The sequence below is a fragment of the Alcanivorax sp. UBA3183 genome, from assembly GCF_002364155.1.
GTDB lineage: Bacteria > Pseudomonadota > Gammaproteobacteria > Pseudomonadales > Alcanivoracaceae > Alcanivorax > Alcanivorax jadensis.
Map to the genome: position 1 here is coordinate 1 of NZ_DEXN01000014.1, position 41,683 is coordinate 41,683.

A 41,683-nucleotide genomic window follows, 5' to 3' on the forward strand; every position below is an offset into this window, starting at 1 on the left:
GCCGCTCCTACGGGGGATTCTTACAGCGGCTGGATACGATCCATCAGCTTGCCGCTTTCCGCCAGCTCCAAAAATTCGTCCCCCAGCCGCTGACTCTCCCCCACCGCCTTACGCCAGTAGGCCTCGCGGCCGGCATCGTCGCCCAGGTAATGCTTGAAGTCGGTCCGGTCGGGCAGTTTGCCGTGAGGCAGACTGGCCAGGTATTCCCGCGATGGAGACACCAGCAGCAAACGACGCAGACGCTTGGGGTCGCCGTTGCGCCAGCGCAGGGGCTTGTCGAACCAGCCGGGGATCACCCGGTCGGTGAAGTGCGGATAGAGCACAATGCCCGCACTCTGATAAGGCAGGTCCAGGTGGTAATCGAGCATGCCACCATCCCGGTAAACCCCATCCGGCGCCCCGGGCAACTCGCTGACCCCATCCAGCACCATGGGGATGGCCGCACTGGCCAGCAGGGCCGCGCGCAGGTTCTCTGCCCGCATGGAAATATGATGGGTGGTGAAATCATTGAGCGGCCCCACCGGCAAGGGGCTGCCGTCCGGATACACCAGGCCACGCTCCATGAACAGGCCAGTGGCCTGGCGGCTGAAGAAGTTGGTGCCGATCAGTCCGGCCAGTCCCAGGCCAAGACCCAGACCGCCGTTGCGAGCCATCAGCCCACGGCTGCGAATCACCACGATCACCAGCCGGTAGTCCTGGTTATGCAGGATGTGCTGGTCGCGATCTTGCAGCAGCTCGGAGAGCATCGCCGCACAGCGACGACTCACTTCCCGGGAGGTAATGCCCTTGGGAAATCGCTGGCTGGTGTAGAGCTCCGCCAACCGCTCCAGCCCTAGGGCCGGATCCTGACCCATGGCGATAGCAGCAAAACGCCAGCTACCGATGGAGGCGCCGATCAGGGTACGACGTCGAGGCGCCCGGGGTAGAAAGTCACCGAACACCGCCCGGTCCAACCCGTTGATACCCAAAGCCTTGGGACCACCGGCAGCACCGGGAACAATGTCCACATCCTCGGCGCGTAACCCGTACTCGCGCAAATGGGCAATGGCATCAGTGCCTGCACGCACCGTTAGCGCGGAGGCTCTGCTGTGAATGGCGACCACCTGCTCTCTCCGAAACCGACTCAGGAAAGTTATGCATGCTACCCGCTATTGCCAGATTTCCGAAGTTGCATTCTGCTGTAGATTCAAGGGGCCACAAACCAGACGGGTTGGTGCAGTTCGCTTGAGCTCAGTGCACCCTACGCAACATCGATGCTTGTGCCGCATCCATTCTCACGATCACTCAGTGCCGGCCAGAAACTCGCCCAGCGCCCGGGTGAATGCCAACGGCTGGCTCATCAGCGGCACGTGGCCGGAGCGCGGTAGCACCACATGACGGGCACCCATCAGTTTGGCAAAGGCGGCCTGCCCTTCAGCGGGATAGAGGGGTGAACGGGCACCGGTAATCACCGTGGCCGGTACCGGAAAATCTGCGGCGGAAGGCCGGTAATCATGACTACCGGACAAATACGCCTGCAGGTAGGCGCGGATATCCGCCAGCTCCGCCACCGGCAGCAGGCGAGCCCACAGCCCGGACCAGCGGGAGGTAGCCCGAAAGGCGGAATGCAGCTCCGGGCGACCGGCTACCTGGGCGAGAATATGGGTCAGCTGGCGCAGTACAGCCTCGCGCATTCCGGCGGCCAGGTTGGCGATTCGCCCGTGATCCGGAGCCGCGTCCAGCAATACCAGCAACTCCCGCAATTGCGAAAAGAAGTGTTCCTGACGGTCACCGAACAGGCCATGTGCCCAGTCAGGCTGGTTGGCAATGCAGGGGGTCTGATCAATATGAAGATAACGGCCCACCGGAGAAAAATCCCCATGGGCATGCCAGTGCAGGCTGGTGGTAGCACCGAGGGAATAGCCCACCAGATGAAAATCCTGCAGGCCAAAGTGGCTCACCAGGTCTTCCATGTCCTGCATGTGGTTATGAAACACATCGGCCTGGTTGAAACGGGCAGCAGCAGAATTCCCCGCCCCACGCAGATCCGGCATATAAAACTGATAACAACGCAGGTATGGCAGCACAAAAGGCAGCCAGTCGCGCCCCTGCATGCCCAGCCCGTGCAACATCAGCACCGGCTGGCCACGCCCCAGAATTCTCACATGCAGTGACTGGCCGTCCCTGGCAGGAAATAACGGCATTCCGATCCCCCGTTCTTCCGTGTTGTTATTCGCCGTACAGACACAGGTAGGCGGTATCCACTGCCACCTTTACCTGAAAACGGCTATCTGCCACCACTTCAAAGGTGTCACCGGCAGCAAATGTCTGCCAGTCGGCAGCGCCGGGCAGCTTCACGGTCAGTGCGCCGCTCACCACCGTCATGGTCTCGTGTTCGCTGGTACCGAACTCATAATCCCCGGGCGCCATCACACCCACCGTGGCGGGCTTGGTTTCGGCTTGAAAGGCAATGGATGCCACCTTGGCATCGAAGTATTCGTTGACCTTGAACATGCAAGGGCCTCCGCTGAGTCAATGGAGGCGCGAGTATGCCAAAAGCGTCGACACCTTGCCGCTTATTTCCAATCCGTGGCAATCGGGGTGCCCTGACGCACGGCATTGGTAGCGGGTGTTTTGGCGGCAATCTCCAGCAGTCGCTGGCGCTGCTCATCGGTCAATTCACCACTGCAGGCCAGGGTGCGATCGATATATTCCTTGCCCGCAACATCCCGATAAACGTTTAAACCCACCTGCAGGTCGGTGAGCGGTATTCTCTCGATTGTGGCCGTGACAGCCTGATGCTAACCGGGTGACGCTGCTGGGCGGCGAGCCCCTGACCTGGATCCATCAGTACGACTGAAAAAATGCGGATTGGGCTGTAGGAGCTATGCTTGCATGGCAAACCGGCCAACAGTTCGCCATGCAAGCATAGCTCCTACAAAACAAGGGGAGCTGCTCAGGATCCTTCAACCTGCTGGCAGAATATTTCTACGACTTCACTACCAAGTACCAGCCGCTCAGTTGAACGGCTGGCAGTACAGGGCAATCTGGTCATCGTCGCTGTCGAAACGACGGTAGGCAATGATGGCATCGTAGCTGCGGCCACTGCTGACGCTACAGCTTACCTGATCGATCTCCAGACCCTGGGTTTCGTTATTGACCGTCACCTCGAGGGTGCCACTGGCATTGACCGACACATAGTTGCTGCCTTCGGCATACTCCAGACCGGATACCAGCGACTGGCCGGCGGGGCCCGGTGTCGCAACGCTGAGTTCATCGCCGGATAGGCGCGACAGGGTATTGATGAAGCGCACCCGGATCTGGCCGCTGGTCACGGTCATTTGCTGATGTCGGTAGGTGCGAAGCTGACGGTTGTCCAGGGTAGTGTCGCCCATTAACACCACGGTATAGCGATCACCCGCGGTGAGGGTGCGATTCAACGGGCCGTTCACCAGGGTACTGCCGGAACTGCTGCCACGCACATCGAAAGACAGAGACTCGCTGTCGTCGTCCAGCTCGATGGATTCGGCGCTGACATTGCCAGTAATGGTGTAGCCCACATCGTTCTGCAACGGACTGTTCTGGTTGTCCACGAACAGGTCCACGGTGACATCGTCTTCGCTGCCACCACCCACCTGGGTCAACTGGTTATGGAAATAGATTCTGGCGTTGTCAGAAAACAGACTGTTGTCGTCGTCCTCATCGCAGCCGAAGGTAGACAGGCCTGCCACGGACGCGGCCAATACCAGACGCAGGAAAATCATGATGCCTCACTCCCGGATGGTTCCTCGCTGCTGCCCTGCTGCTCGAGCAGGGCGGCGGGGCTTTCACCCTCATTGAATTCGCGTATGAAAATGCCCCAGAAGGCCACAAACAGTGCGGCCAGCAGAGGCCCCAGCGCGAAGCCGGTGATGCCGAACATGGCCAGACCACCCAGGGTGGAAAACAGCACCACATAGTCCGGCAACTTGGTGTCTCGTCCAACCAGGATCGGACGCAGGATATTGTCCACCAGCCCGATGACAAAAACACCAAACAACACCAGGATGGTAGCGTTCAATACATCACCAACCGCATAGAGGTAGAGTGAAACCGGCAGCCAGATCAGGCCCGCCCCCACTGCGGGAATCAATGACAACACCGCCATCACCACCCCCCACAACAAGGCACCGGGTATGCCCAGCCACCAGAATATCAGGCCACCCAGGGCCCCCTGGGTGGCCGCTACCAGCAGGTTGCCCTTGATGGTGGCACGGGTCACTTCGGCAAACTTGGCGAACAACAGTTTCTCGCGCTCGTCGCCCAGCGGCAGGGCCCGAATCAGCATGTTGACCATGGCATCACCATCACGAATCAGGAAGAACGCCAGATACAGCATCAAGCCCAGGTTGAGGAAAAACTGGAAGGTATTCTGGCCCACCGCCAAGGCACGCTTGGCGAGGAACTGGCCGGCACCGGTGAAGGCTTCCACGGTCTGCGACTTGATCCGCTCCAGGTCGATATCAAAACGTTCCGCCAGGGACTGCAACCAGGGAAATGCCTGCTTGATGCGGTCCACATAGTCGGCCAGGTTGAGCTCGCCGCTCTGCACCTTCTGGAACAGGGACACCCCTTCGGTGACGAAGGAGGAGGCCACCACCAGTACCGGGATCACCACCAGCACCACACACAAAATCAGGGTGCACAGGGACACCAGATTACGACGATGGGGCCACTTGCCGAGCAGGCGTTTCTGGAACGGATAGAAAATCACACCAATGGCGCAGGCCCAGAAAATGGGGGCGAAGAAGGGTTTCAGCAACAACGCAAACGCCACGCTGACCGCCACCAGCGTAAACAGAAACGTGCCCCGCTCCAGCTTTACCGATATATCCGTATCCTGCATCGCCATCCATTTCCTTTCTGCAAATTCACTAGCTGGATCAGCTGGCAGCCATCAACACGCCACCGCCCAGGTAACTCATATAGGCCACAAAAACCACCAGCAGACCGATACCATTGCCGCGGGTAATCTGCCCCTTGCGACCCCACAGACCAAAACCCATCACAAACAGGGCCAGGGTCAGCACCATCATCAGGCTCCAGTCACGCTGCAACACCACCGTCTCTACACTCATGGGCTGGATGGCACCGGCGATGCCGACGACCGCCAGGGTATTGAACAGGTTCGAGCCTAGCACGTTCCCAAAGGCAATATCGTGCTCGCCCTTGCGCACTGCGGCGATGCTGGATGCCAGCTCTGGCAGGGAGGTACCGATCGCCACAATGGTCAAACCGATGACCAGGTCACTGACCCCCAGGGACTGGGCAATATCCACTGCCCCCCACACCAGCAGCCGGGAACTGGCCACCAGCAGGGCCAGGCCCACCACCAACCAGAACAGGGCGGTTTTCAATGGCAGGGGATGCTCGGCCAGATCGGTTTCCACTTCCCCCGCCAGTACATCGCCCTTGCCGCTCATGGCAGCATAAATAGACCAGCCCATCAGCAGCCCCAGCACGGCAAGCAACACCCAGGCATCCACCCGGGAAATGCTGCCATCCAGCAACTGATAACCCGCCAGCAGCGTGACCAGCGTCAGCACTGGCAGCTCTTTTTTGAGAACCGCGGAATTCAGCGCGATGGGGCTCATGACGGCGACCACCCCGAGAATCAGCGCAATGTTGGAAATATTGGAGCCATAGGCATTACCCAGTGCCAGGGAGGGATTGCCATCCAGCGCGGCCATGGCAGACACCACCATCTCTGGTGCCGAGGTGCCGAAGCCGACGATCAGCATGCCGATCAGCAACGGCGGCATACCCGCATGGGCCGCCGTACCGGCCGCCCCTTCCACAAATTTGTCAGCACTCCATACCAGCACAATCAGGCCAGCGATCACGGCGGCAATAGCCAGCAACATGGGGACTCCTTGGGATAATGGATCGTGTCAGGCGGGCATTGTGGCAGAGAGCAGGAAGGCTGGCACCTGTCATTGAACTGCTTGCTTCTAGCTCCTAGCTGCCAGGCGCGAAATTGCACGGCGCACCCGTAAAGGATGCGCGCCGCGCATTAACGCCAGAGCCGGTCTCTTCTAGCTCGTAGCTCGTAGCTAACCATGCTCCTCCCGCCCCGGCTTGATGCCATAGGCCAGGGTATATAGCACCGGCACTACAATCAGGGTCAAAATCGTGGCGAAGCCCAGGCCGAACATGATCACCACCGCCATGGATTCGAAGAAGGCATCGAACAACAGCGGGATCATGCCGAGGATGGTGGTCACCGCCGCCATGCACACTGGCCGCACCCGGGAAATGGAAGCGATCATCACCGCCTCGAAGGGCTCCAGGGTTTCCATTTCCAGCTTGATCTGCTCCACCAGCACGATGCCATTCTTCACCAGCATGCCGGACAGGCTGAGAAAGCCCAGTAACGCCATGAAGCCGAAGGGCGCATTCAGCAGCAGCAGACCCAGAGTCACGCCGATGATGGCCAGCGGTACGGTGGCCCAAATCACAAGCGGCTGTCGCAGGGAGTCGAACAGCAGCATGGTGATGATGAACATGAACAGATAACCCATGGGCAGGCTGCCGAATACCGCCGTCTGGGCATCTTTCGATGCTTTGTATTCTCCACCCCATTCCAGTGAGTAACCAGGCGGCAATTCCAGCGCGGCAATGGCCGGGCGAATCCGGCGCAGCACCTGATCGGCGGTTTCATCGCCGAGCACATCCGGTTCCGCCTGCACCGTCAGGGTGCGCTTGCGATCACGACGCAGGATCAGCGCATTCTCCCACTCGGTGCTGAAATCGGACACCACCTGGGTAATTGGAATGTAGGTGGCGTACACCGGCGACCACACCTGCACATCGTTAAGGTTGTCGGCGCTGAGTCGTTCTTTCTCCGGCGGGCGGGCGATAATGGGCAGCAACTGACTGCCGTCACGATAGAGACCCACATTGCGGCCACTGAAGTTCAGCGCCAGGGTATTGTCCAGATCTTCCCGACTGATCCCGGCACGGCGCGCCTGGGCTTCCTGGAACTGGGGCCGAATCACTTTTTCCTGTTGGCGCCAGTCATGGCGAATGCTTTCCAGGCCACCATCTTCACGCATGATCGCCTGGGCCTTCAGGCCCAGCTCGCGCAAGGTCTGCGGGTCCGGGCCGCTGAAACGGGCCTCGATGGACGCCGGCGGGCTGGGGCCGATCATCAGCCGTTTCACCTTGGCAAAGGCCTGCAGGTGCTCTTCGCCAATCAGTTGGCGGGTGGCAGACAGGGCCGCATCGATCTGCTCCCGCTCGCTCACCTGAACAATCAGCTGGGCATAGCTGGGGTAACTCTTTTCCGGGTTGTAGGGCAGCATGAAGCGCTCGGCGCCACGACCGATGGTGCTGGTCACCCCGGTGACCTCGTCCATTTCCAGCAGCGACGCCTCAAGGCGCTCCACCGCTTCGCGGGTGGCACGGATGTCACTGCCCTGGGGCAGCCAGTAATCCACCAGAAACATGGGTGTATTGGAGGGCGGGAAGAAGGCCTGTTTAACCGCCCCGAAGCCTACTACCGCCACTACCAGCAGAATGCCCATGCCGGACAGGGTCAACACGCGATGATGAATGGCCCGGTCCAGCAGGCGCCGATAGATCACGAACAGTTTGCCCTTGTAGGGATCTTCGCCCTCCCCGCCAGCGCCGCCCACATCCTTGTCGGAGAAAAACAGGTCCGCAAAGAAAGGCACCAGGGTCACCGCGGTGATCCAGCTGAGCAGCAATGAAATCAGCAGCACCCAGAACAGGGTATTGGTGTATTCCCCGGTGGCATCCTCAGACAGGCCGATGGGCGCGAACGCCATGATGGCGATCACCGTGGCCCCGAGCAGCGGCCAGATGGTCTGGCGGACAATATCCACCGCCGCCTCCAGCTTCGACATACCGCGCTTCATGCCCACCAGGATGCCCTCGGTGACCACGATGGCGTTATCCACCAGCATCCCCAGAGCGATAATCAGTGCCCCCAGGGAAATCCGCTGCAGATCAATGGCCAGCACTTTCATGACGATAAAGGTGCCAAGGATGGTCAGCAGCAGCACGCCCCCCATCAGCAGACCGGAACGCACCCCCATGAACACCAGCAACACGGCGATGACGATGGCAATGGCCTCGCCCAGATTGAGCAGGAAGGCACCCACCGAGCTATCCACTTCCTGGGGCTGGTTGTACACCGTGGCCAGTTCCATGCCCGCCGGCCGCTGGTATTCCAGTTCAGCCAGGCGCTGCTCTACCCGCGCGCCTACCTCCACCACATTGACTCCCTTTGAAAAGGAAATCCCCAGGGTCAGAGCCGCGTCACCGTTGAACCGATAAAGGTGATCCGGCACTTCCGCATAGCCCCGTTCAATGGTGGCAACATCACGCAGGTAGACCAGTTCATCGGCGCCCGGGTCGGAAATCAGCAGATCACCCATGTCCTGCACAGTGGGGAATTCACCGGTAGGATAGATGCGGATGTACTCGTCCCCCACCCTGACTTTGCCCGCGGGGCTGACCGTATTCTGGGTCTGCAGCAGGGAAAAGATCCGTTCCGGGCTGATTCCCAGAGAGGCCAGCCGGGTGCGGGAAAGTTCCACCAGCACCTGCTCCTGGCGCTGGCCACCCACCACCACCTTGCCCACGCCTTTCACCAGCACCAGCTCCCGGGTCAGGTAGTCGGCGTAATCCTGCATTTCCTGGTAGCGATAACCGTCTCCGGTGATCGCCATCAAAATCCCGTACACATCACCGAAGTCATCCAGCACCTGAATGGTGCCGACTCCCGGAGGCAGCTCCGGCTGCAGGTCAGTGAGCTTGTGTCTCAGCTCGTCCCAGATCTGCTTGAGCTGGCTGGCCCGATAGGTGGGTTTCATCTCCACCTGCACCTGGGACAAGCCATTGCTGGAAATGGAGGTGACGTAATCCACGTAGGGCAAGTTCTGGATTGCCATTTCCACCGGCAAGGTGACTTCTTCTTCCACCTGACGAGGCGACGCGCCCGGGTAACTGGTAATCACCATGGCAGTCTTGATGGTGAACTCCGGGTCTTCCAGCTGGCCGAGGCGGGAAAAGCTGACGATCCCGCCCACCAGCAGAATCAGGGTGAACAGCCAGCTCACCACCCGGTGGCGAATGCTGTATGCGGCGATATTCATTACAGCCCCCGCTCTTTCACCAGCTCACGTACCGTCTGCCCCTCTTCCAGATGATGGACGCCGGCACTCACCACCCGGTCTCCGCTGCTCAGACCGTCGAGAATTTCCACGCCTTCACCGACCACTTCGCCCAGGGTTACCGGCACCGCCGACACCGTGCCGATATCGTCCTGCGGCTGATAACGCCAGACAAAGGCACCCTCCTTGCCATCCTGTTTGAACACGGCTTCCACCGGCACCTGCAGGCGGTCGGCGGCGGCCTTGCGAATCTGGCTAAGATCAATGGCCACGTCCACGCTCATGCCCGGCAGCACCACCTGCCCTTCCGGGTTGGCCATGGTCAGGGTGATGTTGTAGGTCTGGGTGCGCGCATCGGCGCTGGCTTCGTGTTCCTTATAGCTGGCCTTGAAGGTGCGGTCCGGCGCCCCCTCAAAACGCACCGTAGGTTCATAGTCTTCCCCCCCCTTGCGCAGGTTGGTAAAGAAGCGTTCGGAGACGGCAAACTCGATATCGATGTTGTCGTCTCCCTGCAGATAGAGGATTGGCTCCTTGGCCTGCACAAACTGGTAATTTTCCACTTCGGTGCGCGCCACAGTACCCGCATAGGGCGCCTTCAGCCTGGTGTATTCCACATTGTCGCGGGCCATGCTCAGAGCGGCCCGGGCCTGACGACGTTTGGCCTGCAACTCGTCAAACTGGGCTTCGGAAATCACCCCGCGCTCGCGCAGGCTGATAGCCCGCTGATACTGACTTTCGGCAAGATCGTACTGGGCCTGACGGTCGGCCAGCTGGTTATTGAAATCCGCCGGATCCAGGGCCGCCAGCAGCTGCCCTTTTTTCACCTGTTCACCGGCACGCACCGGCAACTTGACCAGCTGCCCGGATACCCGGAACGCCAGCTGCGATCCTTCCGTGGCGACCACCCGCCCCGGGTAATGGCGCAGTTGCCCGGCACTGTCACCGTTCACCGTGTACAGCTTCACCGGCTGCGGTAAAGGCGCCTCCGCCGGCGGTTCATCCCCACATCCCGCCATCACCAGAGACAGGCCAACCAGTGCCCAGAAACGTCCCATGCGTGCTCTCCCAGCATTACGGTACTTGTCAGTACCAATTATCACATATCTGACTACGGTGTCGTGAAACCTATTCAAAACCCTACTGGATTCTGACCTGAAATGACTGTGGTGTCTTTGTATAGGGAAACGGCTTCCGAATAATGGGACTTTAACCCTGAATCCCTGACCGCCAACGCCGACTGCGTAGGGTGCCACTGAGCCTAAGGCGAACTGCACCGACCCGGCGCTTGATGGTGCAGTTCGCCTTAGGCTCAGTGCACCCTACGTCTCGCAAAGCCGCGGGGATTTACCGTAAAAAAAGGGCCGACAGATGTCGGCCCGAGGGGGGATCAAGGTGCACGGCGGGTGGGTCCACCCGACCTGCCGCGCGATGACGGTGAGCGCGTCACGGGGTTGCTCTTTACGATGCCTGCGGCCTGATCAGGCCTTGAGCCAGGCGTCCAGCTCGTCGGCGCCGCCAATGCGTTCGCCTTCGATATACACCTGCGGCGTGGTGCCGGCACCGGTTACCGCTGCCAGGGAGCTGTAGCTCAGGCCCCGGCTGCCCAGTTCGATTTCTTCAAAGGCGTAGCCGTTTTCTGCCAGAGCCTTCTTTGCGCGGCTGCAGTGTGGACAGCCCGGCTTGGTGAAAACGGTGACCCGCTTGGGAAGGGCCGCTTCACCATTGATGTAGTTGAGCATGGTGTCGGCATCGGAGACTTCGAACGGGTCGCCGGGCTTCTCCGGCTCAATGAACATACGGTCGATCACCCCGTCTTTCACCAGCATGGAATAGCGCCAGCTGCGCGGCCCAAAACCGAGATCCTGCTTGTCCACCAGCATGCCCATCTTGTCGGTGAACTCGCCGTTACCATCCGGAATAAAACGGATGTTGCCGGCAGACTGGTCACCGGCCCAGGCGTTCATCACAAAGCCGTCGTTCACGGACAGGCAAACAATGTCGTCCACACCATTGGCTTTCAGTACCGGCGCCAGCTCGTTGTAGCGCGGCAGGTGTGTGGAGGAGCAAGTCGGAGTGAACGCGCCCGGCAGGGCGAATACCACCACGGTTTTTCCCTTGAACAGGTCATCGGTGGTCACATCCCGCCACTCATTACCTTCACGGGTACGGAAGGTGACTTGGGGGACGGGCTGCCCTTCACGGTTGTCCAACATATTGGCTCTCCTTAAACATGGATAAGAGGGTGACTCGATGAGTCATACCCATATGATAGCCATCCACTTACCCATCTTTAAAACGTATTAACTCTATCTCAATGATTGCTATTGGCTATCAATCAAGATGAGCGGAAAGCATCCAGGCCGCTTTTTCGTGAATCTCGATCCGGTCGCTGGCTACTGTGGAGGAGCCTTCATCCTCATGCTCGCCGGCAAGCTTCAGCACCCGGTTGGCCTGTTCAGCTACGGTGCGATGATCCTCGGTAAGTTCACGGATCATGTCACTGGCAGACGGATCGCCCACCGCATCCTTCACCGTGGACAACTTGGCAAACTCCGCATAGCTACCCGGCGCCTTCCAGCCCAGCGCACGAATACGTTCGGCAATGGTGTCCACCGCCAGGGCCAGCTCGGTGTACTGTTGCTCGAACAGCAGATGCAGGCTGTGGAACATGGGACCGGTCACGTTCCAGTGGTACTTGTGGGTTTTCAGGTAAAGGGTGTAGCTCTCGGCCAGCAACTTGCTTAACTGCTCGGCAACCTGCTTGTTGTGTTCAATCATTGCGTGGCTCCTTGCTGTGCAAATGTGACGCGGGATTTTCCGCTCTGCTTTACAGACATGGCCTTGAGAACAGGAACTTCAACCCTGTTTCGCCATGGATCAGGATTACCGTAACGCCGCACCCGCGCTATCAACAGAAAATTGCTTTCATTACATCGATAGAAAACACTGATGTGCACATCTGTCCGAATTGGCGCTTTACAGGCGCCTTTGGCGCTCGGCATGATGCAGTCTCCTCCAGCCGCAAGAAGACCTCGTCAATGACCGCAACCCCGCAACCGGAAACGGATTACTCTATTCTGGAAGAATGGTTGAACGGCTTGACGCACGGCATCGGCGCCGCCCTGAGTGTCGCCGGCACGGTGATACTGATTGTTGCCGCCAGCCTGCAGGGCGACCCCTGGAAAGTGGTCAGTTTCAGTATTTTCGGTGCCAGCCTGATTCTGCTCTACAGCGCCAGCGCCCTGTACCACAGCCTGCGTAACCCGCAATGGCGGGCGGTGTTCAAGATGCTCGATCACTGCGCCATCTATGGGTTGATCGCCGGCACCTACACGCCCTTCCTGCTGGTGAATCTGCGCGGCCAGACCGGCTGGATCCTGTTTGCGGTGATCTGGACACTGGCGCTGATCGGCATCGGTCTGAAGGCCATGTACGGGCACCGTTTCAAGCTGATGCGGGTGGGCATTTACCTGGCCATGGGCTGGTTGATCCTGTTCGCCTCCGGGGAACTGACCACTAAGTTGAACGAGGTGGGCTTCTGGCTGATCCTGGCCGGCGGTATCACCTACACCGCCGGGGTGATTTTCTACCTGGCCGACCGCTTTATTCCCTTCAACCACGCTATCTGGCACCTGTTCGTGATGGGTGGCAGCATCTGTCATTTCTTCGCCGTCTATTACGGTGTGCTGCCGGTCTAGCCTCCGCAGCCGGGAATTCTGCACAGCAAACAGGTCAAGGCGCGCGGGTTGCGTTGGAGCTTTGCTTGCAAGGCGAAGCGGGGGGGCGTCCATGATTTCGCTTTGCAAGCAAAGCTCCAACGGATAATCAAACGACGAGGTACTGGTTACGCGTCAGCCTATTGCATGCCCCAACCATTCATTATATATTTTATTTAAATATATTTTATGGAAGTATCATGCAAACTCTGGATATGGATGCCCTGCGCGATAACGCCACCGAAGCCAGCCAGCTGCTCAAGGCGCTGTCGCACCCGGACCGGCTACTGCTGCTCTGCCAGCTTACCGAGGGCGAGCGCAGCGTCAGCGAGCTGGAAGAGTTGGTTGGCGTTTACCAACCCTCCCTGTCCCAGCAGCTGGGCGTCCTGCGCCGGGAGGGGTTGGTGGCCAGTCGCCGGGACGGCAAACAGATGCACTATTCCATTGCTGACCCCAAGGCCCTGGCCGTGCTGGAAACTCTGTACACCCTTTTTTGTGGAGAGCCCCAATGACTATCGACTGGAATGCCTTTACCCCCTGGTCGGCCCTGGCCGGCGGCGCCCTGATCGGGCTGGCCGCCGCCCTCTTTATTCACGCCAACGGCCGCATTGCCGGCATCAGCGGCATCGTCGGCGGGCTGCTGCGTCCCGCCCCCGGTGACCGCGCCTGGCGACTGGCCTTTGTACTGGGCATGGTTGCCGCCCCGTTATTGTGGAGCCTGGCGGCCACCCTGCCCCCGCTGATCATCGCCGCCGACTGGCCGCTGCTGATTGTCGCCGGGCTGATTGTCGGCATCAGCACCCGCTACGGCGCCGGCTGCACCAGCGGGCATGGGGTCTGCGGAATATCACGGCTGTCTCCACGCTCACTGGCTGCCACCCTGGCCTTCATGGGCAGCGGCTTTGTCACCGTGTTTGTGGTTCGCCATTTGCTGGGAGGTGCGGTATGAAGCGGTCGCAACTGAGCGCCTTTGTCGTCGGCCTGATTTTCGGCGCCGGGTTATTGTTGGCCGGCATGGCCAACCCGGCCAAGGTACTGGCCTTTCTCGATCTGGCCGGCCCCTGGGACCCGTCCCTGGCGCTGGTGATGGTAGGTGCTATCGCCGTAGCGTCGGTGGGCTTTGCCCTCACCCGGGGTCGCAGTCTGGCCTGGAGTGGTGACCCCATCCAGATTCCCGGCAATCGCAAACTGGACCGGCGGCTGGTCCTCGGTTCTTTGGGTTTCGGGGTTGGCTGGGGACTGGCGGGCTTCTGTCCTGGACCGGCGCTGGTCGCACTGGGCACCGGCAGCCTCAAGGCAGTGATATTCGTCGCCGCCATGATGGCGGGGATGGCGGCCTTTGAATGGCTGGAAAGGCGCAAGGGCTAAGGCTACGTAGGAGCGGCTCTCTCTGTGCCCTACGAGTATGAGCCGCGAAATTGCCTACGATGCCGTACTTGGTACGGTTCGCGGCTCGAGCGCCGCTCCTACAAACACCGCTTCCTACAACAGCTTTTCAATATCCTTGCGGATCGCTTCCGGCTTGTCGGTGGGCGCGTAGCGCTTGATGACCTTGCCATCGCGGTTGATCAGGAACTTGGTGAAGTTCCACTTGATCGCCTTGCTGCCCAGCACACCGGTGGCTTCGTTTTTCAGGTAGGCGTACAGCGGATGGGTGTTGTCACCGTTCACGTCGACCTTGTCGAACATGGTGAAACTGACGCCGTAGTTCTTCTCGCAGAAGGCACCGATCTCGTCTGCGGCACCGGGCTCCTGCTTGCCGAACTGGTTACAGGGAAAACCGAGAATCTCCAGGCCCTTTTCCTGCAGGTCGTCATAAAGCGCTTCCAGGCCCTTGTACTGAGGCGTGAAACCGCACTTGCTGGCAGTGTTAACAACCAGCAGTACCTTACCTTTGAAGTCGGCCAGCGCCTTATCTTCACCACTCAGGGTAGTGGCGGTGTAATCGTAAATCCCCATTGTGTCTCCCATAACAAAGCGAACGCCCAGCGGCGCGATGTCGTAACCTTAGCGCAGGCATCGATGCCCGGCGACCTATTCCCGGTATAACGCCTCGACCATGGCGTCAGCCACAGCCTGGCTCGATTGCGGGTTCTGCCCGGTGATCAGTCGTCCGTCCGCCACCGCATGGCTGACAAACTTGTCCGCCAGGTCCAGTTTTGCACCCAGCTCTTCCAACCGCGTAGCGAGCAGGAACGGCATCACTTCATCCAGCCCCACTTCCTGCTCCTCCTCATTGGTAAAGCAGGTCAGGGTCTGGTTCTGCACCAAAGGGGTGCCATCTTCATTGCGTAGCCCCACCAGCGCTGCCGGACCATGGCAGACTGCGCCAAGCAAGCCCCCCTGAGCCCAGGTGCGCTCCATCACCGCCGCCACCAGCGGATGATCGGGCATGTCGAACATGGCCCCGTGACCGCCGGGCACAAAGACGCCGGCAAAGCCGTCTTCCCAGATGTCTTCCAGGGGCCGGGTATCCTGCAGGGCAGAAATGGCCTCGGACCACTGCGCCTTCTGCTCATCATCCGGCACGGAATTAGGGTCCACCGGGATCTTGCCACCTCTGGGGCTGGCCACGACCACCGGGATATTTTTCTCCCGGAACAGTAACCAGGGTAACGCGAATTCTTCCAGCCACAGGCCAGTCTGTTGACCCTGGCCCATTTGCGCTGCGCTGGTCACCAGCATCAGCAGGGGTTTATCCAGATTCATTACGCCTCCCGTTCGTGTTCAACTGCGTTGCTGTTCTGTTCATCTCAGCACGGCCCGTGGCAACATGCTGTGATTGATTCTTCTCACGTTGGGTGCGACGGCGTTTTTCATCAAGCCCGCAGGCGGATTTTTTTGTATGGATTGGCACCAGTTACTCAATAAGGCCCGATTGGGCGGACGCAGCGCCAAGGATGAAAGCGGCCGCACCGCCTTCCTGCGCGACCACGACAAGATCATCTTCTCTGGCGCCTTCCGGCGTCTGGCACGCAAAACCCAGGTACACCCGCTGGCCACCAACGACCATGTCCACAACAGGCTTACTCACTCTCTGGAAGTGTCCTGCGTGGGCCGCACCCTGGGCATCCGTGTGGGCGAACGGCTGCAACAAAGGAAGCTGCTGCCGGACACGGTCAGCGCCACCGACTTTGGCGACATCGTTCAATCCGCCTGCCTGGCCCACGATATTGGCAACCCGCCGTTCGGGCACACCGGTGAGCGCGCCATCCGCGCCTGGTTTCAGGAACGGGGCCAACGCTTCCTCGCCATGCTGGCGCCGGAGCAACAAAGCGATCTGACCTTTTTTGAAGGCAATGCCCAGGGCTTTCGCATCATCACCAAGAGTGAATATCACCAGTACGACGGCGGTATGCGCCTGACCTATGCCACCCTGGCCACCTTTCTCAAGTACCCCTGGCTGTCCGTCGATGCCACCGACAGCAACGGAGCCAGCAGCAAGCCCGGTAAGTACAGCGCCTTTGTGTCGGAGGCCGATGCCTTTCGGGAAGTGGCCGTTGCCACCGGCTTGCGGGAAATTTCCTCTGGCCGCTTCTGCCGTCACCCGCTGGCCTATTTGATGGAGGCCGCCGACGACTTCTGCTACGCCATTATCGATCTGGAAGATGGCCTGGAAATGGACCTGCTGCACTGGGACGAAGTCTATGCCCTGCTGCAACCGGCTTTGCCGGATACCCCCGAGGTGCGAGACCTGATCCATTCCGACCTGCGCGACGGCCGCAAGGCCGCCTTGTTACGGGGCAAGATCATCGAGCGATTTATCGAAGCCGGCGTGGAAGCCTTTGTCGCCAATCACGACAACCTGCTGGGCGGCAGCATGGAAGGCGACCTGATCAGCCATTGCGAACCGGCGGTGCGCGATGTGGTGGAAAACGCCAAGCAACTGGCACGCTCGAAAGTGTTCGAGCATCCACGAAAAATCGAATTGGAAATCGGCGCCTTCGAAGTGATGGGCGCGCTACTGGACGGCCTGATTGAAGCGGCGGTATCCCATGCCTGTGATAGCGCCCGGAACTATCGCCATGAACGGATCATCGACCTGATCGGCCGACACAGTTTTCCTGAGAATCTGGCGACACTGCCGGAACAGGAAAGGATTTATCAGTGCATCATGCGGGCACTGGATTTTCTGGCCGGCATGACAGACAACTATGCCACGTACTTGGCAAAGCAGTTTTCCGGGATGGCGGAGACGCGTTACTAGGAAGGAATAAATAATCGAGCAGACTATCAAAGTCCGCTCGATTATATTTCATAGCTATATTACTGGGTTGAGCTCTGACGAATACCTATCAATGTGCCACTTTCGAAGTAATCACCCTGGCAAATGGATCCATTACAAGTAGCAGAGCCGGTAGCATCATTTTCTTCTACCTCAGTGTCTAAAGCGTAAATAACCCCAGCGCCTTCGGCCACAATAAACTCTACCATAACATCGCCACCCAAGTCGTCGGAAAGGGCAACCCTATTTCCATCCTGGCTCCAGTAAAACTGGTCACTATCTGGCGAGTTATCCTCGTCGAAACGGATCGAACCATCGTCCCATAGATCAACTTTCAATTCACTTTCAAATTCAAAATCAACTGTTTGATTAGTGTCATCGTTGAAGACTAGGGAAAACTTTTCTGAATAGGTCTCGATGTTCCAAGCCCCAGAACTTTCCGGAGTATTATTAGGATCATCATCAAACCTCTGCAATTGTATTGCCGATCTCTGTACGGCATAGCCGGAACCTGCCACATCTACAGAACTTGCTTTACTCAACTCATTTTCCAGCTCTGCAATTCGTTCATTGCTTTCTTCTATCGCAGCCACCAGTGCACCAAAGTTGGCATTAACTTCTTCCGCAACTGCATTTTCACCTTGCGTAAAAGTATTTGGCACGGATACTTCCGCCACAGCCACGGAACTTGCCATTGCAGCAGCCACAGCACTCATCATAAATTTTTTCATTGTGTCGTTCCTTCTTCCGTAATTAGTTGGCGAACCGGCTTATTGCCAGTTCGCTTCGTTCCATTTGGTTTCACCCCATACTGCCTCGACAGTCGTACCGGTACAGGCACTAACAGTGGTACTGGGTACACAAGGGTCAGTGGGATCTGGATCAGCTACGTTGTCACCAAAGCCGTCACCATCGGCATCTTCACTTTCGGTAAAATCATCAGGGAAGGCATCTGAATTATCGCCGACCCCGTCGCCGTCAGAGTCGGCGCTTTCATCGGGGTTCTCCGGGAAGGGATCAGTATTATCCCCCACACCATCACCATCCGTATCTGCCGTTTCTCCTGAGTCGTTCGGGAAAGCATCAGTGTTATCGCCGACACCATCGCCATCGGAGTCCACGGTCTCGGTCTCGTCTTCCGGGAAGGCATCCGCATTATCACCCACGCCATCGCCATCAGAATCAGCGTTTTCTTCCGGATCGTTCGGGAACACATCAGCGTTATCACCGACACCATCGCCATCGGAGTCCACGGTCTCGGTCTCGTCTTCCGGGAAGGCATCCGCATTATCACCCACGCCATCACCGTCAGTATCAGCGGTTTCTTCCGGATCATTCGGGAACACATCAGCGTTATCGCCGACACCATCGCCATCGGAGTCAGCGGTCTCGGTCTCGTCTTCCGGGAAGGCATCCGCATTGTCGCCCACCCCATCGCCGTCAGAATCAGCGGTTTCTTCAGGATCATCAGGGAAGGCATCATCACCATCGACAACGCCGTCGTCATCACGATCAGGGTTGCCAGGTGCAGAATCGTCGGCGTTCAGGACACCATCACCATCGATGTCAGGATCAGTACTATCCGGGTCACCATCGCCATCAAGGTCACTCTCGACCTTCGCTGGGGCGGGATCGGCAGGGGCAGCTGAGGCTGTGCTGGTATCCACTTCAGCCTGCCCCGTATCCGCCGTTTCACCGGCCACGACCGTGTTTGTCTGACCAACCGTGACGCCATCTGTGCCGGGAATAACCAGCATTGACGGGTCCTGAGTGACTTCTGTCGCCAAGTTAGGGATGTCACTGAATGCATTCAGGGCCTGATCACCTGACTGGCCGTCAATCGTCCCATCAGAGAAATCCTGCAACAGCGCAGAAAACATGCTGTCAGCAGACTCTTCACTGGCGGCATTTTCCTCTTTCGCTTTCCTGGCGAGTTCTGCAGCCAATGCAGATACAGCCTCTACAGCCGTACGCAGCTGAACGACTTTTGCCTGGTCATCGTCGGAGGAGGTGATCAGAGGGGGGCTGGAAAACAGATCAACATCATCACCCAGCAGGTCAAACCCTAAAGAGCTCTTGACCTTTTTCTGAGCGACATCCAGAGCCTGAAACCACTCATCCTGGGAAACATTACCGTCATCGTTACCGGCAAAGCCTCCGTCTGGGCTGTCTGCATTTTTCAGAGCCAACTGTAAAGCCAGCGTACTGAGGGGTGTAGGGTAATTAGAGGCACCGTCTGCAATACCTTCCGCAGTAGATACAGACAGTAATCGGCTAATCACCGGCGCCTGGCCTGTGGTCAGATCAATGGTGTCAGCATCTGCGACAACTTCAACGATCACGGTGCCTGTAGTGCCATCGGGCACCGAAACCCCTAAGAACGCGGCGCTACCATTGGTATCGCCTCTATCCAGCAGTTCGCCAAGACCATCAGGCTGATTCGGATCAGCGGCATACAGCGAGACCGCCGCGTTGGCCAATGGGCCTTTCACTGCAGAGCCCTTAAGAGCCGTGCCTGATGACCCACCGTCATTGCTTGAGGAGCCTCCCCCGCCACTACTGCCTCCGCCGCCACAACCGGCGATCAATAGCGCAGCAACGAGGGGGGTGAGGGCAAAAATTCCCTTCATATATGTCCCTTCCCTGAGTTGGTTTTGATATTCCAAGGTGCGAAGCTAGCAAAATGCGATATTTGTCTCAATTTTTTTGTGGCAGGAAACACAATTCATTTAGCATCGCTACAAAAAGCCTACTGAGGCATAAGCTTAATGCTCGCCATCTGACTGCAATTTACTGAACTCCGACAGCTTCATTTACTAATATCCCCCATATGGGGGATGCGCGCCTCTCTGCGCCTGCTCAATACTTGTAGCTAACGACTTCGCGCGGGTGATGGTCAGGGGACGCCCCGCACGACACCAAAAAGCATCCATCCAACGGGGAAGTTGATGGCTAACACGTTTACGCCTGCTGTTTCAGGGGAACGCCCCCTTTATGCTTGCAAAAAATTCCTGCTATCACTGATCGGAGCCGGCCTGCTGAGCGCCTGCGCCACCGGGCCCAAGCAATATGCGGTGACGCCGCTGGACCCAGCCAAGCAGGAATACGTAGCTAGCCAGCCTGCAGCCCTGCAGCCCGCCTGGCGCAAGCTGTTCCAGGAAGGGCGCCGCAATGAAGTGCTGAATCTGATGGAAATCGGTGCCACCGCGTTCAAGACCGGGGATCTGGATACCGCCCGACGCACCCTGGATGAGGCCATCGCCAATATCGAAAGCGTCTATGCAGACAACGATGCCGCGCGAAAGGCACGCAGCCTCTGGTACGAAGAAGGGGAAAAGGAATTCAAGGGCGAGCCCTATGAGCGCTCCATGGTCTATTACTATCGCGGACTGATTTACCTGATTGATGGCGATTACGGTAATGCCCGCGCCACCTTTCTCAATGGCCTGCTGCAGGATGCTTTTGCCGAAGAAGAGCAGCACACCACCGACTTTGCCTCACTGGTCTATCTGGCCGGCTGGGCGGCGCGACTGGATGGCAACGAGCGTCTCGCCGGCGAGCATTTCGAGGAATACCGTCAGTTCCGCCCCGACGGCCCGGTCCCCGATGACAGCGACAACACCCTGATCGTGGCCGAAACCGGCACCTCACCACGCAAACTGGCCGACGGCGTCGGTCACTATGAGCTGGTCTACCGTCGCGGCAAGGGCTTTACCGAGAACCGCGCAAAGATTGCCGGTGATGGCCTCAATCAGACCCTCTACCCGGCGGAAGATGTGTTTTTCCAGGCTTCCACCCGGGGCGGCCGGGCGGTGGATCGCATCATCGAAGGCAAGGTGCAGTTCAAGCAGACCACCGGCAACGTGGGCGACGCCATGACCAGCCTCAGCGACAACAGCCTGATCACCGGCATCGCCGCCGGTGCCGGTGGCGGCCTTGCCGCCGGCTTCAACACCATTACCGCCATTGGTGTCGCCGCCCAGGGCATGTCTGCTCGAGCCAAGACACGGGCTGACACTCGCTACTGGAGCAGCCTGCCCGACACCCTGCACCTGGGCAGCGCCCGGCTTTCCCCGGACACCCAGAACGCCAGTGTCACCTTCACCAACAAGGCCGGCATCACCCAGCCGCCGGGTAGTAAACCTGCCCGCATTTTCTTCGACAAGAATGGCAACGGCGTCATTTTCGCCAGTGCCCGCTAACTCACGTTAAGGAGAACACCATGCACGCGAAATTCGCCCTTGTCGCCGGTCTGCTGGCCGGCTCCTTGCTGGTCGGCTGCCAGAGCAGCAGCAAGCTTGAATTGGAACAGCGCACAGCACCCACTACCTACAATAGCGTCACCTTTACCGATTACGATCTGAACCGTAATTTCAGCGGCGGCATTCCCGGTCCTGACAAGGTCTTCCGTATTACTACCGACAAGCATGGCATTCGCCGCACCCCGGCCAATACCTCCGAAGTCTTCGTCGTACTGCGCAATCACACCGACCACAACAGCATCCTCGAAGCACGCACCCAGTTCTTCGATCAATCCGAAATTCCTACCGATGTAGCTCCCCGCTGGCAACGAGTGGTGGTTCCCGCCAACTCCACCAGTGTCTATCTGGAAAAATCCACCACCACCGCGCAACTGAAATACCGGGTGGAAGTGAGGCAGGCAAAATGAAAACGTCGACCCTTCTCGTACTCCCCGTTACCTGGCTTCTCAGCAGCCAGGCTGTTTCTCAACAGGACCATCCTGCTACCGAAATGATGGCACCGGCCCAGGTTCCCATGAGCGAGGAAGCCTACGCGGAAAGCCTGCGTGATCAATCTCAGCGCCCGCCCGAGCAGGACATCATCAGCCGTTTTCGTCAGGCCTTTCCCGACCAGGGAAAACCACGTATTGCGGTGTTCTGGAATCGTGAATTCCCCAACCGCGTCAGCGACTGGTACAGCCATTATCGCGGCAGCCTGAATGCCAAGGGCGAGCTAAGCGTGACCGGCAAGGATGCCCGTGAAGAAAAAGGCCGCGCCACCCTGACCATGGAACAGGAACGCCGCGGCGGGCTACCTGCCAGCGATCGCAACGCCGTCGCTCTGGGTTTGCAGAGCGGACTCATCAGCGCCTTCAAGCAAGGCGGCGCCACCGTCATTGATCAAGCCATGGCCCAACGCATTACCGATAACGCCCTGGAAGACGGCACCTTCGAACGCGCCTCACCGGATCAGTTACGCCTGCAGATGCGCGCCCTGTCCCAGCAAGCAGACTACGTACTGGAACTGGTAGTCGGCAGCGAATTTGATCGCGATGGCCTGTACCAGGTGCGCGTGCTGTCCGTGAAAGATGCCAGCTTGCTCGCGGTTTTCAACACCGATGGCAAACCGCCGGGCAGTGAAGACCAGCATACCTGGGTGGTGGCTGACAGCGGCTTCGAAAAGCGCGATCGCCCGCAGCCCATGAGCGCCACCGGCAAGGAAATTGCTCTGCATACCATGGCCCAGATGAGCCAGTAAGCACCGTATCTATCCACGAATTCCATGAGGGGAACACCATGAAAGCTTTCAAATCCATCGCCATCCTCGGTGCCGCTGTGCTGGTCAGCGCCTGTGCGCCGTCCCGGGTCGATAACGCCGCCGGACAACCCACCGTCTACCAGGACGTGGGCAGCGCCGGACGCGTTCAAGGGGTTGGCATCGAATCCCAGGACGTGGTCGCCATGACCGACAAGATGATGCGCAGCCTGCTGTCCAATCCAATGGTCTCCAACCGCGCCACCCCACCCCGGGTACTGATCGATATGGAGGGCTTCAAGAACGAAAGCACCTCGGTGATCAATCTCAACATGCTGGCCAAGCGCCTGCAGATCGAGCTGACTCGCGCCGCCAATGGCCGCATGGTGTTTGTGAACCGTCAGAACCTGGCTGCCATCCAGAAAGAGCGCGAAATCAAACGCGAAGGGCTGGTGGACGGCGGCACCATCCGCAAGACCCAGGCTACTGCCGGTGTCGACTATCAGATGTTCGCCACCATCACCTCCCAGGATGCCATCGATCGTCAGAGCCAGATGCGCCAGCGCTACCACTACATTTCTTTCGAAATGGTAGACATGGAGCTGGGCACCTTGGTGTGGGGCGACGGCTTTGAAATGAGCAAGGCCACCCAAGACAACATTCTTTACCGCTAACCCTTTTACTGTCCGCGGGCGCCACGGGAACGACCGCCCGCAGGGACAGGTATTATCAGGAGACACCATAATGGAACGTATTTTTACCTGCATCCGCTTGGGGGCGGTCGTGCTGGGTTCTGCACTACTCGCCGCCTGCGCCTCCAGTTATCAACAAGGTGGCACAAGCAGCCCCGCCGTGACCACCGTCAACGGCCCGGTTACATCGTCAACCGGTTCCGAGGCCTATCAAAAGCAGGTCTTTCAGGCCCGTGACAACAAAACCGCCGCCTGCCTGCAGACCGAAGTGTCATCTGGCAAGCTGATGTACCACTCCCTGGTGGTCCCTTCGGGAAGCTTTCAGGTCCAGGCCGAACACACTGTCGGTGCCTGGCGCTGTATTGATTATGGCAAAGGCGGTCAGCAGGTTTGGGCTACTCTCGACCCGAACTCGACGGGAGCCCAGGGCGTATCGACAAGCGATGAACCTCTCGGTGATGGTCTGCTCGGGATCCGAATCCACCAGACTGAAGACAAGCACTTTCTGAAAGTGGAAAGCCTGGTACCGTTGAGCGCAGCGGAAGAGAGCGGCCTGCTACAGAGCGGCGATTTAATCGTTGCCATCGGCGATGGCAAGAACGGAGAGATGACTCCCACTGCCGGCCAGACTCTGCACCAGTTGGTTGCGCAAATGCGTGGAGAGCCAGGCACCTTCGCACGACTAAGCATCATGTCTCCGGGCACTGCCGGCACCCGTGACGTAGTCTTGGAGCGCCGCGAGCAAACCAGCGAACAGCTGGCCGCCATCCAGCAACAGAAAATCGATGGCCTGGCGCTCAAGAACAACAGCGGCCAATTCCTCTCGCCATACACCAGCGACGGCGTCACCGCCGAATGGGTCAACAAGACCATCAACGTCTCCATGGGCAAGGCCACCGGCTCCGCAGTCGGTGGCGTTGCTGGCGCCTACGCGGCCAACAAGGTACTGGAAAATGTGCCCTTCGGCGGCATGTTGGGCGGATTCCTGGGCTCCAAGGCTGGCAAGGCCGTGGGCGGCAACACCGCCCTGGAAGCGTCCGGCGGCTGGGACTTCATCCGCAGCAGCTCAGACATTTCCTTCAACTCCATGAGTGACATGGCGCAATGGCTGGCCACCACCCACAGCACCAAGAGCAACTTTGTGGACGTAATCAAGGCCGCCGACAAGATCTATCCGGGCCTGCAAACCGCCGTGGCCAACTCGGCGCGCTGATTCAGGAACCCACTATGTCAATTCGATCCGTTTACCCTCTCACCCTGGTCATGACCAGCATCCTCCTGGTTAGCGGCTGCATGTCCTATCGTTATGTGCCGACAGAGGGAGAAGTGCTTCCCGAGACAGGCAGCGTCTCATTGCCCGTTGCTTTTCAAGCGGCCCCTGCAACAGTGACCAGCAAAACTCAAATGGTCAAAAGCCCGGAATGGACAAAAATAACCTCTGCTATCGAAAACTCCATGGAGTCGCAGATACAAGGGCTATCCGTTGACGCATCACCCAGTCAGTCTGCCAACTTGGCTGTCAGCATGGAAAACTCCACGATCAAAATGAACTGGGGCCATTTCCTCATGTATATCGGTTCCCTGTTCACTCTGCCCAGCAGCTCCGATATAGAGTTTGATAGCGAACTCTCAGTGGCAACCGGAGGCGAAACCCTTTTCACCTCCCAGGCCAATGGCAAGATTCGAAGCTATATATCGGTTTATTCTCCCTCTGCGCTTTTCGTTGGAAAAAAAGACCCGGCCATCGCCTCCGAGGACCTGTCCAACGATATGATGCGTCGCCACCTGCAAGCGCTGGAGAAATGGGTTACTGCTGAAAAGCATCAATACGATCAAGAGGTGGCCGGGAAAGACATCCTGGAACAGCGACAATGGCTGATCGACAATCCTCGCAGCCTGTTTGCCGGTGACATTCTCGGCAATCTGGCCAGCCACACTCCCCGTGGCAACGCGCTAGACTGGCATCGGGAAAACGTCGCGCTCTTTCCAGGCTACGCAGCAATGCTCCCAGAGGAAGACGCCCTGTGGTTTATCGGGCCTGAAGATCTGCGAGTCATTGACCTGGTAGATGCCATCAAAAAAGGGACCAGCCAGACAGTGCTAGCTGCCAGAACAGAGACACAAGGCCCCTACAAAAGCTTCGATGATGAAGAAACCCGACGCTTGCGCAGGATGGGCCTGTCCAGCGATCTGATTGCCTCCATGATTCGTAGCACCTCACGGACACCACCGCCCGCCATGGCCGCCACCAGAAAAAGCCAATCGGACAATGTCACTGCGGCTTTGCTGATACCGGATAACAGCGGTGAGTATATGAACCCGTGGACCAGTGACGGTGTTCTCGCGGAATGGGTCGACAAGGCCATCAACGCGAATATGGGTAGTGCGATCGGTTCCACCGTGGGCGCTTATGCGGGGCAGAAAGCACTGGAAAATGTGCCTTTCATTGGCGGCATCCTCGGCTCAAAACTCGGTAAGGAAGTGGGGCGAACTACCGCCATCAACAGCTCCGGGGGCATGGATTACATCCGCACCACTTCAGACCTCTCATTCCGCAACCTGGATGACATGGCTCGTTATTTAAAAACACACTACGCCAATGAAAGCACTTACCAGGATGCTATCAAGGCAGCCGATGCCATCTATCCAGGGCTAATGAAATCGCTGGCTTCTGCACAATAACTCTCTTCGTTCGCTCTCCTTCGGATCAGGCTCACCCTGAGTCGAAAGAGAGCGAACCATTCCCAACACCGTAATCATTCCACGGTGTCTTGGCCTACCTAACCTTTTCCCCAAAATTTGATACAGTTCTCATAGAGGGAACAGGGGAATTCACATGGATGCCGAACGAAAACAATGGGATGCCCTGATAGGACGCATCTACGAAACAGCTCTCTCGCCGGGTGACTGGGGCGAGCTGCTGGAGCCCATGATCGACTGGTGCCAGCAGGAGAACCAGGACCTGGAATCCATGGAATCGCTACTGCAGCACCTGGATCGTGCCGTGCGCAGCAGCAACCACATGCATTCCCAGGAAGACCAGAACCATCTCCTCAACGACATGACCAACCGTCTACCCTGGCCCATGCTGATGCTGGATGACCAGCTACATGTGGTAAAACACAATTCGGCAGCAGATCGCATCATGGCCTCGGGCCCGCTACGCATGGCCGATGGCGGCGCGCTGATGCTCAGCGACCCCACTCTCAAACAGCAACTGCAACAGGTTGTTCGCCTACAACGGGGCCGCGACAGCCAGCTGCTGCACTCGGAACAGGAAAAACTGGTGCTGCTGTGCATGCCGGTATTCCGCTCGGATGCACCCGATGACGTGTCGCGAATTACTACCGTGGTCTGGGTTTTTGCCGACCGGAGCGTCGCTGCGCCATCAGTTCAGTCGCTGGCCAACCTGTTCGGCATCTCTCCCGCAGAAGCCCGCTTGCTACACCTGCTTTGCAAGGTGGGTAATCTTGGTCAGAGTGCCGAGTTGCTCTCAGTCAGCGTACACACTGCACGCACCCAGCTTAAATCGATCATGGGCAAGACCGGCATCAGTAGCCAAGTCGCCCTGGTCAGCCGGGCAATGAGCCATGCACTGCTTGCTACACCGTCCCTGCGCACCCATGACGGGCGCGAGGAGCGCTTCATGGTGCTGCCCGATAACAGGGTACTGAGCTGGTTCGAGTACGGCTGCCCGGAAGGCAAACCCCTGTTGGTAATGGAAAACCAGGCCGGAAATATGCCCTGCCACGAACCCCACCATGACTGGTATGTCTCCCAGGGATTACGGGTACTCGTGGTAGTGCGCCCCGGGTTCGGCATTTCCAGCCCCTGCCCGAACGGCAATTTCGTCGATTTCGCGGTAGACCTGCGCTATTTCTGCGAACGGCTGAACCTGCAAAGCCCCATTCTGGCCGGCTACTGTTTCGGCGGGCCCTACGCGCTGGCCGCTGCGGCCAGGTACCCGTCACTGTTCGAGCGGGTCGGAGTCATTGGCAGCATCGTGCCCTGGCAATACATGCAGGCCGGGCAACTGGACCCAATGCATAATCGTCTGCTGAAAATGGTCGACCGCGATCCACGGCTCTTCATCGCTCTGGGCAAACTGGCCCTGCGTGGCGTGAACCGCTCTCCGGAAAAATTCTTTTCCTTTTTCTCTCGGGTGCTGGATGACAAGGACGCCAGCCTGATCAACGACCCGGCCGTGCAGGCAATCACCCTGCCGCAATTACGGCAGCGCTGGTTTCAGGGCGCCAGAGTGATCATAGATGACTATCTCCGGGTGCTGCGGCCCTGGGGGTTCGAGCTGGCGGACATCGCGATTCCTACCCTGGTCTGGCACGGCGCCCTGGATCGCAGCGTGCAGCTGGAACCAGCCAGGCTGATGGCCCAGGCGATCCCCGGCGCCCGGTTTCATGTACTGAAAGACCAGGGTCGCTACCCGGTGATTGAATGCTGGCGAGAGTTTATTGAGGCACTGGCCGGTTCGGTACCACAAGCCATCACGCAACAGGCCTGAGGGCAGCCGATCCCAACACTGCCTTACTCAGCCACAAAGTTGGCCAGAATCTGCGGCCAGCGGGAATAGATAAAAAAATGCCCGCCGTCCGGCAGCAGCGTCAGCTCGCTGTTGGTCAACCAGCGGTCAAGCTGTATGGCCTGATCAGCAGGTACCTGCCCATCCTGTTCGCCATGCCAGAGATAAACCGGCAACGCCAGTGATGACGGTTCCGGTAACGGCGTTCGAGCCACCGCCTGCAAATCCTGAACGAACCCCATGGAGCCCTGTCGACACGACTCTCTCAGCGCCAGTAAATAACGCTCCTGGTGATCCGGTTCGGCGAGCAGTTTGCGATCCACCGACGAGCCCAAATGGCGGCGAGGGTTTTTCAGAATCGTGCGCGCCATATGGTCCAGCACGGTCTCCGCCAGCCCAGGCGCCTTGTCTGCAAGGGCAACCGCCAGACGCATCATGCCTTTCAACGGTTTACCCGCCTCCTTGCCCGGTGGCGCCAGGCTGGAAACCAGCCCCAGACGGCTGATTCGATCTCCTAACCGGGCTGCACAGTGCAGGGCCAGGAAGCCACCCAGCGAGTAACCAAGCAGATGGAATTGCGGTAGCTCCAGATGATCGGCCAGGCACCGCATGTCCTCGGCCAGGTCATCCACAGTCCGTTCGTCAAGTGCCTCCGAATCACCATAACCAGGGCGCTCTGGGATGATTAACCGGATGTGCATGTCCCGCAACACACTGTCGCCGCCAGGCACCTCAAGACGGGAACCGCGCACACTGTGACAGAACATCACTGCAACACCCTGCGGATCGCCGTACTCCGCAAAACACAGCCTCTGCCCGTGGGCGCCCTTGCAATAACGTAACCCCGTCGATTCGCCGATGTCATCAGCCACTTTCGCGGTGACAGATTCTCTACCCCGCAGAGGAGCCAGGCCAGATAGCACCAACGACACCAACTCTGCTTGCCGCGCCGTTTCTGTTTTCCGAAAAATGGATTTCAACTGGGTACGTACCGTCAGCTCCGAGACCTGACGGCGCTGGGCAATACTGCGCAGATCATAACCATGAATCAGATCACGAGTCAGCTCTGCCTCCGCAGCGGACAACCGATACAGGTCGGTCAGTGTTTGCTCGTCGATCAAGGACTGGAAGTCCGGATTGGATAAAAACAGAGTCACGGCGGGGGGATCATTGTCGTCTCTGTCTTTTACCAGATCCGCAGGGCATACCAGCAAAGAAACGGAGCGGGGATTCCCCGGTGACAGCATCAAGGCGTGGCTGCTGCCGTCCTCGAGAGATCGCTCTATATAATGATGGAGCAGTTTATGCTGCTCACGATTATTGATCTTGAAATGGCCATCATGGTTGGCCAGCATTTCATGCTCTGCCAGGGTTCGATCGGCCTGCTGGTTGAGCATGATGATGTTCAACTCATCATCGAGCAATGCCACTCCCATCGGCAGCATTTCCAGTGTCCGATCCAGCAAATTCTGTGATACCGCCTGAGACTCGAACCGGTCTGCCATGTCCAGCGCCTGGCTGATATGAGGCAGCAATTGATCCAGCAACTCTCGCCTGGCGGCCGGATTCCTGTAGATAGCATCGTCGTCAAAAGGGTTGGCTGTTTCCTGCAGTGCCGCCACCAACACCGGCCAACGATTTTTATCCTGAGCGGCCTGATACAACAGCAAGGCCAGATCCGATGTGGAAAACCCCGTCATTCCCCCTCCTCCTGTCGTCACCCCGACATTAAAATCAACTGCACCATGACAGAAGAGCAGGCGGAGTGTCACCAGTGAACCAAACCGATCCGGCGGCCGCAGCCGCATCGTCAATCAGCATAAAAAGGGGATCCCTACTGTCGTGACGACACTGTCAGTGTCAGCACCCTCCCCGTGAAGACGCAACGCTGGAGCCAACCTGCTCACGCAGCAATTGCTGAAAGTCCTCGAACTGATATGAGAAACGCCAGCTCTCCCTGTCCAGTTCATCCAGTCGATACCACCCTATCGCCCTCACTTCCAGGCGACCAGAAGCGGGCACATCCAGCTTTCCCGGAGAACACGACAGCTTGCAATCGTATAGATGGAAGCCATTTTTCATCACTTTGAGACGCCGGCCCACGGTCACATCCAGCCCGGTTTCCTCATGGGTTTCCCGATACGCCGTGCACTGTGCCAATTCATCCGCTTGCCGGGTGCCGCCGGGCACCCCCAGCTTGCCACCCCAGCGGTGGGTGATCAGCAGCACTTTGTCTTCGTTCAGAATCAGGCAGCCCGCATTGGCACTGCGATCGTCTTCCTGGCCAGACACCCTGGGGCAATCGGCAAGGAGAGCGCCCGGCAACAGCACGCAAAGCAGATAGAGCATTCGCTTCATGTTTTTCCCCATGGGCCAGTTATGGGACTCAATAGTTAACAGTGAAGAGTGAACAGCGGGCAACGCTTTCTACCCCCCCCCCAACGCAAGAGGCCGCGACCCATAATGTGGCGCGGCCTCAAAGGCTGGAGTAACCCATAAACTCAATCGCGAACTATTCACTGTTCATTGTTAACTGATAAGCGGCAACCGATGCTCCCGCGTCGCCGCAACCACCTCGTCCGGAATCAGAATTTCCGTCGCCAGAGGCAGATGGTCGGAGAGCAGGCAGTCTGCCAGCACACGGGTGTGACGACATTGCAGCGCCGGGGAAAGGAGGATGTGGTCGATATGTCGATCCGGGGCCCAGCTCGGATAGGTGTTGAGGCTGTCTGCCTCCACGGTCCGCAGCCCCAGGCTTGCCAGCGGCGAGGCTTCCAGGTGCTCCAGGCGGCAATTGAAGTCACCCATCACCACCACATACTTATAGTCTTCAAGCAGCCTGGCCAGGTAGGCAAGCTGGGTATTGCGTACCTTCTCCCCCAGGGCGAGGTGGGCCACCACGACCACCAGAGGCTGTATCGGGTGACCATACTTGATCAGAATGGCACCGCGACCGGGCAGCCCGGGTAGCCGGTGATCCTTGACCTCAAAGGGCTGGTGACGGCTGAGAAAGCCATTACTGAACTGGCCCAGGCGGCCAAGATTACGGTTGAGTTGTTGGTGCCAGAAGGAAAAGTCGCCCAACGATGCCAGGTGCATCAGCTGATTCATGTTGCGTGAGCGCAGGCTGCCACCATCCACCTCCTGCAGACCCACCACATCGAAGTGGCTGAGCACCTCGGCAATCTGTTCAATGGTTTCTACGCTACGCGGGTGCGCGACCAGATGCTTCCAGCTACCGGTGATGTAATCGCCAAACTTCTGGCTACCGATACCGGCCTGGATATTGAAGCTGAGCAGCTTGATGCTCGTGTCAGGAAGGAGGATTTCACGAGTTTGACGGGTGCGTCGCACCCCTTGCCGAGCGAAGGAAAAGCCCGCAGGGCGGGCTTTCCAGTCTCGATAGGCGGTTCGCGCACGATCCAGCAGCATAGGGGTCTACATCAACCGCCAGTCTTTTCCTTGTTGGCCAGATACTCGATGACCTCGAACAGCTCGTCGGGGGTCTTCAGGTTCTCGCGCAACACCAGGTACTTTCCGTTCACCACAAAGTTGGGCACGCCCGGAATCTTGTATTCCTTAGTCAGCGCCTCTGCCTGACGGACCTTCGTGGACACACCGAAGGAGCTGTACAGGCGGTTGAACTTGTCCGGCTCTACGCCGTATTTGCGGAAGAAGTTGGCCAGCGCCGGCTCATTGAACAGCGGCTCACGGTGCTTGTGAATAGCATCAAACAGGGGAGCATGGATTTCCTCTGTCAGCCCCAGGGTTTCTTCCACATAGTAGGCGCGGGCCAAGGGCTCGGCATTACGCAGAAACAGCACCGGCGTGCGTACGTAATCGATGAAGTCCGGCTTGGATTCCAGCCATGTATCTACCGCAGGCTCAAGAGAGTAACAATGGGGGCAGGCATAGGAGAAGAACTCCCGCACTTCCACCTTGCTGGGGTCACTCACATTGCCAGGCACATCAAGAATCTTGTAGTGGGTATCCACAGCAAAACGGGCATGTTCTTCGGCCGCAACCGCAGTGGTTGCCAGGCCCAGACTCATCAGCAAAGCCGTCACAAAGCGAAGCATTGGTTCCTCTCCTTATTGTTGGTCTCCGCACGGTAGGACCGTCGGAATCATTATTTTCTCCCGCGGCCAGGCAAAAAAACCGTCAGCGCAGGGAGGGGCCATTTATCTTTTCATGATAACAACGAAAAAGGCAGCCCGCAGGCTGCCTTTTCTACAAACCGTAACCAATCAGCTCTATTTGGACAAACCCGCAATATAGCTGGCTACCGCCTTGATCTGGGAGTCGCTCATCTTGGCAGCAACAGTCTGCATCATGCTGGCAGGATCATTGGTACGCTTGACCACGTTATCACCCAGGTCATTACGGCCAGCAGCACGGAAAGCCTTCAGCTGGTCTTCCACATACTGGGCGTTCTGGCCAGCCAGGTGCGGGTATTTGGCGCCATCGACACCCTGACCCGCGGGGCCGTGGCAACCGGAGCAGGACGGCAGGCCGTTGGCCATATCACCGCCGCGGTACAGCTTGGCGCCTTGCTCGACCCAGTCTGGGTCAGCTTGACCGGCCTCGGCTTCCTGGGAAGCGTAATAGGCGCCCAGATCTGCTATATCCTGCTCGCTCAGGTTAGCGACCTGACCAGCCATAATGGCATTTTCACGATCACCGGACTTGTAATCCTGAAGCTGCTTGACCAGGTAGGCTTCACCCTGACCCGCCAGCTTCGGATAGTTACCCGCAATCGGCTTGCTACCGCCGGGGCCGTGGCAAGCCGCACAGGTAGCGGCTTTTGCTTCACCGGCTTCAGCATCACCTGCAGCCAGAGTCGGGTTGGCTACTACGGCAGCCGCCATCAGCACGAACAGTTTGAAAAACTTCATGGCCTATCCTTTCGTACAGCGTCTTATTTGCTTTTGGACATGTACTCAATCAGAGCACGGTATTCGTCGTCGCTACAATCGTTGCACATGCCTTTAGGCGGCATGGCGTTGTACCCTTCCTTCACGTGCTTCACCAGGGTATCCATCCCTTTGCCCAACAGCGGCTTCCAGGCGGCTTCATCGTGAGCCTTGGGGGCACCGGCGGCGCCGGAAGTATGGCAGAAGGTGCAGCTACTATTATAGCGCTCTTCCACTGTGGCGGCGCTGGCCGCTCCTGCCATCATGATCAATGCAATACCTGCTACCAAACCCTTCATATCCTACCTCTGCTATGCTGGCGTCAACCGCTGGCGAAGTGTGGATTTGCCTTTCCCGCCAAACCCTTGTAGAACGTCGACCGCCCTGGCAACCGCCAGGAGGGTCAGGCGGACAGGATTATATACCAGTCTGGCACGCGCCGTCATATTCCATGTGAAGGGTAAGGTTATGCCACAACATCCAGCAGAGATCCTGCTCCATCAGGCCAGTTTCCTGCAAAGTGCCCAGCGCCTGGACCAGTGCCCGCCTGACGAGGGCCGGGAGGTGGCCTTTGCCGGCCGCTCCAACGCCGGCAAATCCAGCGCCATCAACCGCCTCACCGGCCAGAGATCCCTGGCGCGGACATCCAAAACCCCGGGGCGCACCCAGCTGATCAACTTCTTTTCCCTGGACGACGAGCGCCGGCTGGTGGACCTGCCCGGCTACGGCTATGCCAAAGTCGCCAAAAGCAAACGTAACGAATGGCAGGAGCACCTGGACCACTATCTGACCGAACGCCAAGTGCTGGTGGGGCTGGTATTGATGATGGACATCCGCCATCCGCTCAAGGATTTCGATCTGATGATGCTGGAATGGGCCGCCCAGGCGAACATGCCCATCCATATCCTGATGACCAAGGCCGACAAACTGAAGTTTGGCGCGGCCAAATCCACCCTGCTGAAGGTGCAAAGCCAGCTCAAGGGACACCCCGCACCCCTATCGCTGCAATTATTTTCCGCCACCAACGGTACCGGCTGCGATGACGCCTGGGAGAAACTGGGGGAATGGCTGGAGATAGCAGCACCTGATCGGAGCGAGTGACGAGTCGCGAGTTTCGAAACCTGCCTCTGTGGCAGCCGGCCTACTGACGCCCTGGGCCTCTGGAAAATGCCCAATGGCTTGCAGGCAAGCGGTGTTAACGAAGCATTGGGGATTCTGAAAGGTTTTCGCAACTCGGTACCCGTACCTCGCCACTTTCTTCCAGGCAAAAAAATCCCCGGCAGCAATTCTTGGGGGAAGGGAACGACTTGCTGCCGGGGAGGCTTGCCACCCCGGTCTCTTTGGGGGAAGAGGGCCGGGGTAAAACACGACGGACCGGTGAGGGTACTGGGGGATCGGGGGTTCCAGCCCGTCGCACTTATAGAGACTGCCGTTTTCTGGAAAAAGTTCCAGCCCTTCATCCCCTTTTTTTGCCCGACTGTCGATGTGCGTCACAAAACTGGCGCTAAAGGGCACTCCAGTCCCACCACGGTGCGCCACGAACACCCGGATGAACGCTGAAAAAATGTCCTATCTCACTGATCAAGAAGCAGTAATAACCACACGGGGAAATCTGGCACAACGATTGCTTGATACTGGATGAGAGCCAGCAAGCTGAGATAAAAACGCGAAGATTTTGCAGTTTGCTGAGGCCTGCCAGCACAAACGGCAGGCAAAAAAAATCCCTGGCAGCAATCTTGGGGGAAGGGAACGACTGTGCTGCCAGGGAGGCTTGCCGCCCCAATCTCTGGGGAGAGATTGGGGAGTCCAAAATGCTACGGATCAGCGAGGGTACTGGGGGATCGGGGGGTGCCAATCCGTAGCTATTGATTAGGACCGCCGCTTTTTTCGGAAAGTTCCAGGCGGTTTTATCTTTTACAGATTTTACGATCCACTCCAACAACTCCTCCGTAGGAGCGTCGCTGGCGGCGCGATTCGCCAACGTCAAAAGAAAAAGGCATCTACCACAGAGGGCACAGAGAAAATCAGTCTTTTCCTCGGTGAACTCTGTGCCCTCTGTGGTAAATCCGTGTTTTCAGATTTTGGGTTTATGCACTGCGTGCACCCTGCGTTCCGGTTCCGCGCCGCCAACGACGCTCCCACGGCATGCGCCTCGCAGCTAGAAGCTCCCTTACTGCTTCCACGGCTCCCCGCGCGTACCCTTCATCCGTTTCAGATCCCGGTGCATAGCCGCCTTGGCCAGCATGTGCGCAGACACCGGCGCGGTGATGAACAGGAACAGGGTGATCAGCACCTCATGGAGTTGCAGGCCGCGCTCCTGCCAGGAAAAAAACAGCAGTGACGCAATGATGGTGCCGCCCACTCCCAGGGTAGTGGCCTTGGTAGGACCGTGCAGGCGGGTGTAGAAATCCGGCAACCGCGCCAGACCGATGGACCCGATCAGCGCAAAAATGCCGCCCACCACCACAAAAATCGCCACCAGCCATTCAATCAAGACGTCCATAAAAGCTCCACTTGCCTGACACCAGGTGCCAGGCATTATTCAATGATGTCGCCGCGGGTAATGTACTTGGCCACCGCCACGGTGCTGACAAAGCCGATCAGGGCAATCAGCATGGCAGCCTCGAAATACAGCTTGCTGTCCACCTGGATGCCGTACACCACGATCAGGGCAATGCTGTTGATGTACATGGTATCCAGGGCCAGCACCCGGTCCGGCAGGGAGGGGCCGATCACCAGCCGATACAGGTTCAACACCCAGGCCACCGTCAGCAGGCCAAACGTCAACGAGATGGCACTTTCTAGCATTCGAAAATCTCCTTGATCGGCCCTTCGTAGCGCTGCTTGATTTCCGCCACCAGGGCCTGCGGATCTTCCACGTGCAGGGCATGCACCAGCAACCGGGTGCGGTCCTCGCTGACATCGGCGGACACTGTCCCCGGGGTCAGCGACACCGTACTGGTAAGCACGGTAATGGCAAAGCTGTCGCGCAGGTCCAGTGGCACCTCCACAAAACCGGGCTGCAGATCCTTCACCGGCCCCAACACCTTCAGGGCCACCGCCAGGTTGGCCAGCAAAATATCCTTGGCCACCCGCAGCACGAAACGCAGCAGGCCCATACGATCACGAACCAGCGGCACCTGTGGCCAGAAAGGCCGGGTCCCCAGCGGCAACACCACCGCCAGAATCAGCCCCAACAGGGCATGGCCCACACTGAAGCCATTGAGCAGCAGCCAGGTCAGCCACAGCACCAGTGTCAGACTGGGATAGGGAAGCAAGCGCTTCATGATGCACCTCCCAGTACTGCCCGGATATAAATCGTCTGGTCAGCCAATTGCTCGGCCACTCCACCGCATAACTGCAATAGCGGCTCCGCAGCTACGGTCAGCAGCGGGCTGGCCAGCAACAGGGCCAGCATGGGGATCACCCGACGGCGCCCCAGTTTCTTGCTGACCACGTCGCCGTGCACTCGCCAGAACAGGGTGGACCCAGCCCGGCTCAGGCCTACCAGGCCAGCCAGCCCCGCCAGCAGCAGCAATACCCAATACGGCGCGCTGGGCACCGCCTGCAACAAGGCCACCTTGCCGACAAAACCGGACAGCGGCGGCAGCCCCACCACCGCCACGGCAGCGGCAAAAAAGGCCGCGCCCAGCCAGTTGCCATGGGCCAGTGGCGGACCGGATTCCAGCCGGTCATCACTGTCACCCCGGGAGCGGCGCAGCAGATCACAGAGCAGGAACAGGGCCGCGCAGATCAGGGTGGAATGAATCAGGTAATAGAGCGCGGGGCCGACAACCTTCGGGTCCCCCAGACTCAGCGCCGCCACCAGGGTCCCCACCGACATGACTACCAGGTAGGCAACCAGCCCACCCAGCCGTTGCGCCGCCAGGGCACCGATAGCCGCCAGCGCCAGGGTGACCAGCGCCAGCCACCAGAGCAGGTCGGCCCCCAGCCCGGCCAGCGGCCCGTCACTGAAGGCCAGTGCCTGCATGCGCAGGATGGCGTAGATGCCCACCTTGGTCATGATGGCAAACAACGCCGCCACCGGCGCGGTGGCATTGGCATAGGCAGCCGGCAGCCAGAAATACAGCGGGAACAGTGCCGCCTTCAGCCCGAACACCACCCACAGCAACAACACCGCCACGGTCAGAAGGATCTGGTCACTACCCTCCAGCGCCTGGGCCTTGACCGCAAAGTCGGCCATGTTGAGAGTGCCGGTGGTACCGTAGATCAACCCCAGGGCAATCAGGAACAGGGCCGAACCCGCCAGGTTCAGCACCACATAATGCAGGCCCGCTTTCACCCGCTCCGGGCCACGGCCATGCAGTGCCAGCCCGTAGGAGGCGATCAGCAATACCTCGAAAAACACGAACAGGTTGAACAGGTCACCGGTGAGGAAAGCCCCGTTGATGCCCATCAACTGAAACTGAAACAGGGAATGGAAGTTGGGCCCGCGGCGATCATCACCGGCACAGCCATACAACAGCGCCGGCAACGCCAGCACGGCGGTCAGCAGCAACATCATGGCACTGAGCTGGTCCAGCACCAGCACGATGCCGAACGGCGCCTGCCAGTTACCCAGCTGGTACACCCCCACGTCACCCTGGGCCGCCTGCTGCCACAGCACCAGCGCCACCGGTATCAGCGCGACACAGGAGAGCAGACCGGTCACCCGCCGCAGCTGCTGCCGCTCGCGGACCTCCAGCAACAGCAGCAACCCGGCCAGTGCCGGAATCAGAATAGGCGCAATAATCCAGTGCGTCATGAACGTTGCTCCCCGTCCTGACCATCCACATGGTCACTGTGTTGCTCCCCCTGGCTGCGCAGGGCCAGCACCACCAGGAAGGCGGTCATGGCGAAACCGATCACGATGGCGGTGAGCACCAGCGCCTGGGTCAACGGGTCGGTGGGGTCGGCACTGGCGCCCACTACCGCCACCTGGTTGATCTTCAGGCCGCCCATGGAAAACAGGAACACATTCACGCCATAACCCAGCAGGGTCAGCCCCAGCACCACCGAAAAGGTGCGCGCACGCAGGCACAGGTATACGCCGGTGGCCACCAGCACGCCGATAATCAGCGCCACTAACAATTCCATCAGGTGGTCTCCTTCTTGTCATCCAGCATCGACAGCTTGCCCAGGTTGGCCAGTATCAGCAGGGTGGCGCCCACCACGGTGAGGAACACGCCGGTATCAAACAGCATGGCACTGGCCAGCTCAAAGTCGCCGATCAGTGGCAGGTGCACGTGGGTAAAGGTGCTGGTCAGGAAAGGCGCACCGAAGACCCAGCTGCCCACCCCGGTCAGTCCGGCCAGCAATACACCCAGGGCCACCAGAGGGTGGTAATCGCCGGGGATGCGTTTGTGCACCCAGGTAACCCCGGACGCCACGTACTGCAGCAGCAAGGCCACCGAGGTAATCAGCCCCGCCACAAAGCCGCCGCCGGGCAGGTTGTGGCCGCGCAGGAAAATATACACCGCGATCATCAGCGCCAGCGGCAACAGCGGCCGCGACAGGGTCACCAGCACCAGCGGGTGAGCGTCATGGGCCCAGGGTCGGCCGAAGGGATCGTACTTGGCCGACGCCAGTTTCAGATCACTGAGCAGGGCGTAGATGCCCAGAGCCGCAATACCCAGCACAGTAATCTCGCCAAAGGTATCAAAGCCGCGGAAATCCACCAGGATCACGTTCACCACATTGGTGCCGCCACCACCGGGCACACTGTTCTCCAGGAAGAATGGGCTGATGGTGGCGGTGTCGGTGGTCATCACCAGCAAGGCGACCACGGCCACGCCAGTGCCGATCAGCACCGCCAGCACCGCATCACGGCTCACCCGCAGGGGGTTGGAATCGGCCTGGGCCCGCGCCGGCAAAAAGTACATGGCCAGCATCAACAACAACACGCTGACCACTTCAACAGAAAGCTGGGTCAGGGCCAGATCCGGCGCTGAAAAGCGCACGAAGATCAGCGACACAATCAGCCCCACCACGCTCAGGCAGATAATCGCCATCATCCGCTGGCGATGCAGCACCGTGGTCAGCAAGGCCGCAGCAATCAGCATCAAGGCACAGAGCACCGACACCCCGTCCACCGGCAGCATGGCGCGCTCGCCGGTGAAGCTGGTCAGGTTGGGCAACTGCCATACCAGCACCGCCGCCACCAGCGCCAGCACCCAGGCCAGATACCCCTGCAGGGACCCGGTCTGCAATCGCCGGGTCACGCCAGCGGTCAGTCGCACCACGGCCTGAATACGGCCTTCGAACACCCGCTTGGCATCAATCTCCGGCAAGCGTGCATACCAGGTAAACAGTCGACGGCGGCAGGCATACACTGCGATACCCCCGACCAAGGCGATAACACTCATCAACAGCGGAATATTGAGCCCGTGCCACACCGCCAGGTGATACTCGGGCAGGGTACCGCCCAGGGTGGCAGTGGCCGCCACCGCCAGCAGTGCCGCCACGGTAATCGCCGGGAACACCCCTACCGCCACACACAGGGCCACCAGGATTTCCACCGGAATCTTCATGTAACGGGGCGGTTCCTGGGGCGGAAACTTGGGCAGATTCACCGGCTCGCCATTGAAGAACACATCGTGGATAAAGCGCGCCGAGTAGGCCACCGAGAACACCCCGCCCAGGGTGGCGCCCAGCGGCAACAACCAGCTCATGGCACCCAGCTGGTCGGACTGCAGGGTTTCAGTAAAGAACATTTCCTTGGACAGGAAACCGTTCAGCAACGGCACCCCGGCCATGGCCGCCGACGCCACCATGGCCAGCACCGCCGTGTAGGGCATGTACTTCCACAGCCCGTTGATACGGCGCATGTCGCGGGTGCCGGTCTGCTGATCGATGATCCCGGCAGCCATGAACAACCCCGCCTTGAAGGTGGCGTGGTTGATGATATGGAACACCCCGGCCACCGCCGCCAGCGGCGAATTGAGGCCGAATAGCAGGGTGATCAACCCCAGGTGGCTGATGGTGGAAAACGCCAGCAACCCTTTCAGATCGTGCTGGAAAAGGGCCCATACCGCGCCCCACAGCAGGGTGGCCATACCGGCGGTAGTGACCAGATAGAACCACAGGTCCGTCCCCGCCAGCACCGGGTAGAAACGCGCCAGCAGGAAGATGCCGGCCTTCACCATGGTAGCCGAATGCAGGTAGGCACTCACCGGCGTGGGCGCGGCCATGGCATGGGGCAACCAGAAGTGGAACGGGAACTGGGCACTCTTGGTGAACGCTCCCAGCAACACCAGGCAGAGAATCACCGGGTACAGGGCATGCTGCTGCACCAGGGCGCCGTTCTCCAGCACCGTGCTCAACGAGAAGCTGCCCACCACATGGCCGATCAGCAGCACCCCGGCCAGCAGCGCCAGGCCGCCCATGCCGGTGACCGTCAGCGCCATCCGGGCGCCCTTGCGCGCGGCACTGTCGTATTGCTTATAGCTGATCAGCAAAAACGAGCTAAGGCTGGTCAGCTCCCAGAAAAACACCAGAAACAGCAGGTTGTCGCTGGTCACCACCCCCAGCATGCTGAACATGAACAGCAGCAGCAGAGTGTAGAAGCGGCCGCCGTCATCCTTGGCCGGCAAGTAATAGTGGGCATACACCACCACCAGCAACCCGATACCCAGAATCAACACGCAGAACAGCAACGCCAGGCCATCCAGGCGCAGGGCCAGGTTCAACCCCAGCGACGGCAGCCAGGCCATGGACCACTGCTGCATCCCCCCTTCCCAAATCGGCAAGGACGCCTGGGCCAACAGGCCCAGGGCGGCCACCACCGGCAGGGCCACCAGCAAGGCGCACCAACGGCGCCCCAGGTGGCGGGTAAACATGGGTAGTAGCGCCGCCAAAAGAGGCAGCAGAACAATCGCAGGCAACATCATGTGCTCTCTTGAATAACAATCCTTGTGCTACCAGCAGGCAGCAAAGCCCGGCAAGTATGCCATGCCCCCTTTCCCTTGCAAGAATCCCACCGTGGCGCTTCGGTAACAGCGAACAAACAAGACAACGAGAAACCGACGACCATCCGGGTCAGCAATGAGCCGGGGATGGCATTTATCTGCCCATGCAAAAATATATGCATATTTTTTTACACTAATCAGCGCTCTTAAATAAGTAGTAACAAGCCGCTTTTTTCGCTTCAAAACGGAACTTTACCTTGCCTGAGTTTTCACATCATGCGTAGGATAATTCCAAGTTAATCATCGCTTTACGGCGGTGCCATCTTCCGCGAAAGCGGGCCACTGAGAACGGAGCGCCATGCTGACAGGCATCTTGTCCGGATTTCTGCTCGCACCCCTGGCCCCCGCCCTGCATCGGCTTTTCCCCCGTTACAGTGGCTGGCTTCTCGCCCTGCTCCCCGCCGGGCTGACGCTGTATTTTCTCCAGCAATGGCTACCCGTCACCCAGCAAGGCCCCCTGCTTAGCCACATCGACTGGGTCCCTGCGCTGGCCATGCCGCTGAGCTTCATGCTCGACGGCCTGTCACTGTTGTTTGCCCTGATGATCTGCGCCATCGGCGCGCTGATCTTCATCTATGCCGGTCGCTACCTGGAAGACCACCGGGACCTGCCCCGGCTGTATGTGCTGCTGCTGTGCTTCATGGCCTCCATGCTCGGCGTGGTGCTCAGCGACAACCTGATCGTGCTGTTCGTGTTCTGGGAACTCACCAGCATCACCTCCTATCTGCTGATCGGCTTCAACCACGAAGACGCCAACGCCCGGGCCAAGGCACTGCAAGGCCTAATCGTCACCGTGGGCGGCGGGCTGGCCTTGATGACCGGCTTTATTTTGCTGGGGCAGATCGGCGGCAGCTATGAGTTGTCAGTACTGATTACCCGAGGCGACACCATCACCGCCCACCCGCTCTACGGGCTGACACTGGTATTGATCGTCCTCGGCGCCTTCACCAAGAGCGCCCAGTTCCCGTTCCACTTCTGG

At 58.9% G+C, this 41,683-nt stretch carries 41 protein-coding genes; 14 read left to right on the forward strand and 27 right to left on the reverse strand.

The features are described 5' to 3' along the window. Positions 1-20: 20 nt before the first annotated feature. The 11 genes from B3Q33_RS05730 to B3Q33_RS05780 all read right to left on the reverse strand — a co-directional run bounded on the left by B3Q33_RS05730 (position 21) and on the right by B3Q33_RS05780 (position 11,936). Positions 21-1,103 carry a patatin-like phospholipase family protein gene (locus tag B3Q33_RS05730; RefSeq protein WP_286827166.1) on the reverse strand — a complete coding sequence of 361 codons (1,083 nt, stop codon included), beginning with the start codon at positions 1,101-1,103 and terminating at the stop codon, positions 21-23. A gap of 177 nt (positions 1,104-1,280) precedes the next feature. Continuing rightward, positions 1,281-2,183 (reverse strand): alpha/beta fold hydrolase, encoded by a 903-nt coding sequence (locus tag B3Q33_RS05735; protein ID WP_052042544.1) that lies wholly within the window; start codon positions 2,181-2,183, stop codon positions 1,281-1,283. Between the two features lie 25 nt (positions 2,184-2,208). Beyond that, entirely contained in the window at positions 2,209-2,493 is a 285-nt protein-coding gene (locus B3Q33_RS05740; RefSeq protein WP_035246033.1) for a pyrimidine/purine nucleoside phosphorylase, read from the reverse strand. A 62-nt stretch (positions 2,494-2,555) separates the two neighbouring features. Beyond that, positions 2,556-2,729, reverse strand: coding sequence for an OsmC family protein (locus B3Q33_RS05745; RefSeq protein ID WP_156964846.1), 174 nt, complete (start codon positions 2,727-2,729; stop codon positions 2,556-2,558). A gap of 267 nt (positions 2,730-2,996) precedes the next feature. Beyond that, on the reverse strand, positions 2,997-3,743 hold the full coding sequence (locus tag B3Q33_RS05750) for a DUF4397 domain-containing protein (protein ID WP_035246031.1): 747 nt from the start codon (positions 3,741-3,743) through the stop codon (positions 2,997-2,999). Then, positions 3,740-4,864, reverse strand: coding sequence for an AI-2E family transporter (locus tag B3Q33_RS05755; RefSeq protein WP_035246308.1), 1,125 nt, complete (start codon positions 4,862-4,864; stop codon positions 3,740-3,742). The genes B3Q33_RS05750 and B3Q33_RS05755 overlap by 4 nt, the downstream gene beginning before the upstream one ends. Positions 4,865-4,901: 37 nt before the next feature. Continuing rightward, positions 4,902-5,882: a calcium/sodium antiporter gene (locus B3Q33_RS05760; RefSeq protein ID WP_272980180.1), complete on the reverse strand. Its 981-nt coding sequence runs from the start codon at positions 5,880-5,882 to the stop codon at positions 4,902-4,904. A 189-nt stretch (positions 5,883-6,071) separates the two neighbouring features. Then, complete coding sequence (locus tag B3Q33_RS05765; protein ID WP_273010113.1) at positions 6,072-9,140, reverse strand: efflux RND transporter permease subunit; 3,069 nt, start codon at positions 9,138-9,140, stop codon at positions 6,072-6,074. Continuing rightward, a complete protein-coding gene (locus B3Q33_RS05770) occupies positions 9,140-10,213 on the reverse strand; it encodes an efflux RND transporter periplasmic adaptor subunit (protein ID WP_035246025.1) in 1,074 nt (357 codons plus the stop codon). Before B3Q33_RS05770 ends, B3Q33_RS05765 begins: the two co-directional genes overlap by 1 nt. 423 nt (positions 10,214-10,636) lie before the next feature. Next, positions 10,637-11,371 (reverse strand): glutathione peroxidase, encoded by a 735-nt coding sequence (locus B3Q33_RS05775; protein ID WP_272962521.1) that lies wholly within the window; start codon positions 11,369-11,371, stop codon positions 10,637-10,639. A gap of 118 nt (positions 11,372-11,489) precedes the next feature. Further along, entirely contained in the window at positions 11,490-11,936 is a 447-nt protein-coding gene (locus B3Q33_RS05780) for a Dps family protein (protein ID WP_035246021.1), read from the reverse strand. 260 nt (positions 11,937-12,196) lie between these two features. On the opposite strand from B3Q33_RS05780, the gene trhA reads away from it, so the two are divergent. The 4 genes from trhA to B3Q33_RS05800 all read left to right on the forward strand — a co-directional run bounded on the left by trhA (position 12,197) and on the right by B3Q33_RS05800 (position 14,242). Beyond that, complete coding sequence (gene trhA / locus B3Q33_RS05785) at positions 12,197-12,856, forward strand: PAQR family membrane homeostasis protein TrhA (RefSeq protein WP_035246017.1); 660 nt, start codon at positions 12,197-12,199, stop codon at positions 12,854-12,856. Positions 12,857-13,074: 218 nt separating this feature from the next. Next, positions 13,075-13,386, forward strand: a complete 312-nt coding sequence (locus tag B3Q33_RS05790) for an ArsR/SmtB family transcription factor (protein WP_035246015.1) — start codon at positions 13,075-13,077, stop codon at positions 13,384-13,386. Next, entirely contained in the window at positions 13,383-13,823 is a 441-nt protein-coding gene (locus B3Q33_RS05795; protein ID WP_035246014.1) for a YeeE/YedE family protein, read from the forward strand. The genes B3Q33_RS05790 and B3Q33_RS05795 overlap by 4 nt, the downstream gene beginning before the upstream one ends. Further along, the gene (locus B3Q33_RS05800) at positions 13,820-14,242 is read left to right on the forward strand and encodes a DUF6691 family protein (RefSeq protein ID WP_035246012.1); all 423 of its coding nucleotides are present in this window, start codon (positions 13,820-13,822) and stop codon (positions 14,240-14,242) included. Before B3Q33_RS05795 ends, B3Q33_RS05800 begins: the two co-directional genes overlap by 4 nt. Before the next feature lie 114 nt (positions 14,243-14,356). Here B3Q33_RS05800 and B3Q33_RS05805 read toward each other — a convergent pair whose 3' ends face one another. Beyond that, on the reverse strand, positions 14,357-14,833 hold the full coding sequence (locus B3Q33_RS05805) for a glutathione peroxidase (RefSeq protein WP_035246011.1): 477 nt from the start codon (positions 14,831-14,833) through the stop codon (positions 14,357-14,359). Positions 14,834-14,908: 75 nt separating this feature from the next. Then, complete coding sequence (locus B3Q33_RS05810; protein ID WP_273010112.1) at positions 14,909-15,583, reverse strand: type 1 glutamine amidotransferase domain-containing protein; 675 nt, start codon at positions 15,581-15,583, stop codon at positions 14,909-14,911. Positions 15,584-15,719: 136 nt separating this feature from the next. On the opposite strand from B3Q33_RS05810, the gene B3Q33_RS05815 reads away from it, so the two are divergent. After that, positions 15,720-17,081, forward strand: coding sequence for a deoxyguanosinetriphosphate triphosphohydrolase (locus tag B3Q33_RS05815; protein ID WP_273010111.1), 1,362 nt, complete (start codon positions 15,720-15,722; stop codon positions 17,079-17,081). A 59-nt stretch (positions 17,082-17,140) separates the two neighbouring features. Here the strand turns inward: B3Q33_RS05815 and B3Q33_RS05820 are convergent, their stop codons facing one another. Next, positions 17,141-17,830, reverse strand: a complete 690-nt coding sequence (locus tag B3Q33_RS05820; RefSeq protein WP_273010110.1) for a hypothetical protein — start codon at positions 17,828-17,830, stop codon at positions 17,141-17,143. A gap of 39 nt (positions 17,831-17,869) precedes the next feature. Beyond that, positions 17,870-19,729 carry a hypothetical protein gene (locus tag B3Q33_RS05825; protein WP_286827175.1) on the reverse strand — a complete coding sequence of 620 codons (1,860 nt, stop codon included), beginning with the start codon at positions 19,727-19,729 and terminating at the stop codon, positions 17,870-17,872. Positions 19,730-20,047: 318 nt separating this feature from the next. Here B3Q33_RS05825 and B3Q33_RS05830 point away from each other — a divergent pair, with 318 nt between their 5' ends. From B3Q33_RS05830 to B3Q33_RS05860, 7 genes are all read left to right on the forward strand, one after another. Continuing rightward, entirely contained in the window at positions 20,048-21,301 is a 1,254-nt protein-coding gene (locus B3Q33_RS05830; RefSeq protein WP_198030626.1) for a hypothetical protein, read from the forward strand. Positions 21,302-21,321: 20 nt separating this feature from the next. Beyond that, a complete protein-coding gene (locus B3Q33_RS05835) occupies positions 21,322-21,768 on the forward strand; it encodes a hypothetical protein (protein ID WP_273010108.1) in 447 nt (148 codons plus the stop codon). Further along, the gene (locus B3Q33_RS05840; RefSeq protein WP_272974696.1) at positions 21,765-22,598 is read left to right on the forward strand and encodes a hypothetical protein; all 834 of its coding nucleotides are present in this window, start codon (positions 21,765-21,767) and stop codon (positions 22,596-22,598) included. Before B3Q33_RS05835 ends, B3Q33_RS05840 begins: the two co-directional genes overlap by 4 nt. Before the next feature lie 38 nt (positions 22,599-22,636). Then, positions 22,637-23,269 (forward strand): CsgG/HfaB family protein, encoded by a 633-nt coding sequence (locus B3Q33_RS05845; RefSeq protein ID WP_272974697.1) that lies wholly within the window; start codon positions 22,637-22,639, stop codon positions 23,267-23,269. 70 nt (positions 23,270-23,339) lie between these two features. After that, entirely contained in the window at positions 23,340-24,500 is a 1,161-nt protein-coding gene (locus B3Q33_RS05850) for a S41 family peptidase (protein WP_035246001.1), read from the forward strand. A 14-nt stretch (positions 24,501-24,514) separates the two neighbouring features. After that, complete coding sequence (locus tag B3Q33_RS05855) at positions 24,515-25,969, forward strand: hypothetical protein (RefSeq protein WP_272962509.1); 1,455 nt, start codon at positions 24,515-24,517, stop codon at positions 25,967-25,969. A 154-nt stretch (positions 25,970-26,123) separates the two neighbouring features. Next, the gene (locus B3Q33_RS05860; RefSeq protein ID WP_272962508.1) at positions 26,124-27,806 is read left to right on the forward strand and encodes an alpha/beta fold hydrolase; all 1,683 of its coding nucleotides are present in this window, start codon (positions 26,124-26,126) and stop codon (positions 27,804-27,806) included. A gap of 23 nt (positions 27,807-27,829) precedes the next feature. On the opposite strand, the gene B3Q33_RS05865 is transcribed toward B3Q33_RS05860, so the two are convergent. From B3Q33_RS05865 to B3Q33_RS05890, 6 genes are all read right to left on the reverse strand, one after another. Beyond that, entirely contained in the window at positions 27,830-29,524 is a 1,695-nt protein-coding gene (locus B3Q33_RS05865) for an alpha/beta fold hydrolase (protein WP_272962507.1), read from the reverse strand. Positions 29,525-29,684: 160 nt separating this feature from the next. Beyond that, on the reverse strand, positions 29,685-30,182 hold the full coding sequence (locus tag B3Q33_RS05870) for an NUDIX hydrolase (RefSeq protein WP_272962506.1): 498 nt from the start codon (positions 30,180-30,182) through the stop codon (positions 29,685-29,687). A gap of 171 nt (positions 30,183-30,353) precedes the next feature. Further along, positions 30,354-31,256 carry an endonuclease/exonuclease/phosphatase family protein gene (locus tag B3Q33_RS05875; protein WP_272962505.1) on the reverse strand — a complete coding sequence of 301 codons (903 nt, stop codon included), beginning with the start codon at positions 31,254-31,256 and terminating at the stop codon, positions 30,354-30,356. Positions 31,257-31,267: 11 nt separating this feature from the next. Continuing rightward, positions 31,268-31,903, reverse strand: a complete 636-nt coding sequence (locus tag B3Q33_RS05880) for a thiol:disulfide interchange protein DsbA/DsbL (RefSeq protein WP_272962504.1) — start codon at positions 31,901-31,903, stop codon at positions 31,268-31,270. Between the two features lie 174 nt (positions 31,904-32,077). Then, a complete protein-coding gene (locus tag B3Q33_RS05885) occupies positions 32,078-32,719 on the reverse strand; it encodes a c-type cytochrome (RefSeq protein WP_272962503.1) in 642 nt (213 codons plus the stop codon). 23 nt (positions 32,720-32,742) lie between these two features. Next, positions 32,743-33,036, reverse strand: a complete 294-nt coding sequence (locus tag B3Q33_RS05890) for a c-type cytochrome (RefSeq protein WP_035245993.1) — start codon at positions 33,034-33,036, stop codon at positions 32,743-32,745. A 169-nt stretch (positions 33,037-33,205) separates the two neighbouring features. Between B3Q33_RS05890 and yihA the strand changes: the two genes are divergently transcribed. Beyond that, positions 33,206-33,838 carry a ribosome biogenesis GTP-binding protein YihA/YsxC gene (gene yihA, locus B3Q33_RS05895; protein ID WP_272962502.1) on the forward strand — a complete coding sequence of 211 codons (633 nt, stop codon included), beginning with the start codon at positions 33,206-33,208 and terminating at the stop codon, positions 33,836-33,838. Between the two features lie 1,069 nt (positions 33,839-34,907). Here the strand turns inward: yihA and B3Q33_RS05900 are convergent. From B3Q33_RS05900 to B3Q33_RS05925, 6 genes are read right to left on the reverse strand one after another with little or no spacing between them, the layout of a single operon-like run. Next, positions 34,908-35,240 (reverse strand): Na+/H+ antiporter subunit G, encoded by a 333-nt coding sequence (locus tag B3Q33_RS05900; protein ID WP_035245991.1) that lies wholly within the window; start codon positions 35,238-35,240, stop codon positions 34,908-34,910. Between the two features lie 35 nt (positions 35,241-35,275). Continuing rightward, positions 35,276-35,545, reverse strand: a complete 270-nt coding sequence (locus B3Q33_RS05905; RefSeq protein WP_035245990.1) for a K+/H+ antiporter subunit F — start codon at positions 35,543-35,545, stop codon at positions 35,276-35,278. Beyond that, complete coding sequence (locus B3Q33_RS05910) at positions 35,539-36,024, reverse strand: Na+/H+ antiporter subunit E (RefSeq protein ID WP_035245989.1); 486 nt, start codon at positions 36,022-36,024, stop codon at positions 35,539-35,541. Before B3Q33_RS05910 ends, B3Q33_RS05905 begins: the two co-directional genes overlap by 7 nt. Next, positions 36,021-37,502, reverse strand: a complete 1,482-nt coding sequence (locus B3Q33_RS05915) for a monovalent cation/H+ antiporter subunit D (RefSeq protein ID WP_272962500.1) — start codon at positions 37,500-37,502, stop codon at positions 36,021-36,023. Before B3Q33_RS05915 ends, B3Q33_RS05910 begins: the two co-directional genes overlap by 4 nt. After that, positions 37,499-37,834: a Na+/H+ antiporter subunit C gene (locus B3Q33_RS05920; protein ID WP_035245987.1), complete on the reverse strand. Its 336-nt coding sequence runs from the start codon at positions 37,832-37,834 to the stop codon at positions 37,499-37,501. Before B3Q33_RS05920 ends, B3Q33_RS05915 begins: the two co-directional genes overlap by 4 nt. Then, entirely contained in the window at positions 37,834-40,626 is a 2,793-nt protein-coding gene (locus tag B3Q33_RS05925) for a monovalent cation/H+ antiporter subunit A (protein WP_273010107.1), read from the reverse strand. Before B3Q33_RS05925 ends, B3Q33_RS05920 begins: the two co-directional genes overlap by 1 nt. Before the next feature lie 376 nt (positions 40,627-41,002). Here B3Q33_RS05925 and B3Q33_RS05930 point away from each other — a divergent pair. Continuing rightward, the coding region (locus tag B3Q33_RS05930) for a proton-conducting transporter membrane subunit (RefSeq protein ID WP_286827185.1) at positions 41,003-41,683 on the forward strand (681 nt) is incomplete at its 3' end.

What these genes read in the sequence shown, in the direction of transcription:
- B3Q33_RS05735 (WP_052042544.1), bottom strand. Translation starts at nt 2,183, where the DNA reads ATGCCGTTATTTCCTGCCAGGGACGGCCAGTCACTGCATGTGAGAATT.
- B3Q33_RS05740 (WP_035246033.1), bottom strand. Translation starts at nt 2,493, where the DNA reads ATGTTCAAGGTCAACGAATACTTCGATGCCAAGGTGGCATCCATTGCC.
- B3Q33_RS05750 (WP_035246031.1), bottom strand. Translation starts at nt 3,743, where the DNA reads ATGATTTTCCTGCGTCTGGTATTGGCCGCGTCCGTGGCAGGCCTGTCT.
- B3Q33_RS05755 (WP_035246308.1), bottom strand. Translation starts at nt 4,864, where the DNA reads ATGCAGGATACGGATATATCGGTAAAGCTGGAGCGGGGCACGTTTCTG.
- B3Q33_RS05760 (WP_272980180.1), bottom strand. Translation starts at nt 5,882, where the DNA reads ATGTTGCTGGCTATTGCCGCCGTGATCGCTGGCCTGATTGTGCTGGTA.
- B3Q33_RS05765 (WP_273010113.1), bottom strand. Translation starts at nt 9,140, where the DNA reads ATGAATATCGCCGCATACAGCATTCGCCACCGGGTGGTGAGCTGGCTG.
- B3Q33_RS05770 (WP_035246025.1), bottom strand. Translation starts at nt 10,213, where the DNA reads ATGGGACGTTTCTGGGCACTGGTTGGCCTGTCTCTGGTGATGGCGGGA.
- B3Q33_RS05775 (WP_272962521.1), bottom strand. Translation starts at nt 11,371, where the DNA reads ATGTTGGACAACCGTGAAGGGCAGCCCGTCCCCCAAGTCACCTTCCGT.
- B3Q33_RS05780 (WP_035246021.1), bottom strand. Translation starts at nt 11,936, where the DNA reads ATGATTGAACACAACAAGCAGGTTGCCGAGCAGTTAAGCAAGTTGCTG.
- trhA (WP_035246017.1), top strand. Translation starts at nt 12,197, where the DNA reads ATGACCGCAACCCCGCAACCGGAAACGGATTACTCTATTCTGGAAGAA.
- B3Q33_RS05790 (WP_035246015.1), top strand. Translation starts at nt 13,075, where the DNA reads ATGCAAACTCTGGATATGGATGCCCTGCGCGATAACGCCACCGAAGCC.
- B3Q33_RS05795 (WP_035246014.1), top strand. Translation starts at nt 13,383, where the DNA reads ATGACTATCGACTGGAATGCCTTTACCCCCTGGTCGGCCCTGGCCGGC.
- B3Q33_RS05800 (WP_035246012.1), top strand. Translation starts at nt 13,820, where the DNA reads ATGAAGCGGTCGCAACTGAGCGCCTTTGTCGTCGGCCTGATTTTCGGC.
- B3Q33_RS05805 (WP_035246011.1), bottom strand. Translation starts at nt 14,833, where the DNA reads ATGGGGATTTACGATTACACCGCCACTACCCTGAGTGGTGAAGATAAG.
- B3Q33_RS05810 (WP_273010112.1), bottom strand. Translation starts at nt 15,583, where the DNA reads ATGAATCTGGATAAACCCCTGCTGATGCTGGTGACCAGCGCAGCGCAA.
- B3Q33_RS05815 (WP_273010111.1), top strand. Translation starts at nt 15,720, where the DNA reads ATGGATTGGCACCAGTTACTCAATAAGGCCCGATTGGGCGGACGCAGC.
- B3Q33_RS05820 (WP_273010110.1), bottom strand. Translation starts at nt 17,830, where the DNA reads ATGAAAAAATTTATGATGAGTGCTGTGGCTGCTGCAATGGCAAGTTCC.
- B3Q33_RS05825 (WP_286827175.1), bottom strand. Translation starts at nt 19,729, where the DNA reads ATGAAGGGAATTTTTGCCCTCACCCCCCTCGTTGCTGCGCTATTGATC.
- B3Q33_RS05830 (WP_198030626.1), top strand. Translation starts at nt 20,048, where the DNA reads ATGGCTAACACGTTTACGCCTGCTGTTTCAGGGGAACGCCCCCTTTAT.
- B3Q33_RS05835 (WP_273010108.1), top strand. Translation starts at nt 21,322, where the DNA reads ATGCACGCGAAATTCGCCCTTGTCGCCGGTCTGCTGGCCGGCTCCTTG.
- B3Q33_RS05840 (WP_272974696.1), top strand. Translation starts at nt 21,765, where the DNA reads ATGAAAACGTCGACCCTTCTCGTACTCCCCGTTACCTGGCTTCTCAGC.
- B3Q33_RS05845 (WP_272974697.1), top strand. Translation starts at nt 22,637, where the DNA reads ATGAAAGCTTTCAAATCCATCGCCATCCTCGGTGCCGCTGTGCTGGTC.
- B3Q33_RS05850 (WP_035246001.1), top strand. Translation starts at nt 23,340, where the DNA reads ATGGAACGTATTTTTACCTGCATCCGCTTGGGGGCGGTCGTGCTGGGT.
- B3Q33_RS05855 (WP_272962509.1), top strand. Translation starts at nt 24,515, where the DNA reads ATGTCAATTCGATCCGTTTACCCTCTCACCCTGGTCATGACCAGCATC.
- B3Q33_RS05860 (WP_272962508.1), top strand. Translation starts at nt 26,124, where the DNA reads ATGGATGCCGAACGAAAACAATGGGATGCCCTGATAGGACGCATCTAC.
- B3Q33_RS05865 (WP_272962507.1), bottom strand. Translation starts at nt 29,524, where the DNA reads ATGACGGGGTTTTCCACATCGGATCTGGCCTTGCTGTTGTATCAGGCC.
- B3Q33_RS05870 (WP_272962506.1), bottom strand. Translation starts at nt 30,182, where the DNA reads ATGAAGCGAATGCTCTATCTGCTTTGCGTGCTGTTGCCGGGCGCTCTC.
- B3Q33_RS05875 (WP_272962505.1), bottom strand. Translation starts at nt 31,256, where the DNA reads ATGCTGCTGGATCGTGCGCGAACCGCCTATCGAGACTGGAAAGCCCGC.
- B3Q33_RS05880 (WP_272962504.1), bottom strand. Translation starts at nt 31,903, where the DNA reads ATGCTTCGCTTTGTGACGGCTTTGCTGATGAGTCTGGGCCTGGCAACC.
- B3Q33_RS05885 (WP_272962503.1), bottom strand. Translation starts at nt 32,719, where the DNA reads ATGAAGTTTTTCAAACTGTTCGTGCTGATGGCGGCTGCCGTAGTAGCC.
- B3Q33_RS05890 (WP_035245993.1), bottom strand. Translation starts at nt 33,036, where the DNA reads ATGAAGGGTTTGGTAGCAGGTATTGCATTGATCATGATGGCAGGAGCG.
- yihA (WP_272962502.1), top strand. Translation starts at nt 33,206, where the DNA reads ATGCCACAACATCCAGCAGAGATCCTGCTCCATCAGGCCAGTTTCCTG.
- B3Q33_RS05900 (WP_035245991.1), bottom strand. Translation starts at nt 35,240, where the DNA reads ATGGACGTCTTGATTGAATGGCTGGTGGCGATTTTTGTGGTGGTGGGC.
- B3Q33_RS05905 (WP_035245990.1), bottom strand. Translation starts at nt 35,545, where the DNA reads ATGCTAGAAAGTGCCATCTCGTTGACGTTTGGCCTGCTGACGGTGGCC.
- B3Q33_RS05910 (WP_035245989.1), bottom strand. Translation starts at nt 36,024, where the DNA reads ATGAAGCGCTTGCTTCCCTATCCCAGTCTGACACTGGTGCTGTGGCTG.
- B3Q33_RS05915 (WP_272962500.1), bottom strand. Translation starts at nt 37,502, where the DNA reads ATGACGCACTGGATTATTGCGCCTATTCTGATTCCGGCACTGGCCGGG.
- B3Q33_RS05920 (WP_035245987.1), bottom strand. Translation starts at nt 37,834, where the DNA reads ATGGAATTGTTAGTGGCGCTGATTATCGGCGTGCTGGTGGCCACCGGC.
- B3Q33_RS05925 (WP_273010107.1), bottom strand. Translation starts at nt 40,626, where the DNA reads ATGATGTTGCCTGCGATTGTTCTGCTGCCTCTTTTGGCGGCGCTACTA.